The organism is Cellulomonas alba (genome assembly GCF_030362835.1).
Taxonomy (GTDB): domain Bacteria; phylum Actinomycetota; class Actinomycetes; order Actinomycetales; family Cellulomonadaceae; genus Cellulomonas; species Cellulomonas alba.
The window spans coordinates 1596587-1653199 of sequence record NZ_JAUCGQ010000001.1 but is presented as its reverse complement, the minus strand read 5'-3'; the positions used below and the strand labels follow the sequence as shown (position 1 = coordinate 1653199).

Here is a 56613-nt window from a genome sequence, read left to right as displayed (position 1 = left end):
GTCCGAGCACCTGCTCGCCAAGCCCGTCGAGCTGCTGCACGTGCTCGACGCCGTCGCGCGCTCGCTCTCGGTGAGCCGGGTGCTCGCCGACCCTCGGACGCTCGCGGGCCTCGCGTACAGCCTGCGCGACCTCGGACCGTCCGCCGTCGAGCACGAGATGGTCCCGGTCGTGGACGCTCCCGCCAGGGCCGACGCCGGCCGGGTGCTCTGGACGGCGGCGGCCGAGCCGCTCTGGGCCAGGATCCGCGCCGACCGTCCTCTGCACGCGACGCCGCGACCGGCCGGGAGCGGCGGCGCGACGTCGACCGGGCACGCGACGCCGCCCGCGACCGCCCCCGCCGGCAAGCCCGCGACCTGCGGCTGAGCCCGTGTCGGCGCCGTGTCAGCCGCGCGGCGCCGCGTCGGCCGCGTGTCGGCACGGTGTCAGCCGGGCCCTGCACGGTTGACCCATGACCACAGCAGACCTGGTGATCGAGGCCGAGGGCCTCGTCAAGCACTTCGGCGAGACGAAGGCCCTGCAGGGCGTCGACCTCGTCGTGCCCCGGGGCACCGTGCTCGGTGTGCTCGGACCGAACGGCGCCGGCAAGACGACGACCGTCCGCATCCTCTCGACCCTGCTCCAGCCCGACGCGGGCCACGCGCGGATCAACGGCCTCGACGTCGTGCGCGACGCCGAGCGCGTCCGCCAGGCGATCGGCCTCACGGGCCAGTACGCGTCGGTGGACGAGGACCTCACGGGGCGGCAGAACCTCGTGCTGTTCGGCACGCTGCTCGACCTCGGCCGGCGCGGCGCGCGGTCCCGGGCCGACGAGCTGCTGACGTGGTTCGACCTCGCCGGTGCCGCGGACCGCCCTGCCAAGACGTACTCCGGCGGCATGCGCCGCCGCCTCGACCTGGCCGCGAGCCTGGTCGGCCGGCCCGACATCATCTTCCTCGACGAGCCGACCACGGGCCTCGACCCGAGCAAGCGCGAGGACATGTGGGAGGTCGTGCGCTCGCTCGTCGACGACGGCTCGACCGTGCTGCTGACCACGCAGTACCTCGACGAGGCCGACGCGCTCGCGGACGAGATCACGGTGATCGACCACGGTCGCGTCATCGCGCACGACACCCCGGAGGGGCTCAAGCGCGTCGTCGGCGGGCAGACCCTCGAGATCCGGCCGTCCGACCCGAGCCGCCTCGCGGAGACCGCGACGATCCTGTCGCAGGTGTCGTCGGGCGCGAAGGCCGACGAGATCCGCAAGGGCATGCTCGCGGTGCCGGTGAGCGGCGACGACGCGATGACCGAGACGGTCGCGCGGCTGTCCGCCGCCGGCATCGGCGTGCTCGAGCTGAGCCTGCACCTGCCGAGCCTCGACGAGGTCTTCTTCACCCTCACCGGCCGCACGGCGTCCGACGACGACCAGGCGGCCACCGACTCCACGAAGGAGGTGGCGGCATGAGCACCGCGACCCTCGAGGCCCCCCGCACCACGTCGGGCCCGGCCCCCGCGCAGCAGCGCACCCGCAAGCCGTTCCCGCTCGTGCGCCACTCGGCCGCGCTCACCAAGCGCAGCCTCATCAAGACGTGGCGCACGCCCGAGGCGCTCATCGACGTGACGCTGCAGCCGGTGATCTTCCTCGCGATCTTCACGTACATCTTCGGCGGCGCCGTCTCGGGCGACACGCACTCGTACCTGCAGTTCCTGCTGCCGGGCGTGCTCGGCCAGACGATCGCGCTCGGTGCGATCGCGATCGGCGTCAACCTCAACACCGACATGGAGAAGGGCATCTTCGACCGCTTCAAGTCGCTGCCGATCCCGCGCATCGCCCCGCTCATGGGTGCCGTGCTCGGCGACGTGGTGCGGTACGTGATCGTCGCGGTCGTCACGCTCGCTGCCGGCTACGCGATGGGCTTCCGGATCGGCGGCTCCGTCCTCGCGACCGTCGCGGGCTGCCTGCTGGCCGTGCTGTTCGCGCTCTGCCTCAGCTGGGTGTCGGTGTGGGTCGGCATGCTCGTCCGCACGAGCGGCGCGGTCCAGGGCGTGATGTTCCTGCTGATCATGCCGCTGACGTTCGGCTCCAACGTGTTCGTCCAGACGCAGACGCTGCCGAGCTGGATGCAGGGCTTCGTCAACGTCAACCCGCTGACGCACCTCGTCGACTCGATGCGCGGCCTGTTCCTCGGCACGCCGGTGGGCAACCACGTGTGGTGGACGCTCGCGTGGTGCGTCGGGCTCGTCGCGGTGTTCATGCCGCTCGCGCTGCGGGCGTACCGACGCAAGGTGTGACACACGTCCGGGCCGCGGGGGTCCGGCGACGAGCGAGGGCATCCGGATCCGTCCGGGTGCCCTCGCCGCGTCTCCGCGAGAACTCGTCCACGGCTCGTGTCGAGGACGCCGCCCGCCGTTCGACGCACGGGTGAGAGCAGGGCCGCCCGGCCCGGCCAGGACCAGATCGGAGCAGATCATGCGCTTCCTCGGATACACCCTCGGCGACGAGTCCGTCCCCATGCCCGCCCCCACCCCGGACCTGATGGAGCGCATGGGCGCGTTCATGGAGGAGGCGACGAAGGCGGGTGTGCTGGTCGCGACCGGCGGCATCGCACCGAGCGCGATGGGCGCGAAGGTCACGCTGGAGGACGGCGAGTTCACGGTCGTCGACGGCCCGTTCGCCGAGGCGAAGGAGCTGATCGGCGGGTGGGCGCTCACGGAGTGCCGGGACCTCGCGGAGGCAGTCGAGTGGACCAAGCGTTTCCTCGCCGTGCTCGGTGCGGGCGAGTGCCGCGTGCGGCCGGTGTTCTGACGGCTGCCCACACGCGACGAGGGCCGCACCCGGGCGGGGTGCGGCCCTCGTCGTCGTGACGGTCCCGTCAGGGCAGGTCGTCGAAGAAGACCTCGTCCGCGACCTGCGGCACCAGCACGAACGCCGCGTCGGCACCGGTCGGCTCCGTGTCGAGCGCGAGGCCGTCGACCGTCGCGACGGTCTCGGCGTCGACGAAGACGCGCGCCTCGCCGTTCTCGACGACCGCGTCGTCGGGCTCGGGCGTCGGCACGAGCTGGAGCTCGAGCGCGCCGGCCTCGTTCGCGGCGATCCGCAGGCCGCCGCCCTCGGGCAGCCGGGCCTGCGTCGTGAGGTCCTCCACGGCGGTGCGGGCGTTGTCGGTGATCGTGAGCACGAGTGCTCCTCTCGGTTGCCGGGTGACGTCCGCGAGGGGGGTGCGCGTGCGCGTCGGCCGCGTGGGCGACCGGCCCGCGCGGCCGTCTCGGTCCGTCCACCGAAGCAAGCCGGTGGCCGTCCGGCAACCCGGGCGCCCGTCGACACGGGGCGACGGTCGTGCTCTGATCGGACCTCGTGAGCGATCCCCGCGAGGCCGTCGAGGCGGTGTTCCGCCTCGAGTTCCCTCGCCTCGTCGCGGGCCTGACCAGGTACGTCGGCGACGTGGGCCGCGCCGAGGAGCTCGCGCAGGACGCGCTGGTCGCGGCGCTCGAGCAGTGGCCCGCCGAGGGTGTGCCCCGGAACGCCGGCGCGTGGCTCATGACCGTCGCAAAGCGGCGCGCGGTCGACGCGATCCGCCGCGACGCGGTCCGGGCGACGAAGTACGCGCTCGTCGCGCCGACGCTCGAGCACCTGACGACGGACGTCGAGGCCGCGCTCGACGACGACGAGATCGACGACGACGTGCTGCGCCTCCTGTTCACCGCGTGCCACCCGGTGCTGGCCCAGCCGGCTCGTGTCGCGCTCGCGCTGCGCCTGCTCGGTGGCCTGACGACCGCCGAGATCGCGCGCGCCTACGGGCAGCCCGAGGCGACGGTCGCGCAGCGCATCTCGCGGGCCAAGGCGGCGATCGCCAAGGCGGGCGTGCCGTTCGAGGTGCCGAGCGGCCCGGACCGCGCCGAACGCCTCGGGTCGGTGCTCGAGGTCGTCTACCTGATCTTCAACGAGGGCTACACCGCGACGAGCGGCGACGACTGGGCGCGGCCCGAGCTGTGCTTCGAGGCGCTGCGCCTGTCCCGGGTGCTGGCCGCGCTGCTGCCCGACGAGCCCGAGGTGCTCGGCCTGACCGCGCTCCTCGAGCTGCAGTCGTCGCGGCTCGCCGCGCGCCTCGGACCGGACGGCGAGCCCGTGCTGCTGGCCGACCAGGACCGGCACCGGTGGGACCGCCTGCTGATCCGCCGCGGCCTCGAGGCGCTCGACCGCGCCGGGGCGCTCGGCGGTCGCCGCGGCCGGTACGCCCTGCAGGCCGCGATCGCGGCGTGCCACGCGCGCACGTTCTCGGCCGACGAGACCGACTGGTTCGCGATCGCGACGCTCTACGGCGAGCTCGCGCACGTGATGCCCTCACCGGTCGTCGAGCTCAACCGCGCCGTCGCGATCTCCATGGCGGTCGGCCCGCAGGCGGCGCTCGAGGTGGTCGACGCGCTGGCGGCGACGGGCACGCTGGACGGGTACCACCTGCTGCCGAGCGTCCGCGGCGACCTGCTCGCACGGCTGGGGCGCGTCGTCGAGGCCCGCGCGGAGCTCGAGCGAGCCGCGGCGATGACGACCAACGCGCGCGAGCGCGAGCTGCTGACGAGCCGCGCGCGGGGGCTGGGCGCCTGACGGGCCGGTGGGCCGCGCCGCCGCCGGCTCCGACGCCCCCGGACGGCTCAGCGCGCGCGGGTCCGTCCCGTCAGGGCCCGAGCACCTCGGCGGACAGCGCGCGCAGCCGGTCGGCCGCAGCCTGCGGCCGGAGCTCGCGCAGCGGGGCGACCCGCGCCTGCCGCGCGTCGGCGTCGCCGAGCAGCTCGTCGAGCCGGCTCTCGTCGCCGAGGGCGAGCAGCGTGCGCAGGTTCGCGCCGAGCCGTGTGCCGAGCGCCCACAGCTCGACGGCACGCTCGTCGTCGCGCCGGATGGCGCACAGCTCGGCCACCGCGATGCCGTAGGAGCCGAGGATCGGCATGTCGAGCGTCACGACAGCCTCGTCGCGCGCTGCGACGATCCACGCGAGCGTCCGGTCGTCCACGTCGGTGCGGTCCGGGTCCTCGAGCCAGCTCGTCCGCATGCGCACCATCGCCGCCGCGAGCCGGAACACGATGCGCGCCTGCGCGACCACCACCAGGCCGTCGGCGCGCTCGGCCGCGGCGTCGCCGTACGCGACCGCGTCCTGGTGGCGGCCCTGCTCCCACGCGACGCGCGCGAGGCCCGCGTCGGCCTGCGCGCGGTCCATCGGGTCGAGCTGCGGGTTCGCCGCGAGGTCCTCGAGCGTGCGCACGGCGTCCTCGTCACCGGCGATGGCGTGCTCGACGAGCAGCAGCACGCGCACGCTGCGCGCGTCCGACTGGGCCCCGACGGCCTCGAGGTGCTGGACGCCGAGCGTCAGCCAGTGCTCCGACTCCGCGCGCCCGTTCGTCGAGTCCCACTGGCCGAGCGCCTGCGCCGTCATGCCCATGCCCCAGTGGTCGCCGACCTGCTCGAACAGGCGGTACGCCTCGCGGACGTCGGGTCCCGACATGCCGGCGTCGCCCATGTTCTCCCGGATGGCGGCCGCGATGAACAGGCCCATCGCACGCACGTACCGGTCGTCGGACGTCTGCAGCCGCTCGGCGGCGCCGATCATGCGCGCCGGGTCCGTCGACGTCAGCGTCGGGAGCACGTCGGCGAGCGCCACGAGCGGTGCGCTCACCTGGGCGCGACGCTCCGCGAGCGTGGTGCGGATGACGCGCCAGCCGAGCGCCGCGAGCCGCATCGAGTCCGTCGCGGCGCCGTTGACGGCCGCGAGCAGCCCGAACGAGACCGTGTGCTCCGCGTTCGGCAGCGGCAGCCCCGAGCGCACGCCCTGGAGGAACACCGACGCCCGCCGCCGCGCCGGCGCGTCCGCCGCGAGCAGCCGGCGCGCCCACGCGATGACCTCGACGTGCAGGCCGCGCACCGTCCACGCCTGGAACAGCGCGGCCGCGATGTCGGCGATCGCCGGCTCCTCGTCGTGCTCGGCCGCCCACCGCAGCGCCGCGACGAACGAGTCCTGCTCGCGCGCGCAGCCTGCGAACGCCTCGAGCTGACCCTCGCCGACGAACCGGTCCGCGTACCACGCGGCCTCCTGCGCCGACCACCGCACGAGCCCCGCCATCGCGTCGGCACGACCACCGGCCGCGTCGAGCCGGGCCTCGCCGTACTCGCGGACGGTCTCGAGCATCCTGTACCGGGTGGGGGTCTCGCCCTCGTCGAGCGCCAGCAGCGACTGCTCGACGAGCACCGCGAGCCCGCGCCGGACGGCGGGTCCGGGCGCGCCGGCGACGGCGGTCGCCGCGTCGGCCGTGAACGACGACGGGATCACCGCGAGGCGCGCGAGCAGCTCGCGCCCGGGCTCGTCGAGCAGCTCGCGGCTCCAGTCGACCATCGCCCACAGGCTCGCGTGCCGCTCCGGCAGCCCGCGCAGCGCGTCGTCGAGCAGCGCGAACCGGTCGGAGAGCCCGTCGAGCACGTCCTCGACCGGCATCGCGCGCAGTCGCGCCGCGGCGAGCTCGAGCGCGAGCGGCAGGTTGTCGAGCCGGTGGCACAGCTCGAGCGCGGCAGCCGGGTCCCACGCGAGGTCGGGCCGGCCGGCGCGCGCGCGGGCCTCGAGCAGGCCGAGCGCGTCGTCGTCCGGCAGCGCGCGCACGCGGTGCACCACCTCGCCGACGACGCCGAGCGGGGCGCGGCTCGTGGCGAGCAGCACCAGGCCGTCGGGCGCGGCCGCGACGAGCTCGGCGACGACGCCGGCCGCGGCCTCGAGCACGTGCTCGCAGTTGTCGATGACGACGAGCCCGGCGAGGTCCTGCGCCGCGATCGCGAGCCGCTCCTCGGGCGTCAGGACGCGCCGCTCTGCCGTCGGCGTGCTCGCGGACCCGGTCGTCTCCGCGCCGCCGAGCGCGGCCAGCACCGTGGGCAGGACCTCGGCCGGGTCGCGGACGCCGGCGAGCTCGACGGCTCGGACCTCGGTCCCGCGCGCGAGCGCCCGCCGTGCGGTCTCGGCGGCCAGGCGCGTCTTGCCCGCACCCCCGGTCGCGACGAGCGTGACGAGCGGCGCCGCGGCGAGGGACTCCTCGATCGCCGCGAGCTCGTCGTCGCGGCCGACCAGCGCGGTCGCGGGGCGGCGCCAGGCGACGGGCAGCCCGCTCGTGACGCGGCCACCGCGCGGTGGCGGGGCGACGTCCGGGGCGACGCTCGGGGCGACGGCGGGGTCGGCGGCCGGGGGCGAGGTCGCGTCGATCGGCGGCGGACCGGGCGCCGCCGTCCTCGGTGCCGACCCGGGGACCCCGTTCGCCGGGGACGCCGGGCTCGCCGGCCTGGTGGGCGCTGCCGGCGGAGGCCCGGTCAGCTCGCCGCGCAGCAGCGCGAGATGGGCGGCCGTCACGACGGTCGACGGGTCGGTGCCGTACCGGTCCGCCAGGTCGGCGCGCAGCCGCTCGACCACGTCGAGCGCCTCGGCGTCACGCCCCTGCGCCGCGAGCACCCGCACGAGCAGCGCCACCGACGGCTCGTCCGGCGGCGTGCGCTCCGCGAGCCGGCGCAGGTCGGCCTCGTCGAACGGGCCGGCGCCCGCGAGCGCCGCGTTCGCGCGGACCGCGGTCACGTCGGCGAAGAGCCGCGCCGTCGAGGGGTCGTCGACGTCGGGAACCGGGGGGAACAGCGCGCGCGCCTCGTCGGCCAGCGTGCGGGCCTCCGCCACGTCGCCGGCCGCGAGGGCGGACGCGGCGCGGTCGACCAGCGCGCGCCCGTCGACCGCGTCGACGTGCACGTCCTCGCCCGTGATCCGGTAGCCGCCGGGGACGCCGACGACCGGGACCCCGAGGCGCCGCACGCGCGAGACGAGGGCCTGGACCGCGCCGGTCGCGTCGTCGGGCGGCGCGCCCTCCCAGACGGCGTCGACGAGCGCCGCGGTCGAGACCGCGCGGCCGCGCGCGTCGACCAGCGCGCGGACCACGGTGGCGAGCCGCTCGCCGCGGACGGGCCGGCCGTCGACGGCGAGCTCGCCGAGCGTCGTGATGCGCACCGGGCCAGCATTCCTCATCCGTGCGGCGGCAGGCTCCTGGCGTGTCGCGCCGCGTCCGATCCGGGCATCGGGGACATCCTCGTGTGGACGCACGTGTGGACCTGTCTGGGGACGTGCTGTGGACCGCTGTGGACCGCTGTGAACGGCCGAGCAAAGGTGCTGGCCAGGGTCGTGTCAGTGGTCGGTCGTAGGCTGTCCCGGTACACACAGGGTGAAAAACGACACGCGTGTAAGCACAACCCCTAGTGGTCTCTTGCAGGGCCTACCACTAGGTGTAGTGTCGAGACTCGTTGCGGCGGGGGAGCCGCGACGCGAGACACAAGCCTCCGCGGCTGCCCCAGCAAGGGCCACGCGGACGTCAGCACAGGGAGCCACGATGACGATCACGGTCTACAGCAAGCCGGCTTGCGTGCAGTGCAACGCGACGTACCGCGCGCTCGACAAGCTGGACGCCGAGTACACGGTCGTCGACATCAGCGAGGACGCCGACGCGCGCGACTACGTCATGTCGCTCGGCCACCTCCAGGCTCCCGTGGTGATCGTCGACGGCGACCACTGGTCGGGCTACCGCCCGGACCGCATCAAGGCGCTCGCCGAGAAGCTGGCCACCGCGGTCGCCTGACCGCCCTCGCCGGCGAGGTCGCCGGCACCCCGGACGCCCCGGGTCGGCGTCGGCACCGGCCGCGCCGGCCCGGCGGGCCCGGCACCCGCACCGCAGCGGACGGCTCTCTCGTCCAGCAGCACCGCAGCACGACCCCGAGGTGAGGGAGGCGGACCGATGAGCTCCCTGGTCTACTTCTCCTCCGCGTCGGACAACACCCACCGCTTCGTGCAGAAGCTCGGCCTGCCCGCCCAGCGCATCCCGCTGCGGCCCACGGACGCGTTCCTGCACGTCACCGAGCCCTACGTGCTGGTCGTCCCCACCTACGGCGGCGGCAACGAGGGCGGGGCGGTACCCCGGCAGGTCATCAAGTTCCTCAACGACGAGGGCAACCGGGGGCTCATCCGCGGCGTCATCGCCGCGGGGAACACCAACTTCGGCGAGGCGTACTGCATCGCGGGGGACATCATCGCGGCCAAGTGCCACGTCCCCTACCTGTACGCCTTCGAGCTCATGGGAACGAACGAGGACGTCCAGCGCGTCCGCGACGGATTGGAACGGTTTTGGCAGCGACAGTCACTGATCTCCGCGTAGACACGTCGGGGCTGGACTACCACGCCCTCAACGCGATGCTGAACCTCTACGGTCCGAACGGCGAGATCCAGTTCGACAAGGACCGGGAAGCGGCGCGCGCGTACTTCCTGCAGCACGTCAACCAGAACACGGTCTTCTTCCACGACCTGGACGAGAAGCTCGACTACCTCGTCGAGAACAAGTACTACGACGCCGCGGTGCTCGAGCAGTACGACCGCGCGTTCATCAAGACGCTCTTCCAGTACGCGTACTCGAAGAAGTTCCGGTTCCAGACGTTCCTGGGCGCGTTCAAGTACTACACGTCGTACACGCTCAAGACCTTCGACGGGAAGCGCTACCTCGAGCGCTTCGAGGACCGCGTCTGCATGGTCGCGCTGTCGCTCGCGGAGGGCGACGAGAACTTCGCGATCAACCTGGTCGACGAGATCGTGTCGGGCCGGTTCCAGCCCGCGACGCCCACGTTCCTCAACCTCGGCAAGGCGCAGCGCGGCGAGCCCGTCAGCTGCTTCCTGCTGCGCATCGAGGACAACATGGAGTCGATCGCGCGCGGCATCAACTCGGCGCTCCAGCTGAGCAAGCGCGGCGGCGGCGTGGCGCTCCTGCTCAGCAACATCCGCGAGCACGGCGCGCCCATCAAGCACATCGAGAACCAGTCGTCCGGCGTCATCCCCGTGATGAAGCTGCTCGAGGACTCGTTCTCGTACGCCAACCAGCTCGGCGCGCGCCAGGGTGCCGGCGCGGTGTACCTGCACGCGCACCACCCGGACATCTACCGGTTCCTCGACACCAAGCGCGAGAACGCGGACGAGAAGATCCGCATCAAGACGCTGTCTCTCGGGGTCGTGATCCCGGACATCACGTTCGAGCTCGCCAAGAAGAACGAGCCGATGTACCTCTTCTCGCCGTACGACGTCGAGCGCGTCTACGGGGTGCCGTTCGCCGACATCGACGTCACCGAGAAGTACTACGAGATGGTCGACGACGCGCGGATCCGCAAGACGAAGATCAACGCGCGCGAGTTCTTCCAGACCCTCGCGGAGATCCAGTTCGAGTCGGGCTACCCGTACATCATGTTCGAGGACACGGTGAACCGGGCGAACCCGATCAAGGGCAAGATCACGCACTCGAACCTGTGCTCGGAGATCCTCCAGGTCTCGACGCCGTCGACGTTCAACGAGGACCTCTCGTACGACCACGTCGGCCGCGACATCTCGTGCAACCTCGGCTCGATGAACATCGCGCTCGCCATGGACTCGCCGGACTTCGGCAAGTCGGTCGAGACCGCGATCCGCGCGCTCACCGCGGTGTCGGACCAGACGGACATCGAGTCGGTGCCGTCGATCAAGAAGGCGAACGCCGGCGGCCACGCCATCGGCCTCGGGCAGATGAACCTGCACGGCTACCTGGCGCGCGAGCGCATCTTCTACGGCTCGGACGAGGGCCTCGACTTCACGAACATGTACTTCTACACGGTCGCCTTCCACGCGATCCGTGCGTCGAACAAGCTCGCGATCGAGCGCGGCTCGAAGTTCTACGGCTTCGAGGACTCGAAGTACGCGACCGGCGAGTACTTCGACAAGTACATCGACCGCGAGTGGGCGCCGCGCACCGAGCGCATCCGCCAGCTGTTCGCCGACGCCGAGGTGCACATCCCGACGCAGGACGACTGGCGCGAGCTCGCCGCCTCCGTGAAGGAGCACGGCATCTACAACCAGAACCTGCAGGCCGTCCCGCCGACGGGCTCGATCTCGTACATCAACCACTCGACGAGCTCGATCCACCCGATCGCGTCGAAGATCGAGATCCGCAAGGAAGGCAAGATCGGCCGCGTCTACTACCCGGCGCCGTTCATGACGAACGACAACCTGGCGTACTACCAGGACGCGTACGAGATCGGCTACGAGAAGATCATCGACACCTACGCCGAGGCGACGCAGCACGTCGACCAGGGCCTGTCGCTGACGCTCTTCTTCAAGGACACCGTGACGACCCGCGACCTGAACAAGGCGCAGATCTACGCGTGGAAGAAGGGCATCAAGACGATCTACTACATCCGGCTCCGGCAGATGGCGCTGGAGGGGACCGAGGTCGAGGGCTGCGTGTCTTGCATGCTCTAGTGGTGGTCCGCGAGGCGGCGCCGGCGCATCCTCTGCCCGGCGCCGCCTGCGGCGGCGCTTGACGCCCACCACACCGGAGGATGCGCCGACGCCGCCTCGCTCCGTACGGCCCTCGCCCATCGGTGGGAGGGGTCTGGAAGATCAACGAACGAACGACGTGAACGAAGGACCGGGCTGATGATGTCGACGGGGAAGCTGAAGCTGATCGACCGGGTGTCGGCGATCAACTGGAACCGGCTGCAGGACGACAAGGACGCCGAGGTCTGGGACCGGCTGACGGGCAACTTCTGGCTGCCCGAGAAGGTGCCGGTGTCGAACGACATCCAGTCGTGGGCGACGCTCACCGAGCAGGAGAAGACGCTGACGATGCGCGTCTTCACGGGCCTGACGCTGCTCGACACGATCCAGGGCACGGTCGGCGCGGTGTCGCTCATCCCCGACGCGCTCACGCCGCACGAGGAGGCCGTCTACACGAACATCGCGTTCATGGAGTCGGTGCACGCCAAGTCGTACAGCTCGATCTTCTCGACGCTGTGCTCCACCAAGGAGATCGACGAGGCGTTCCGCTGGTCGGAGGAGAACGGCAACCTGCAGCGCAAGGCCGAGATCGTCATGGAGTACTACAAGGGCGACTCGCCGCTGAAGCGGAAGGTCGCGAGCACGCTGCTCGAGTCGTTCCTCTTCTACTCCGGCTTCTACCTGCCCATGTACTGGTCGAGCCGCGCCAAGCTCACGAACACGGCCGACCTGATCCGCCTGATCATCCGCGACGAGGCGGTGCACGGGTACTACATCGGCTACAAGTTCCAGAAGGGCCTTGAGCTCGTCTCGCCCGAGGAGCGCAACGAGCTCAAGGACTACACGTTCGAGCTGCTCTTCGAGCTGTACGACAACGAGGTCGAGTACACGCAGGACCTCTACGACGGCGTCGGCCTCACCGAGGACGTCAAGAAGTTCCTGCGCTACAACGCCAACAAGGCGCTGATGAACCTCGGCTACGAGGCCCTGTTCCCGCGCGACGAGACCGACGTCAACCCGGCGATCCTGTCGGCCCTGTCGCCGAACGCGGACGAGAACCACGACTTCTTCTCGGGCTCGGGCTCGTCGTACGTCATCGGCAAGGCCGTCAACACCGAGGACGCCGACTGGGACTTCTGACGCCCGCTGCTCACCGACTCGACCCCGACGCGATCCATCGCGCCGGGGTCGAGTGCATCACGGCGGAGGACGCTCATGCCCGGCAGCGCTCGGGCGTTGACGGGTGTCGCGGCGTCCGCGACGCTGCCCGCGTGACTCCGACGACGAACCAGTGCCCCACGTGCGGATCGACGACGCTGGCGGCCGGGGTGGTCGTCGGGCGCTCCCCGGGTGTGAAGTTCAAGGGCAGCACGGGTCCGGCCGGCGACCTCGGCGGGATCCTGCTCACGCGGGGCATCTTCAACCACAGCGCGCCGGCGTGGCGGTGCGACTCGTGCGGGACGGTCGTCATCCCGTCGTCGGTCAGCGGGCGGGCGTAGGCGCACGTCGACTGCCTCGACGTGCCGCGGCGCAGAGGGGAGTGGCAGACGATGAGGAGCAACCGAGGCTCCGGCCTCGACGTCCGGGAACGGGTCGCGCGCCGGTTCTTCCGCCTGGTCAACCACCTCGCCGTGCCGATGATCCGGGCGGGGGTCCCGACCGGCGCAGCCAACGTCCTGCTCGTCGTGCGCGGGCGGAAGTCCGGGATCGACCGCACGACGCCGGTCACCGCGTTCGTGGCCGGCGGCCACGTCTACGTCCACGCGACGTACGGCGCGACGGGCTGGGCCCGCAACCTCCGGGCGGCCGGCGAGGCCACGGTGGTCCAACCGGGCGGGCGGCGTCGGGTCGTCCGTGCGACCGAGGTCCCCACCGACGAGGCGGCGGTGATCCTTCGCGACGCCCTCGCCCCGTACCACCGCTCGCGCCTGCTGCGCCGCGTGCTGGGGCCGCACGTGCGTCCGCCCGTCGCGATCCTGCGCCAGGTCCGCGTGCGCGTCGACGACACGCACGAGGACTATGCCGCCGAGGCCCAGCGCCACCCGCTCTTCGAGCTCGTCCCCGCGTGATGCCTTCGCCGTCGCGCGGCGGCGGGAGGGGCGCGAGGGACGCCGGCGCCCACCACGCCCGCGCGAGCCGCGCGCTGTCGGCGACCCGCTCGCATCCTCACGCGCCGGCCAGCAGCGCCCCGCAGAACTCGAGCAGGTCGTGGTTGCCGTCGACGATGTCGCGCTCCGTCATCTCGTACTGCTCGTCGCCGACGACGCCGACGTCCTCGATCGCGAGGCCCGCGCTGCGACCGGACCGGACCATCCGGCGCACCGACACGGCGAAGCCGATGCCGGGCGGCAGCGGCGGGAGGTCGAGGTGCGCGGCGTGGTACGCGTACTGGACGTCGTCGGCCGTCCAGACGTTCGCGCCGCCCGCGCCGGACGCGACGCCGACCGAGACGACCTGCCCGATGCCCTGGTCGACGATGCCGGCCGCGAACAGGTCGCCGCACGAGTACGTGCTGGCGTCGACCACGCAGACCACGGGCCCGTCGTACGCCCGCTCGACCGCGTCCAGGGCGTCGACATCGGTGATCGGCAGGTGCCGCGAGAACGGCTCGCCGAGGTCGAGCGCCGCACGGGTCGAGCCGGCCCAGTCGGCGAGGTCCGCGCCGTTGCCGTCCGCCTCGGTCATCGCCACCATCGCCCGCGTCGCGCGGCAGGCGAACCGGGTGGGGTCGACGCGGTCGTCCGTGAACAGCCGCAGCACGTGCTCCGCGCAGTCGACGACGCCGCCGGGGTTGGCGCGGACGTCGATGACGAGCCCGGTCGCGGGCAGCGCACGCAGGGTGCGCGCGATGTCGTCGACGAAGCGGGCGATGTGCTCGACGTCGAAGGTCCAGAGGCGCAGGTAGCCGAACTCGCCGTGCGACGTGGTGAACGGTCGCGCGGCGAGCGCGTCGGAGAAGTCGGTCGGCAGCCAGCCGCGGTCGCGTGCACGCGCGGCGGCGTCGAGGCGGTCCTGCTCCCACAGCTCGGTCGCGAACAGCAGCTTGCGCGCGCGGCGGGTGGACTCGCCGATGACGTCGATCGCGCGGTGCGTGCGCGTCTCGATCAGCGTGTCGGCGGTCGCCGCGCTGCCGGGCTGGATCGCACGCCACTCGAACCGGGCGGTGCGGTCCGCGTGCGACGGGCGGTCGTCCGGCCGCCGGTAGCCGATCTCGACCCAGAGCTCGTCGGGCGGCGGGAGGTAGGCGAGCGGCCGTTGCGTGAGGGTCTGCAGGGCGCGGGCCCGACGCGCGTCGGGCCGGCCGCCGGTGAGCGTGTCGGCGTACAGGTCGACCGCGCGCGCGAACGGGATGCCGTTCCACGTGGTCAGTCGTGCGCCCGGCGTCAGCCCGCTGCGGGCGACCTCGTCGGTCGTCTTCGTGACCACGAACGTCGGCGAGAGGTAGGGGCCGAAGGACTCCGCGAGGAACGGCACCGCGGCGACGTACGCGCTCGTGCGCTGGTCCGCCGTCCCGACGAACACCTGCGTGTGCTGGTCGCGCAGGCGGTTGACGAGCCGCGTCAGCGCGCGCAGGAACCCCGCCGAGTCGAGGAACGGGATGTCGCGCCGGAGCGCCGCGAGCGCCGCGACGGGGTCGAAGCCGTAGAGGGATCGCTTCTGGTCGTAGTGCACGTAGACGTCGGTGACGAGCGTGGTCCAGAGGTCGACGAGGTCGTGTCGCTGCGTCGTCGTCAGGGCCACGGGAGCCGCCGCCTGGGCCCGCAGCGGCACGACGTCGTCGAGCGGGGCCCCGGTGCGGGCCTGCTTCGCCACCCGGCCGGCGGGACTCACGGCAGAAAGGCCGCGCGCAGCGGCGCGAGCACGCCGCCCTGGATGGGTGAGGCGTCGAGCCGGTCGAAGAAGGCCGCGTCGTGCTCGACGGGCGGCACCGGGGGGATCGTGACGGTGGCCGGGTTCTTCGGCGGCCCGGCCCGGCCCGTGCGGCGCGTGTCGGGCATGTCGAGGAACAGCTCGAGCTCGGCGTCGGGCGCGAACCGCGGGCCTGCCGCCGCGCGCGCCTGGGCCGAGGCGATGGCCCGCTGCGGGTCCCGCTGGACGGCGCGCAGCGTGTCCAGGACCGCCTTCCACGACCACGCGGCCGCCGGGTCCTTCGGGTCCGGCAGCGCGACGCGCCGCGAGCGATGCCCGATGGTGGCCGTGAAGCTCGGTGGGGCGCCCGCCTTCGTCATCAGCGCGGCGTCGCCGTAGCGCGGCACCCCGCCGATCATGACGAGCTCGACGTCGCGTTCCCTCGCCCGGACGACCTGCCCCCAGGGGTCCGCGTCGCCGTGGGCACGGATCACGACGACGTCGGCGAACGCGCCGGGGACGAGCCTGCCGACCGGGCGGTGCCAGCACCGTTCCAGGAGCGTGCCGGGGTTGCTCGTCACCATCTCGACGATCTGCGCGTCGGTGAGCGCGTAGCCGAGGTGGTCCGCCGCGATCCGCGCCACCTTCATCTCTCCGAGCAGGTTCCGGGTGCCGGACGGCCCCCAGTCGCACCCGAGGCAGACCGTGAGGCCGCGGGCGCGCGCGTCGTCGATGAGCGTCGTCTGGTCGTAGAGCACGAGGTTCGACAGCGGCGACCAGACGACGCCACCCGCGGTCGCGGTGTCCCACCTGGCCCACTGCCCGGCGTCCAGCGCGCAGCAGTGGATCGCGATGAGCGTGCTCAGCAGGCCGCCCGCACGGTCGAGGTCGGTGTAGTCCTGGACGACCCGCGACCCGCGCTGCCCCTCGGAGCAGTGGTAGACGAACCCCGCGCCGGCGGCCATCCGCCGCACCGACTCGGTGAGCGCGTCGCCGGTCTTGGTGACGACCGAGGTGTAGATCAGGTCGTCCCGCCCGGTGCCCGCCTCCTCGCTGTCGACGTCGCGGACCACCGTCCGGTAGCCCCGGTTCGACGTCGGCCAACCCTGCATCGAGGTCGCGCCGCCGGCCATGCCCCGCACCTGGACGTACGCGAGCAGCGCCTCGGGGCACGCCTTCGCGTAGACCCAGGCGGGCTCGGTGATCGACGCGGTGTAGGTGTCGGCGTCGGGCCACTGCTTGTTGTGCAGCCACGGCTGCGTGCGGCCCGGCTCCGTCCACAAGGGCAGCGCGTTGTACGCGAGGTGGTTGTGCATGTCGATGAACCCGGGCAGCACGAGGTCGTCGCCGACGTCCACCTGGGTCGCCGCCTCGAAGCCCGCGACCCGCCGGCGGCCGAACGTCACGTCGACGATCCGGTCGTCCTCGATCCAGACGCGGCCGCGCCGCGGCGGCGCGTCCGCGCCGTGCGCCATCGGTGCGACGTGCCCGGCGACCACGAGCTGCGCCATGACGAACCCCCGGCCGACGGCCTCGGCCGACCGGGCCGAGCGCGGGGCGCCGACGCCGCGCCGTCCCCGACCCGGGCGGTGACGCGCGTCGTCTCCGCGGTGTCACAGGGGATGCGCGGCGGATCCCCTGTGACGTTCTCGTCAGGTCGACGCCAGAGACGGGGGACCCGATGATCACGGATCCGTTCGACGCCGGGCCGCGGGGCGCGTTCAAGGCGCTCTGCCGCAGCTACCCCGACGACACGGTGTTCCGGGGGGACGACGGCTTCCGGTCCCTGTGGGGCCCGATCTTCTACCGCGGCCGCGCCGACGGCAGCGCGCGGCTGCTGGTCATCGGCCAGGACCCCGCGCAGACCGAGGCGTTCACGCGGCGGATCCTGTCCGGTCAGGCGGGCCGGCGCGTGCAGGGCTTCGTCGAGAAGCTCGGCCTCACCCGTCGCTACCTGATGGTCAACGCGTTCCTGTACGGGATCTACAACCAGGACATGGCGCTGCCGCACCTCCACGACCCCGAGATCGAGGCCTACCGGAACCAGTGGCTGCGGGCGGCACTGGCGCCCGGCCGGATCGAGGCCGTGGTCACGTTCGGCACCCCGGCGCGTGAGGCGTGGAAGGCGTTCCTCCAGTCGCCTGCAGGAGCGGGCGTGACGGTCTTCCAGCAGGCGGCTCTGCACCCCACGGCCGACAAGCCGAACGGGCCGATCTCGCGCCAGGACCTCCTGGACAACTGGAACGTCGCGCTCCAGCACCTGCACCCGAGGATCGCGCACCCGGACGCCGCCGTGCCGCTGGTGCCCTACGGCGCCGACTTCACCGCGGCGGAGCTGCCGGAGATCCCGAGCCGCGACCTGCCGATGGGGCTGCAGGCGTGGATGCGCAGCACCGACTTCTGGGCGACGCTCGCGTCGCCGCCGGGCACCGAGCGCGCGAACATCTCGATCCAGGTGCCGTAGTCCGGCACGCGACGTCCGGCCCCGGGGCCGCGACGGTCAGGCGCCCCCGCCCGGCTGCGGCGCCACCCACTGCGGCTGCTCCGACGGCATCAGGATCCAGAGGATCGGGTAGACGAGGACCTGGCTGCCCGGCAGCACCATCAGGACGAGGACGAACAGCAGCCGGGTGGTCCAGGGGCTCAGACCGAACCGTCGGCCGAGGCCGGCGCAGACGCCGCCCAGCACACGGCCCTCGATCGGCCGGACGAGTCCCTGGCCGGCCATGGACGCGTGGATCGTGCTCACGAGGAGCTCCTCTCGGATGGCCGCCCGGGGCCCCGCGCCCCGGGCGTGGCTCCAGGTTGGCCCGCCGCGCCGCGCGCCGACCATCGGGGAAGCCCCCGGAAACGACCCTGGCCAACCCCCGGACCGGCTGCGGGTCGACGCGCGCCCGCGCCCGGCTGACGAGACGAGACCTCGGCCGAGCGGTGGTCCGGACGCGACCGACCTAGCATCCCAAGAGTGACCGACCTCATCCCCGCCACGTACGCACCCCTCCTCGAGCAGCCCCTGTACGGCCACCTCGGGACCATCCGGCCCGACGGCGCCGTCCAGGTGAACCCGATGTGGTTCGACTGGATCGACGGCACGCTGCGGTTCACGCACACCACCAAGCGGCAGAAGTTCAAGAACCTCCAGGCGAACCCGGCGATGAGCTACTCGATCGTCGACCCGGAGCAGCCGTTCCACTACCTCGAGCTGCGTGGCCGGCTCGTCGAGGTGATCCCCGACCCCGAGGGCGAGTTCTACGTGCATCTCGGCAAGCGCTACGGGAACGCCGCGCAGACGCCGCCGCCGGACAAGGCCGACCGCGTCATCCTCGTCATGCAGGTCGAGACGACGACCAAGCAGTAGGGCCCGCTGCCGGACGGGTCGGCGCGGCCTAGCCTCGACGCATGGCACGCACCATCGCGACGACGCGCCGCGTCGACCTGTCCGAGCTGCTCGACTTCGTCCGGCCGCGGCACCGCCTGCTGCTCGTGACGACCCGGCGGGACGGCCGGCCGCAGGTGTCGCCCGTCAGCGGCGGCGTCGACGACGCGGGCCGCGTCGTCGTCTCGACGTACCCCGGCCGCGCCAAGACGCGGAACGCCGAGCGCGACCCGCGCGCGTCCGTCGTGGTGCTCTCCGACGAGTGGGACGGCCCCTGGGTCCAGCTCGACGGTGACGCCGAGGTGCTGCACATGCCCGAGGCGGAGGACGCGCTCGTCGACTACTACCGCTGCATCGCGGGCGAGCACCCCGACTGGGACGAGTACCGCGCCGCGATGCGCATCCAGGGCAAGTCGCTGATCCGCGTGACGCCGACGCGCTGGGGGCCGATCGCGACGGGCGGCTTCCCCGCCGACGTCGCCGCGCGGCTCGACGGCTGACGCGGTGCGGGTCGTCGTCGCCACCCCGATGCCCGACGCGCTGCTGGCGCGGCTCCGGGAGGCGCTGCCCGGCGTCGACGTCGCTGCCGACGCGTCGCTGATGCCGCCGCAGCGGTGGCCCGCGGACTTCGCCGGCGACTCGTCGTTCCGTCGGACGCCCGAGCAGCAGGCCGCGTTCGAGGAGCTCGTGGACTCGGCGGACGTGCTCTACGGCATCCCGGACGTCTCGTCGGAGGCGCTCGCGCGCACGGTCCGCGCCAACCCGCGGCTGCGCTGGGTGCAGACGATGGCGGCCGGCGGTGGCGCGCAGGTCCGGGCGGCAGGGCTGACCGACGACGAGCTCCGGCGCGTCACGTTCACGACGTCGGCGGGGGTCCACGCCGGGGCGCTCGCGGAGTTCGCGCTGCTCGGCGTGCTCGCCGGGGCGAAGGACCTCGGCCGGCTGCGCGCCCAGCAGGCCGGCCGCACCTGGCCCGACCAGCGGGAGATGCGGCGGCTGTCGGACCTCACGGTCGGCGTGCTCGGGCTCGGCCACATCGGCCGCGAGGCAGCGCGGTTGCTCACGCTGCTCGGTGCGCACGTGGTGGGCGTGACGCGCGACGGCCGGCCTCGTGGCGAGGTCGCCGACGTCGTCCCGACCACGGAGCTCGCGAACGCCGCGCGACGCCTGGACGCGCTCGTCGTCACGCTGCCCGGCACCGAGGCGACGAACGGCCTGGTCGACGAGGCCGTGCTGACCGCGCTCCGGCCGGGCGCGACGGTCGTCTCCGTCGGGCGCGGGTCCGTGATCGACGAGGCGGCGCTCGTCCGCGCGCTCGAGGCGGGGATCGTGGGCAACGCGGTGCTCGACGTGTTCGCCACCGAGCCGCTCCCGGCCGACAGCCCGCTGTGGGCGATGCCGCAGGTCGTCGTCAGTCCGCACACCGCGGCGATCACCGGCGACCAGGAGCGGCTGATCTCCGAGCTGTTCGTCGACAACGTGCGGCACTTCCTGCGCGGGGAGCCGATGGCGAACGTCGTCGACACGGTCGAGTTCTACTGAGCCCGGTCGCCGGGCCGACGGCGTGCAGGCTCGGCCGTGGGACGCGGCGGCCCCGCTTTGGACACCGGCGCCGCCGCCGGAGAGACTGCCCTGTCGCCGGCGCCTCGCGCGGCGGCGTTCCTTCCGTGGCCGCGCGTCCTCGCGTCGGCCCGTCACGACCTGGGAGGTCGGCGCGTGAGCACGTGGCTCGTCACTGGCGGTGCGGGGTACATCGGGGCCCACGTGGTCCGCGCGTTCGCCGCGGCGGGCATCACGCCGGTGGTCGTCGACGACCTGTCGAGCGGGCACGCGTCGTTCGTGCCCGACGGCGTGCCGTTCGTGCAGGCGAGCATCCTCGACACGACCCGCCTGACGGACGCCCTGCGCGAGCACGGGGTCACGGGCGTCGTGCACCTCGCGGGGTTCAAGTACGCCGGGGTCTCGGTCGCGCGGCCGCTCCACACGTTCGAGCAGAACGTCACGGGCACGGCGAGCGTGCTGGCGGCGATGGCCGAGGCGGGCGTCGCGTCGCTCGTGTTCTCGTCGTCGGCCGCGGTCTACGGCACGCCGCCCGTGGAGGTCGTGACGGAGCAGACGCCGACCGCTCCCGAGTCGCCGTACGGGCAGAGCAAGCTGATCGGCGAGTGGCTGATCGCCGACCAGGCGCGCGCCCTCGCCGGGTCGGGCGCGCCGCTGCGCCACACGAGCCTGCGGTACTTCAACGTCGTGGGCTCCGGGCACCCCGAGGTCGAGGACACGAGCCCGCACAACCTGTTCCCGCTGGTGCTCGAGGCGCTCGCGGACGGGCGCACGCCGCGCATCAACGGCACGGACTACCCCACGCCCGACGGCACGTGCGTGCGCGACTACGTGCACGTCGCCGACCTCGCGCTCGCGCACGTGAGAGCCGCGCAGCGGCTCGCGGCCGGCGACGAGCTCGCGCCGGTCTACAACCTCGGCTCGGGCGAGGGCACCTCGGTCCACCAGATCATGACGGCGATCGCGGCGGCGACCGACGTCGCCTTCGAGGCCGAGGTGGCGCCCCGACGGCCGGGCGACCCGGCGCGGATCGTCGCGCGCGGCGACGCGGCGGCGCGCGACCTCGACTGGGCCATGCGGCACGACGTCGACGACATGGCCCGCAGCGCCTGGGCCGCCCGGCTGCACCGCGAGGCGGCGCGCACCGCCTGAGGCGCCGGCACCCGGCGCACCGCCTGAGCGTCGGGCCGCGGCGGCCTCGCCCTCCGGCCCGCGAGCCGTCCCGCCTACGTCGCGTGCGGCCGCGGTTCCTCGCCGGTCACCCAGCGCGGCACCGGCGGCACCTCGCGCCCCTCGGCGACGGCCGCGAACCGGCCGAGCAGGATGTCCCACTCGGTGAACCGCGCCCGGTCGGCGAGGTTGCCCGCCGTCCAGCCGCCGTGCGCGAACCGCACGGTGCACCCGCCGCCGGCCCGCGGCTCGAACCGCACGTCGAGCGTGCTCGGGTTCTCGGTGTCCTGCGCGAGCGTGAAGGTCTGCGCGTACCGGTGCGGCGGGTCCCAGACCGTGACGGTGCCCCACGGGTACGTCGTGCCGTCAGCGAGCGCCATCGTGACGCGCGCACCCACGGCCCCGCCGGTGTCGAGCCCGACCAGGCCGCCGGGCGAGTACGCCTCGTGCCACCACTCGCCGATCCGCTGCGTGAACGCGTCGAAGGCGACCTCGGGCGGCACGGTCAGCTCGGAGGCGAGCTCGATCGGCGCGGCCGCCTCGGACGGGCGAGGCTCGACGGCCGCAGCCGGCGGCTCGTGGAACACGATCCGGTTGTGGAACGGGTCGATGACGACCATCACGCGCCCCCACTCCTCGGCGGAGACGCCGGGCCGCGCGAAGTCGTACTCGCGCGTGTGCAGCTCGTCGTGCAGCGCGTCGACATCGGCGACGGGGATCAGCGCCGCGCCGCCGGGGCTCGCGTCGCCGTGGTGCTCGCTCAGGTGCAGCACGGCGGCGCCGCGGCTCACCTGCGCGTACAGCGGCGAGTGGTCGTGCTGGCCGCCGTTCTCCCAGTCGAGCCGGAACCCGAGGTAGTCGACGTAGAACTCGACGGCCTTCGCACGGTCGAAGATCCGCAGGATCGGGACGGCGGCCCCGGGGGACACCGCGGACGCACCCGGTGAGGCGCCCGCGCCGGGCTGTCGCGCGGCGAGCGTGTTCCAGTCGCGCGCGCCCCACTGGTGGGCGACGAGCTCGAGCGCCTCGCTGTGCCCGATCGCGAGCCCACGGGCCGCGAGCTCCGCGCGCAGCCGCCGCGCCATCTGCTTGGGCGTGGCCGCACCGGGTGTGACGGGTTCGGGCGTGACGGTCTCGGTCATGACGCTGCCTCTCCGGCGGACCTCCGCTCGCGCGGATCAGGGGCCTGCGTTGCCTGGCGGGTCCGCCCCGACGAGGGCGCATCACGGACAGGTGGGCGGTGCGGTGGGCATTCACCGTCCCGGTCTCCCGGGTGCAGGCGGCCGGCTGCCCTGGCCACCGTCAGGCTAGCCCCGGGAACCCCGCCCGCGGCAGGGAACGCGGCGGTGCGACCTTCGTCCGTCAGTCGTCCCACGACTGCTGCCTAGGCTCGTGCCATGACGAGGCTGCCCGGCGACGACCCGACCGACACCCGCACGGAGTACCAGAAGATGGTCGCGGGCGACTGGTACCGCTACCGGCTCTCGGCCGAGCTCGGCGAGATCACGGCGCGCAACCACGAGGCGTCACGCCGGTTGACCGAGGTCTACCGGGCCGACCCGCAGACGGCGCTCGTCATGTTCCGCGACCTGCTGGGCTTCGTCGGCGAGGGCGTCGACTTCCGGCCGCCGTTCTCGGTCGAGTACGGCCACCACGTGAGCATCGGCCGCGGGACGTTCGTCAACGCAGACTTCCTCGCGCTCGGCGGCGGGCGCATCACCATCGGCGAGGACGTGCTGATCGGCCCGGGCGTCCGCTTCTACACGCCGAACCACCCGCTCGACCCCGACCACCGCCGCGCCGGGTACGAGCGCGTGCTGCCCATCGTCGTCGGCGACAACGTGTGGATCGGCGGAAGCGCGATCCTCCTGCCGGGCGTGACCGTGGGCGCCGACGCGATCGTCGGTGCGGGCGCGGTCGTGACGAGGGACGTGCCGCCCGCCACGGTCGTCGCCGGCAACCCGGCGCGCGTCATCCGGCGGCTGCGCGAGGACGCGGCGAGCTGACGCGACGGTGACCTGCTGGCCGGGATGCCATGCCGGGTCTACCGTCGAACGTGTTGACCGGATCCCTCGCCCGGAGGTCGTCATGACGGAGCTGATGGAGCTGCCCACCGTGTCGGAGTGCTCGGTCGAGGGCTGCTCGTACAACGACCATTCCCACTGTCACGCCGCGGCGATCACCGTGGGCGGCACGAACGGTGACGCGCAGTGCGCCACGTTCATCCCGCTCGGCGTGCGCGGCGGGCTCGACAAGGTGATCTCGCACGTCGGTGCGTGCCAGCGCCAGGACTGCACGCACAACTCGGCGCTCGAGTGCGCCGCACCGTCGGTGCGCGTCGGCGCCGGCCACGACCTCGCCGACTGCCTGACGTACAGCCCGCGCTGATCGCGCCTCGCCTCAGGCGCGGGCCCGTCGCCAGGCCCGCCGCGCGACCAGGTCAGGCCGGCCGCGCGACCTCGAGCAGGTCGCGGATGAGCGCTGCGGCCTGCGGCACGAGCTCGGCCTCGCCCTCCAGCAGCGACGGGTCGCTCGCGCGCACGGCCATGCCCTCGTCGAGCGTCTCCGAGGGGTCGTCGTCCGCGACCGCCAGGAACGCCGCGAGCAGAGCGCGCGCGCCCTGGGAGTAGACGCCGCCCGCGTCGACCGCGACCTCGGCGACGATCAGCGCCGTCAGTGCGGTGTCGAGCCCCGCCGCGCCCGTGCGTGCGTTCGCCCAGTCGACGAGCGCGGGACCGTGGGCCTCCGAGAGCACCACGTTGCCGGGGTGCAGGTCGAGGTGGACGACGACCTCGCCGGGAGCAGCACCCGCGGGCGCGGGCACCGCGTGCAGGCGCCGGTGCAGGTCGGCGAGGATCTGCGCGCCGTCGTGCAGCGAGACCTCCTCGGCACCCAGCGCCTGCAGGAGGGTGGGTCCGTGGAGACGCTCCATCACGACGTCCGGGCCGTCGACGCTGACCACCTCGGGTACCGGGAACCCGTGCGCCGCGACGTGCCGCATCAGCGCGACCTCGCCGGCCGCGTCGCGGCCCGACCGGTAGCGGCGCAGCACGTGCCCGTCGTCGAGCGCGTAGACGTCGGCCGAGTTTCCGGACGCGAGGAGCGGGCCGGGCTCGTCGGCGGGCGACTCGTCGTCGCCACCCGCGGAGTGCCGGCCGTGCGGCTGCGGCACAACGGGAGAGTCCTCGCAGGGCTCGAGCGCGGGCACGGCCGTGTCGCCGGCGGGCGACCCGCCGACGGGCGGCTCGACCTGGCGGTCGGGGCCGTTCGTCGCGCTCGTGCCGGAGGGTCGGGAGGGGTCCGTGGGGGCGAGTCCTGCGGCAGCCATGCTCCACGGTAAGTGGGGAACGCCGGGTTTGTCCCGCCGCGTGAGTGCACCCGTCGCTGACCTGCGGCGGGGCTCGTCATGAACTGTCCTTGACCCGATCCGACTGTCCGCATGGTGGGCGCGGGCGCGCGGCGTCGCGCAGACTGGCGGCCCGGTGAGCCACGCGAGCCGGCCGCACCGGCTCGCGTCAGCCGGTGTGCGCGTTGCGGTCCAGGAGCGCGACGGCGTCCTCGAGGTCGGCCGGCAGCGGCACGAGCCGGACGCGCAGCGGGTGCCGCAGCGCGTCGGCCGCCCGCAGACGGGTCGCGAGGTGCGCGATCCGCACGCGCAGCTCGTGCGCGCGCCCGTCGGAGTCGTCGCCGGGCCGGACCAGCACGGCGAACACGCCCCCGCCGACGGCCGCCATCGGGTGCCCGTGGCCGTAGGTGTCGAGCAGCGCGCGCCCCACGGTCGCGGACCGGACCGACACGCTCCACGGCGGCAGCTCCGCGACAGCGGCGTCCACGACCAGCAGCGCGCCCCGCGGCGACGGTCCGGCGTACTCCTCGGCCAGCCGGACCGCCAGGTAGGGGCGGCTCGGGAGGCCGGACGTGGCGTCGACGGCGGCTCCGGTCACGACGGTCGCGGCCTGGCCGTCGGCCCAGCCCTCGCAGAGCGCCCGGACCACGGCGGTCGGGGGGTCGATGCGACCCGTGGCGCGGTACAGGCACCCCAGGTCGTCGATCGTCTCGCCGATGCCGACGCCGTCCTTGCCGCGGGCCCGTCCGAGCTCGTGCGCGAACGGCTCGGCGTCGTCGTCGGTGAGCAGCGCGAGCGCCAGGGCGTCGACCGCCGGGTGGTACCAGTCGGCGGGCCGTCGCCACACGGACGCGACGCTGGCGTCGTGCCAGCGGTCGCGCAGCTGGTGCGGCAGGGCAGGCCCGTCGGAACCGAGGTCGATGCTCACACCGGGTGAGAGCGCGCCATGCGCGATCTGTGACGCGACGCCGCAGAGTTTCACCCGCTCGCTGAGCAGTTCGTCCACTGCGTCCGGTATGCGACCCTGTTCCCACGGAAATCCCACGATCTCAGGCCTGACGGGAGCGGGAGTGGCGGCCGACGTCACGGTGGACGACGAGGGCGTCGTCAGCGACACGACGCTCATCGCTTCCGTGCGCGCCGGCGACCAGGCCGCGGCCGGGAAGCTGTACGAGCGCCACTCCGGCGCCGCGTGGGTCGTGGCGCGGCAGTACACCGGGTCGCGGGCCGACGCCGACGACGTCGTCTCCGAGTCGTTCGCGGCGGTGCTCGGCGCGCTCGGTCGCGGCAGCGGGCCGGACGTCGCCTTCCGGGCCTACCTGTTCACGGTCGTCCGCCGGGTGGCGGCCGTGCGGCGGACGTCGGCGCAGCGGGTGCGACCCACGGACGACCTCGCGACCCTCGAGGCGGGCACCGCGCTCGCGGGCACGGCGGAGGATCCCGCGCTCGAGGGCTTCGAGCGGGGTGTGGTGGCGCGCGCGTTCCACTCGCTGCCGGAGCGGTGGCAGGCGGTCCTGTGGCACACCGAGGTCGAGGGTCTGTCGCCCGCGCAGGTCGCGCCGCTGCTCGGCATGACGGCGAACGGCGTCGCCGCCCTCGCGTACCGCGCGCGCGAGGGTCTGCGGCAGGCGTACCTCCAGCACCACCTGGGCGACACGCTGCCGGACGGCTGCCGCGCGGTCGCGGGCAAGCTCGGCGCGTACGTGCGTGGCGGGCTCGGCACGCGGGACACCGCGGCCGTCGAGCAGCACCTCGAGACCTGCGGCGACTGCCGCGCGCTCGTGCTGGAGCTGGGCGACGTCAACCACGGCATGCGCGCGGTCGTCGCACCGCTCGTGCTCGGCCTCGCAGGGCTCGGGGCGCTCGCGCACGTGCTGCCGACCGGTGGCGGGCTTGCCGCAGGGATTGCGGCGGCGGCGCACGGCGGCGGGCCGGGAGCGATCGGCGTCGGGGCAGGTGCCGGGGCGGGCGTCGGTGCCGGTGCAGGCGCGGGTGCGGGTGCGGCCGGTGCTGGTGCCGGTGCGGCCGGGACCGGGGCCGCCGCGGGTGGCAGCGCCGCCGCGGCAGCAGGTGCGGAGGTGGCCGCCGGTGCCGGCGTCGGTGCCGTGGGTGCGGGCGGCGCGGGCGCGGCCGTCGGGCTCGGAGGCGCCGCCGCCGGTGCCGGGGTCGCGGGCGCGGGGGTGGCCGCCGGTGCGACCGTCGCCGCCGGCGCGACCGTGGCCGCTGCGGGAGGTCTGGCGGGTCTGCTCGCGGCCGTGCCGGCGGCCGCGGCGGTGACGGTCGGCGGTGTGCTCGTCGCGGCGGCGGCCGTGGGCGGGACGATCCTCCTGACGCAGGGCGGCGACGCCGGCGCCGGTCCGATGGTCACCGCGACGAGCCCGGCGGCGTCGGCACCCGTTCCCGGCGCGACCGTCCTTCCCCCGGTCGGAGCGCCCGCTCCGGCGCCCTCGGTCCCCGCGCCGGCACCCACCGACATCCCGGTCGTGGCGCCGACGACGGTCGTCGTGGTTCCCGGCGGCGGCTCCGGCGGTGACGGCTCGGGCGGCTCGGGCGGAGGCGGCGGGGCCGGCGGCGGTTCGGGCGACGGCTCCGGCGACGGTTCCGGTGGCGGGTCGGGCGGCGGCGACGGCTCGGGTGACGGGTCGACGCCGACGCCGGAGCCCACCGACCCGGGCGACGGCGGCACGCAGCCCGATCCGCCCGCCGTGGTGGTCGACGCGCCCCCCGACGGGCTGACGCTCGATGCGGGCAGCTCCGACCAGACGATCCACGTCGACGTCCAGAACACGGGCGACGAGACCGCGCGCAACCTCACGGCCGACGTCACGCTGCCCGCGGGCGTCACGGTGAGCGGCATGTCGGTCGGTGACGCGACCCTGCTCGCCTCCGGCCGGTTCGCCGCACTGGTCACCGACGGGTGGGTCTGCGTCGACGGCGACCTGCCCGCCTCCGCGCAGTGCACGCTCGACGAGCTGCCGGGCGGCGCGAGCGCTCCGCTCGTGCTGCGTGTCGGCGTCGACGAGTCGTACGACGGCTCGGGCGGCGCGGTCGAGGTGCACGTGAGCGGCACCGGGCTCGACTACCGCTCCGCGCCGATCCCGGTGCGGATCCACCCCGCGCCCGCACGGCTGGCGCTGCGGACCACGCCGGACGCGCCGTCGTTCGTCTCCGACGTCCCTGCTCCGCTCACGCTCGACCTCGTCAACGCGGGCGGCAGCGCCGGCAGCGTGTCGGCGGCCGTGAGCCTCCCGAGCGGGCTCGCGTGGACGGGTGACGGTCCCGACCCCGCGTGGCAGTGCACCGGGACTTCGGGGACCGGAGGTGACGTCGTCACCTGCACGCGGGACGCGGCCGCCCGCGCCTCCGTCCCGCTCGTCCTCGAGCTGGTGGCCGACGCGCCCGGTGCGGTGGACGGGCGGTCCGTCTCGGTGTCGCTCTCGCCGGGGCCCCCGACGCGGACGTCGGTCGCGTTCGACGTCGCGCAGGCCGCTCTGACGATCGACGGGCTCGCGGCCGAGCTGCACGGCGACTCCGGCACGGTGTCGTTCACGGTGACGGCCGGTGACGGTCCGGACGCCGCGCCCGCCGCCGGCGCGGTGGCCGTCGTGCACCTGCCGCGCTCGCTCGAGGCCGCCGACGGGCTCGACCCGACGGACTGCACCGAGGTCGACTCGCGCACGTTCCGCTGCGCGCTCGGTGACCTGGCTCCTGGGGCGTCGGCGTCCGCGCTGGTCCACGTGAACGCCCGGGGTGCGTCGGTCGGTTCCGTCGAGGTCGACGCGACCGCTGCGGGTGCGGCCGCGTCGGCGCGCACGTCGATCCGCACGGCGTCCGAGGGCCTGCAGGGTCGTGTCCGGTTCGACGGCGGGTGGGCGTCGACCGAGGTCGGCGCCCCGCTGCTGTCGTGCAGCACGGCGAGCTCCACCTGCCGGTACGGGCTGGGCGGTGCGGCCGTCGACAACAACGACGTCGCGATGCAGCCGATCGACGTCGCGGGAGGTAGCGCGCGGCCGAAGGTGTCGGTGCCCGTCTCGTCGAGCACGCGGCTGACGGTGCCCGACGGGCGCGCGATCGCGTTCGCGGGCCTGTACTGGTCGGCGAACCGCGCCGCGGGTGACGCCTGGAGCGGCCCGCTCGACTCCGCGCAGCTGCGCGGGCCCGCGGGTGCGTGGACGTCGGTCACGGCCGACGACGCCGACGGGACGACCGTGGTGGGCAACGACGGCCGCACGTACTACCAGTCGTTCGCCGACGTCACGCAGCAGGTCGCGAGCGAGCTCGCCGCGTCGGGCACGGGCGCCACGACCACGTGGTCCGTCGCCGACACGGCGGTGAGCGCGACCCGCAAGGACCACGACCCCAACTACTACGCGGGCTGGGCGCTGGTCGTCGTGTACGCCGACCCCTCGAGCGACGCGTCCGTGACGGTGTACGACGGTGGCACGTGGGTGGGCGTCGCGCAGGCGCCGCCCGTGTTCCGGTTCGTCACCGACGCCGGCTCCGACGTCCGCGTGGGCGTCGTGGCGTGGGACGGCGACCGTGGCCTGACGGGCGACCGGCTGACGCTCGCGGACGCCTCCCACCCCGCGGGTACGGCGCTCGTGCCGCAGCGCTGGAGCGGCCAGGCCGTCGTCGGAGGCGGGTCGGCGAGCGACGCGTTCGACTCGACGGCGACCGGGTGGACCCACCCGAACTCGCTCGGAGTCGACGCGAAGGGCTTCGGTCCGGTGCCCCTCGCCCAGGACGTCGGCTCGCTGACGGCCACGACGACGGGCGACCACTTCCTGATCGGAGCCGTCACGCTGCGGACCACGATCCCCGACGGCGTCGAGCCCGCAGCCGATGCGCAGACCTCGGCGCCGGGCGTCGTCCCGCTCGCGGCGAAGGTGGGGGCGAGCGCCGGCGTGGTCGCCGCGCGTTCGTCGACGCCGACCCGGGAGCCGTCGGGCTCTGGTGCCGCGACGGATCGGCCGACGGCGCACCCGTCCCCGTCGAGCCCCCCGCAGCCGACACACCCGCAGTCGCGTGGTCCGCAGTCGCACGGCCCGCAGTCGCACGGCCCGCAGTCGCACGGCCCGAGGACGCCGCCGCCGTCCTCGCCGCCCGCCGAGCCGCCGACGACCGCGTCCCCCACGCCGCCGGCGTCGCCGATCGCGCCGCGCCACGCCGTCCACCCCGGCGACCGTCTCGGCGCCTGGCTCGGCGGGCTCCCGGGATCTCCAGGGCCGCACCTGCGGCCCTGACGGGGCCGGCTCGGCCGCCGGCGGGTCCGCGGGCGTCGCGTCCGCGCTCCTCCCGCCGGCTGGGCGTACTCACGCGCGGGCGCGGGCCGCTGGCACCCCGACGAGACGCCGCCGGCCCGGGCCGTCCCCGGACACCGGACCGGCGGCGCATGCCCTCAGCCAGGGTCCCCCGATCCGGCGAGGGCGTCGGGGTGCCGGCCGTCGAGCAGCCGCAGCAGGGTGCGGGCGGGCTGCGGCGCGAGGGCCAGCGCGGTGTAGGTCTCGGCGGTGGGGAGCAGCTCGACCGCGAGCTCGCGCAGCAGCTCGGCGGCCTCGGTGAGCTGTCGCGCGTCGGGTGCCTGCGCGGAAGCGCCTGACGCCGTGGGTGTCGCGGTCTCGTCCGGGATGCTCACGTAGAGCACGAGGCCCGGACGGGTGCGGGAAGCGCGCAGGTGCGTGGGTGTCGTCATGAGAGCTCCAGTGCGGGCCCGCACGATGCGGGCGGGGGTCGTCGGGCCTGGTCAGGGCCGACGACACGCACGGAGCGGAGCGATCACCCGTGGATCGTCACACGGGCCTCCGGCGGAGACCAGGGTGGCCGCCGGACGTCTCACGACGTGGGCGTCAGACGATGCCGTACAGCCGGTCGCCCGCATCCCCGAGGCCGGGCACGATGTACGCCTTCTCGTTGAGGCGCTCGTCCACCGCGGCGACGACCACCGACACGTCGACGCGGTCCCCGACGAACCTCTCGACGGTCGCGAGCCCCTCGGGCGCCGCGAGCAGGCACACCGCCGTGACGTCGCGCGCGCCCCGCTGCAGCAGGTAGTCGATCGCCGCGACGAGCGTGCCGCCGGTCGCGAGCATCGGGTCGAGCAGGTAGCACTGCCGGCCCGAGAGGTCCTCGGGCAGGCGGTTCGCGTACGTGACGGCCTCGAGCGTCGTCTCGTCGCGCTGCATGCCCAGGAACCCGACCTCGGCGGTCGGCAGGAGGCGCGTCATGCCGTCGAGCATCCCGAGGCCGGCGCGCAGGATCGGCACGACGATGGGCCGCGGGTCCGCGAGCTTCACGCCCCGGGTCTGCGCCACGGGCGTCTGGACGTCGACCTCGCGGGTACGGACGTCGCGCGTCGCCTCGTACGCCAGCAGCGTCACCAGCTCGTCGACGAGGAGCCGGAAGGTCGGCGACGCCGTGGTCGCATCGCGGAGGACGGTGAGCTTGTGGGCGACCAGCGGGTGGTCCGCGACGTGCAGGCGCATGCGCTCAACGTACCGGGCCGTCCCACGAGGTGGACGGCCCAGGGTCCTGCGGCGTCGGTCGGCCGTGCGGCAGGATGGCGGCCATGTCCGGGCAGCCGCGGCGCGTGGTGCAGCCGGTCGACGCGTGGGCGATGGGGCTCGCGCTCGACGAGGCGAGGCACGCCGTCAGCACGGGCGACGTGCCGGTCGGCGCGGTGGTCGTCGATCCGCGCGGGGAGGTCGTCGGGCGCGGCCGCAACGCGCGCGAGGCCGACGACGACCCGGCCGGGCATGCCGAGATCCGGGCGCTGCAGTCCGCGGCGGCGACCCTGGGCCGCTGGCGGCTCGACGACTGCACGCTGGTCGTGACGCTCGAGCCGTGCGTCATGTGCGCGGGCGCGATCGTGCTGGCGCGCGTGCCGCGCCTGGTGTTCGGCGCCTGGGACCCGAAGGCCGGCGCGTGCGGGTCGCAGTGGGACGTCGTGCGTGACCGGCGCGTGAACCACCGCGTCGAGGTGGTGGCCGGCGTGCGCGAGCACGAGTGCGGGTGGCTGCTGGAGCGCTTCTTCGAGGCCCGCCGCCACGAGGACTCGCGGCCGGTCTGACGCCCGGCCCGGCCCTGGCATCCCTCGTGTCCGTGAGTCTCGTCAGTTTCCGTGAGTCGCGAGTCACGGAAACTGACGATCCTCACGCGGTCGGGCGGAAGTCACGGACTCGCGTTGGGGTCACGCGCACGTTCGGCGGCCTTCGGGTCAGACGTCGGGCAGGTCGTCCGCCAGGGCTGACAGCGTCTCCGACGTGCCGGCGTCCACGTGCAGCGTCGCCAGGCGGTCGCCACGCGTCCCGCCGCGGTTGACGATGACGATCGGCTTGTCCGCGGCGGCCGCGTGGCGCACGAACCGCAGGCCCGACTGCACCTGGAGGGACGAGCCCGCGACGAGCAGCGCGTCACCCTCGTCGACCAGCGCGTACGCCGCGTCGACGCGCGGCCGCGGCACGGTCTCGCCGAAGTAGACGATGTCCGGCTTGAGCATGCCGCCGCAGACCTGGCAGTCGGCGACCACGAAGTGCTGCGTGCGCTCGATCACCGCGTCGGCGTCGGGCGCGATCTCGACGTCCTCGACCTCGTCGGCGAAGCCGGGGTTGAGCGCGTCCAGGCGGCTCGCCAGGTGGGTGCGCGCCTCGACGGTCCCGCACGTCAGGCAGACGACGCGGTCGTAGCGCCCGTGCAGGTCGATGACGTTCCGCGAGCCCGCGGCCTCGTGCAGCAGGTCGACGTTCTGCGTGATCAGCCCCGTCACGATCCCGCGCTCCTCGAGCCGCGCGAGCGCCCGGTGCCCCGCATTGGGCTGCGCCCGCCCGACGTGCCGCCACCCGACGTGGTTGCGCGCCCAGTAGTGCCGGCGGAACGCCTCGTCGCCCGTGAACTGCTGGAACGTCATCGGGTTGCGCGGCGGCGAGTCGGGGCCGCGGTAGTCGGGGATGCCGGAGTCCGTCGAGACGCCGGCACCGGTCAGCACGGCCAGCCGGCGGCCCGCGAGCACGGCGACCGCGTCGGGGAGAGTGGGGGCGGTGAGCGGGATCGTCACCCGTCCACGGTAAGCGCCGCGCGCCGCAGGGCGCCGGACCGCGGATTCGGCGCATCGGCCCCGACCAGGTAGCCTCTACCCCCGAGGTAGCGTGTCCGAGCGGCCTAAGGAGCACGCCTCGAAAGCGTGTGTGGGTGAAAGTCCACCGTGGGTTCAAATCCCACCGCTACCGCCAGTCGAAGGGCCCCACCTGCACGTCAGTGCGGAGTGGGGCCCTTCGCCGTTCCCGGTCGCGGCCGACCTCCCGCGCCCCGAATGCTCGGCCCGGTCAGGTGCTCGCCAGGTTCCTCCCGGCACGGTTCGGCCCATGAATCAGCTCCACGCGGCTCGGGAGCCGCGCGTCCTGCTCAACAAGGTCCCCCAGATCACGGTCTTCTTCTGGCTGATCAAGGTGCTCGCCACGACGGTCGGGGAGACGTTCGCCGACTTCCTCACCGGCACGGTCGGTCTCACGCTCGTGACCGCGGCGCTCGCGGTGGGCGCACTGCTCGTCGTCGTCCTGGTGCTTCAGTTCCGCGCGACGCGGTACGTGGCCCCGGTGTACTGGGTCGCGGTCGTGCTGATCAGCGTCGTGGGGACGCTCATCACGGACCACCTGGTCGACGACCTCGGCGTGCCGCTCTGGCTCACGACGGCGGTGTTCGCCGTCGCGCTCGCCGTGACGTTCGCCGTCTGGTTCCGGTTCGAGCGCACGCTCTCCATCCACACCATCACGACGACCCGCCGCGAGGCGTTCTACTGGCTCGCGATCCTGTTCACGTTCGCGCTGGGCACCGCGGCGGGCGACCTCGTCGCCGAGGCGCTCGGGCTCGGCTACGCGCTGTCGGTCGTGCTGTTCGCCGCCGCCATCGGGCTCGTGTGGCTCGCGCACGCGCGGTTCGGTCTCGGCGCCGTGACGGCGTTCTGGGCCGCGTACATCCTGACGCGGCCGCTCGGCGCGTCGATCGGCGACCTGCTCTCGTCGCCGCGCGACGAGGGCGGCCTCGGCCTCGGCACGACCGTGACGAGCCTGGTGTTCCTCGCAGCGATCGCGGCGACGGTCGCCTACCTCACGGTCACGCGCCGCGACGTCGAGGTGGCCGTGCTCGAGGGCGAGGCGCCGGACGAGGTCGCCGCAGGCGTGTGACCAGGGCGGACGCGCCGCCGGCTGCGGCGCGTCCGCTCGCACGCCCGTAGGCTGGCGCGGTGCCGGCGAAGCCAGGTCCCGAGCTGCTCGTGGCGCTCGTCGTGCTCGTGCTGGTCGCCGTGGCAGCCGCGACATGGGCGCGGCTGCGCACGCAGCGGCAGGTCGTCGTGGCCGCGCTGCGCGCGGTCGTGCAGCTCGCGGCGGTCTCGCTCGTCATCGCGGCCGTCCTGCGGTCGATCTGGTGGTCGCTCGCGTTCACGGTGGTGATGTTCTCGATCGCGGTGGCGACGACGTCGCGCCGCGTCGGCGCGCAGCGTGCGTGGCCGTGGGTCGTCGTCGCGATGGCGAGCGGTGTCCTGCCCGTGCTGGTCGTGGTGTTCGCGTCGTCGGCCGTGCCGTTCAACGGTCCCTCGCTCGTGCCGTTCGCGGGGATCGTCATCGGCGGGACGATGACGGCGCACTCGCTCGCCGGCCGGCGGGTGTTCGGTGCGCTGCGCGACCAGCACGAGATCTACGAGGCCGCGCTCGCCCTCGGCCTGTATCCGCGGGACGCCGTCGACGTCGTCGCGCTCCGGCTCGTGCCCGAGGCGCTCATCCCCGCGACGGACCAGACGCGGACGGTCGGGCTCGTCACGCTGCCCGGGGCGTTCGTCGGCGTGCTGCTCGGGGGCGGGACGCCCCTGCAGGCGGGTGCCGCGCAGGTGCTCGTGCTCGTCGGTCTGCTCGCCGCGCAGACGATCACCGTGGGGCTCGCCTACCAGCTGATGCGGAGCGGGCGCCTGCTCCCTGCGGACCTCATGTACGCGGTGCGGCCGTCGCGCCGGCGGCGGATGCGTGAGCCGAGGATGTAGTCGCGCGTCCGTCAGGCCTCGATCGGGTCCGTCGCCTGTCGACGTCCCGTGCGCCGTCACGGTCGCCGTGCCGTGAGCCCGGCCCACGCCCGCGCGACCGCGACGGACACGACGAGCCACCGCAGCCGACGCCACGACGTCGAGCACGTAGTGGTTCCCCGTCGTCAGGACGACGGCCACCATCGCCACTGGGAAGAGCCACGCCAGCCACGCCGCGCGAGGGTGCGGCCCGCGCAGCGCGCGCCACACCGCGTAGGCGCACCAGGCGGCGAGGGCGACGTGCAGGCTGGGCATCGCGGAGTAGAGGTTGCCCGACGCCCGCGCCGCGCCGCGTCCAGCCAGGTCGTGCTGCGCGACGACGTCGACGACGCCGGGGACCGCGAACCGTGGCGGCGCCACCGGGACCACCCAGTACACGAGCAGCACCAGCGCGAGCATCGCGACGAGCGTCCGCCGCGCCTCGACGTACGACCCGGGACGGCGCACGTAGAGCCACGCGAGCGTCCCGACGACCACGAGGTAGTACGACCGGTAGACGAGCACCGCGACGAGCTGGACCCACGTCGGGCACCCGGCCAGCCACACGTTCGCTGCATGCTCGACGTCGAGGTGAAGCGCGCGCTCGACCGTCTGCAGCGTGCCGGCGTTCGCCGTTGCCGCACCGACCGCCCGGCCCGCGAGCGCGTGGAGGTACCCGAACAGCGCGAACCCGACGAGGAGACCCCCGAGCTCGATGAACCACGCGCGGGGCCGGGTCGTCAGCCGCTCCGCGGACCCGCCGGCGGGATCGTCGGCCCGCACGTCAGTCCGACGTCACGCCGTCGACGTAGAACCAGCGCCCGCCCTCGCGGACGAACCGGCTCACCTCGTGCAGCCGCCCGCGGCCGGCGGGGGACGCGAAGTGGGCCGTGAACTCCACGGTGCCGGCGGTGTCCCACGGCGAGCCGTGCTCGGTGCGGACGACGTCGAGGTGCCGCCACGTGACGTCGTCGTCGAGCTCGAGCGTCGCCGGCCGGGTGCGGGGGTGCCAGCTGGAGAGCAGGTAGGCGGCGTCGCCGACGGCGAAGGCGCTGTAGCGCGAGCGCATCAGCGCCTCGGCCGTCGGGGCCGCGGCGTCGCCTCGGTGGTAGCGACCGCAGCAGTCGTCGTACGCGTCGCCGGACCCGCAGGGACAGCGGTCCATCTGCTGCTCCTCCGCCCGATCGTCACGTCAGCCGTCCGAGCCACCGTAGCGGCGTCCAGCGGTCTCGAGCCGCGGACGGAGCGGTCCCCGGCCCGGTCAGACCGCCTCCGGGTCCAGCCCTTGTGCGGCGCGGCCGCCGTCGACCGGCAGCACGACGCCGTTGACGAACGACGCCGCGGGCGAGACGAGGAAAGCGATCACGTCCGCGACCTCGGTCGCCTCACCGACGCGTCCGAGCGGGTGCAGCCGTGCCATCTGCTCCTCCACCTCGCCGCGGCGGTCGGCCGGCAGTCCGTCCAGCAGCGCGTCGTACCGGGCCGTCCGGATCGACCCCAGCGCGACCGCGTTGGCGCGGATGCCGCGCGGGCCGTAGTCGACCGCGAGCGCCCGCGTCAGCCCCTCGACCGCCGCCTTGGCCGTCGCGTAGGGCAGCGCGCCGCGCACCGCCCGCTGCGCCTGGTGCGAGGACACGTTGACCACCGAACCGGCCGTCCCGTCCGCGAGGAACGTCTGCACCGCGACCGCGGACCCGACCACCGCCGGCGCGAGGTTCGCCTCGAGCGCCCGCAGCGCGCCCGCCGGGTCGTCGTGGAGCGCGACGTCCTCGAAGACGGCCGCGTCGTTGACCCACCCCGCCAGGCCGCCGTGCGCCCGCGCGGCCGCGACGGCCGCTCGGCACGTCTCCAGGTCGGTGCAGTCGCCCGTCACGACCGAGAACCGCGCGTCCGGCGGGTCCGGCTCGGCCAGGTCGAGCACGACGAGGTGATGGCCGGCGTCCGCGAGCCGAGCGGCGATCGCCCGCCCGACACCGCGGGCCGCGCCCGTCACCACGACGGCGCCGCGCGCCTGCGAGGACATGCCTCGATCGTGTCCGAGCGACTCGGCTCGCGCGAGGGGGACCGATGCCCGCTCGGCAGGCGGACAGGCGTCCACCTTGGTAGCAACGGGGGATGCGGATACGCGACACCGGTGACCTGTGGTGGAAGGACGCGGTCTTCTACTGCGTCGACGTCGACATGTACATGGACTGGGACGGCGACGGTGTCGGCGACCTCGAGGGGCTGATCCAGCGGATCGACCACCTGTCCGACCTCGGCGTCACGTGCCTGTGGCTGATGCCCTTCTACCCGGCGGGCGGCGTCGACGACGGGTACGACATCACCGACTTCTACGGCGTCGACCCGCGCTCGGGGAACGCGGGCGACCTCGTCGCGCTGATCCGCACGGCGCGCGACCGCGGCATCCGCGTCATCGTCGACCTCGTCGTCAACCACACGTCCGACAAGCACCCGTGGTTCCGGTCGGCGCGCAGCAGCCCGAGCAGCCCGTACCGCGACTTCTACGTGTGGAGCGAGAAGGAGCCGCCGCAGGACAAGAGCCAGGTGGTGTTCCCCGACAAGGAGGACGGCATCTGGAGCTTCGACGACAAGGCGCAGCTCTGGTACCGGCATCACTTCTACCGTCAGCAGCCCGATCTCAACACGGCGAACCCGCGAGTGCGTGACGAGCTGGCGAAGGTCATCGGGTTCTGGTCGGCCGTCGGGGTCAACGGGTTCCGTGTCGACGCGGTGCCGTTCTTCCTGGCGGACGCCGCGAACTGGCCGGGCGACGACGTCGAGCACCGGCACGACTTCCTCGTCGAGCTCCGCTCGTTCCTGACGCGCCGCATCGGCGACGGGATCCTGCTCGGTGAGGTGAACCTGCCGTACGACCAGCAGGTCGAGTTCTTCGGCGGGCCGCCCGAGCGGGACGGCGACGAGCTGAACGTGCAGTTCGACTTCAACCTGATGCAGGCGACGTACCTCGCGTTCGCGCGGCAGGATGCGCAGCCCCTCGCGGCGACGCTCGAGCGGCGGCCCCGCATCCCGCGCGACGCGCAGTGGGCGACGTTCCTGCGCAACCACGACGAGCTGACGCTGGACAAGCTCAGCGACGACGAGCGCGCCGAGGTGTTCGCGGCGTTCGGGCCCGATCCCGACATGCAGCTGTACGGGCGCGGTCTGCGGCGGCGGCTGCCGCCGATGCTCGACGGCGACCCGCGGCGGCTGCGGATGGCGTACTCGCTGCTCTTCGCCATGCCCGGCGCGCCCGTGCTGTTCTACGGCGAGGAGATCGGCATGGGGGAGAACCTCGCGGTCCCCGGCCGGATGGCGGTGCGGACGCCCATGCAGTGGGCGGCCCGACGCAACGGCGGCTTCTCGGACGCCCCCCGCTCGCGGCTGGTCGCGCCGCTGACCGAGGACGGCTACGGACCGGAGCACGTCAACGTCGACGCGCAGCGCGACGACCCCGGGTCGCTGCTCCGGTTCATCCAGCTGCTGATCCGCCGGTTCCGTGAGTGCCCCGAGCTCGCCTGGGACACGCGCGTCGAGGTGCTCGACCAGCCCGTCAGCTCGGTGCTGGCGCTGCGGTCGCGGTGGGACGACGGCGAGATCGTCACGGTGCACAACCTCGCGCCCGACGCGCAGAGCGTGCCGCTCCAGCTCGAGGACGCGGACGCCGACGTGCGGCTCGTCGACCTGCTCGGGCCGGGCGAGTGCGCGCCGGACGGCCGCGGTCGCGTCACCGTCGACCTCGACGGGTACGGCTACCGCTGGCTGCGCGTCGTGCGACCGGGCCACCGCCGGCTGCGGTGACAGGAGCCTGCCGCCGCTCGGTGCCGAGTCGCTACCCGACCGCGGCTGCGGCCCTCCCGAGCCACGCGAGAGCGCGCACGCTCTCCCAGGTGCCCGCCTTCAGCTGCGTCGCCGCGTCCTGCGCGGCGGCCAGGAGCGGCCGGCTCTCGGGCCGCTCCGGGTGGGTCGCCGCGAGGACCGCGACGGACTCGACGGCCTCCCAGCTGCCGAGCTTCAACCGACTCGCCGCGTCGAACGCGCGGTCCGCCGCCGGTCGTGAGTCCATCGTGGCCCAGCCCTCCGCTCATGGTCCGTCGGCTCCCGCGCCGACGCCGCGCGCTCTCGGCGCTGGGCCGGATCGTAGACGTCGAGGGGCTCAGGCTTCAGGGATCGCGCGGTCGAAGATGTCGGGTCGCGGGACGTCGGGGTCCGGGCCGCCGCGGGTGCCGGTGTCGAGCGCGTCGATCGCGTCGAGCTCGTCGGGCGTCAGCTCGAACCCGAAGACGTCGAAGTTCTCCGCGATGCGCGCGGGGTTCACGGACTTCGGGATCGCCGAGCGGCCCTGCTGGAGGTGCCAGCGGAGCATCACCTGCGCGGCCGTCCGGCCGTGCGCCGCCGCGATCGCGGTGAGCGTCGGGTCGTCGAGGATGCGCCGGCCGTAGTCGCCCCAGCCGGGATAGAACGTGATGCCGCCGATCGGCGACCACGCCTGCGTGACGATGCCGTGCGTCGCGTCGACCGCCTGGAGCTCGCGCTGCGCGAAGTACGGGTGGAGCTCGACCTGGTTCACCGCGGGCACGACGTCGGACTCGCGCAGCAGGTCGTCGAGGTGGTGCGGCGTGAAGTTGCTGACGCCGATCGCGTGCACCGCGCCGTCGTAGAACAGCCGCTCCAGCGCGTGGTACGCGTCGACCGTCTTGGCCCATCGGTCGGGCGCCGGCTGGTGGAGGATCAGCAGGTCGATGCGGTCGACGCCGAGCTTGCCCGTCGCCTTGTCGAACGCGTGCAGCGTCTGCGTGTAGCCGTAGTCGGACACCCAGACCTTGGTCTCGAGGAACACCTCGTCGCGGTCGACGCCCGAGCGGCGCAGGCCCTCGCCCACCTGGCGCTCGTTTTCGTACGCGGCGGCGGTGTCGATGTGGCGGTAGCCGACGCGCAGCGCGGACTCGACGGCCTGCGCGGTCTCGTCGGGCGGGCTCTGGAACACGCCGAGGCCGAGCGCGGGCATCTCGAGGCCGTTGTTGAGCGTCAGCAGCGGGACGGTGGTCATCGCGGGGTCTCCTCGGGAAACGAGCCGGGCTTCGTCGGGTGCTGGTCGCGCGGCACGAGCCGCACCGTCACCGTCGCCGCCTGTGCGCCGACGACCGTGCCCACGATCTCCGGGCCGTGCTCGTCGTACTTCGTGTGGTAGGCCGCGTCGATCCGGCCAGCGTCCGCCACGGGTTCCTCGAACGTCACGTCCTTCTCGATCGAGCCGACGCTCACGTGGCCGGCGCCCGACGCGAGCGCCCGACGGAACCAGCCGTTCTCGGGTCCGTACGCCGACCGCACGTAGACGCCGTCGTCCACCCGCACCACCCAGATCGTCACCGGCGGCCGGGTGGTGCCGTCGGGACGGAACGACGCGATGTCGAGCTCTTCGGTCTCTTCGATCTCGTCGAGCTCGTCAGCGGTCCAGGCGGTCACGGTCGCCTCCGGTCGGTAGGGGTCGTGACGAGCATGCTCCGCGGGCCGCCGAGGTGCGCGGTGGGCGGGTCGGACGCCCCGTTCGCCCGTGTGCGCGCTCTACGCTGACGCCGTGACCTCCCCGGACGCGATCGGGCTCGTGCTCGCCAGGCCGGCTCGCATGCTCGGGATCGAGCCGTTCTTCATGGAGCTCATCGCGGGCATCGAGGAGACGCTCGGCCGCGAGAACCGGTCGCTGCTGCTGCACGTGGTCCGCGGGCAGGCGGACGAGATCCGTGCGTACGACCGGTGGGCGCGCGACGAGATGGTCGCCGCCGTGGTCGTGGTGAACGTGACGGTCGACGACGAGCGGTTGCGTGTTCTCGAGCGCCTCGGGCTGCCCACGGTGGTCGTCGGCGGTCCGGAGCGCGAGCTCGGGTTCGCGCACGTGTTCGTCGACAACGGGGGCGCCGTGCGCGAGGCCGTCGGGCACCTCGTCGCGCTCGGGCACCGTCGCCTGGCGCGCGTCTCCGGGCCCGCGAACCTCGCGCACACCCGCACGCGCGACACGGCGTTCCTCGACGAGTGCGCCACGCGCGGCGTGCAGGCCGTCGTCGTCGAGGGCGACTACAGCGAGGAGTCGGGCGCGAGCGCCACGCGTGCGCTGCTCGGCCGCGGCAACCGGCCGTCGGTGATCGTCTACGACAACGACGTGATGGCCGTCGGCGGCCTGGCGACGGCGCGCGAGATGCAGGTGGGCGTGCCGGCGGAGGTGTCGTTGCTGGCGTGGGACGACTCGGCCCTGTGCCGGCTGTCGAGCCCGGCGCTGTCGGCGATGAGCATGGACGTGCACGCGGTCGGGGCGCGCGTCGCGGACTGCGTGCTCAACCTGCTCGCGTCGGGCGAGCCCGCGGTCTACAACGCGCCGCTGCCGCAGCTCGTCACGCGCGGCACGACCGGGCCGGCGCCCGGCGCCTGAGCGGAGCTCAGCTCCCTGCGGCCAGCGCGACCTCCACCGCGCGCAGCCCCGGCCGACGCGGCGACAGCTCGGACTGCAGCACCAGCGAGCACGCGCCGATGGCCGCGGCCTCGGGCGCGTTCGACGAGATGAGCACCTCGACCGAGTGCGACTCGCGCGCGAAGAACGTCGCGTCGAGGTGCTGCTGGACGACCGGCAGGTAGAGCGACCCGGCGAGCGCGAACGCCGGACCGGTGAGCACCACGAGGTCGAGGTCGAGCACGTTGGCGAGCGCCTGCGCGCACACGGCGACGTAGCGCGCCGAGTCGCGCAGGATCGCGACCGCCGCCTCCTCGCCGCGCCCCGCGGCCCGCGCGACCTCGGCGAAGTCCTGCAGGACGTCGCCGCCCGTCAGCGCGAGCCCGGCGTCGTGCGCGGCGTCGACCACGCGCTGCGGGCCTCCGAGCACCTCGGCGCAGCCGCGGGCGCCGCACCAGCACTGCGGCCCGTTCATGTCGAGGCAGAGGTGGCCGGCCTCGCCCGCGTTCGAGCTCGAGCCCCGCAGCACCGTGCCGTCGAGCACGATCCCGGCGCCGAGGCCCGAGCCCATGTACAGCGCCGCGAACGTCGAGCGGACGTCGATCGCGCCCGCCCAGTACTCGCCGAGCGCGGCCGCGGTGGCGTCGTTGTCGAGCAGGACGGGCAGGCCGATCGCGTCCTCGAGCGCCGACGCGAGCGGGAAGTCGGTCCAGCGCTCCATGAAGGGTGACGTCAGCGTCATGCGCGTGTGCTGGAAGATCGGGCCGGGGGCCACCACGCCGACGCCGATCACGCGCTCGGGGTCCACGGCGACGCGCGCGAGGTTGTCCCGGATGTCCGCCGCGATGCGGTCGACGACCTCGGGCGGCTCCTGCGAGCCGATGCCGGGGCGCTTCCAGCGGGCGACGATCGTGCCGGCGAGGTCGCTCAGCACCGATGTGATGCCGCCGTGGTCGAGGTGCACGCCGATCGCGAACCGCGCCGCGGGGTTGAGCTGCAGGAGCGTCGGTCGCTTGCCGCCGGTGGACTCGCCGTGGCCCACCTCGACCACGAGGCCCTCGTCGATCAGCCGGCGGACGACGGTCGAGACGGTCGGCGCGGAGAAGCTCGACTGCTGCGTGAGCTCGACGCGGGAGATCGTGCCCGCCGCTCGGATGATGTCGAGGATCGCCGCCTGGCTGCTCAGGTGGTCCGTGCCGAGCCTCTGACGTGGCATGCGGTGTCCTTCGTGGGTGGTGGGCCTGGGCACAGGGTAACGATCGAGCACCGCTCCAGAACCCGACGCCCGGAGGGTCTTGCCTAACTTAGTTCAGTACCTTAAGAATGATCGGAAGCTTCATCCCCCCGGCACGACGCGGTGCCGGGCCATCGAGAGGATCGACGATGTTCCCTCACGCCCGACGCAACCGGCTCGCCGCCCTGGCGTCCGCCGGCGCCGTCATCGCCCTCACCGCCGCGTGCTCCAGCGGAGGCGGAAGCGCCGGCGATACCGCCGGCCCGAGCTCCGGCCAGACCCCGTCCGGCGCGATCAAGGTCGTCACGTGGCGCACCGACCTGATCCAGGACGGCACGTTCGACAAGTACGCGCAGGAGTTCCAGGCCAAGTACCCGGACGTCAAGGTGACGTTCGAGGGCCACACGGACTACGAGGGCGAGGTCAAGACCCTCATGAACACCGACGACTACGGCGACGTGCTCGGCATCATCAACACGATCACGCCGGCGCAGCTCCCGGACTTCTTCGAGCCCCTCGGCAAGCAGTCGGACCTCGAGCAGCACTACCAGTTCATCAGCAGCAAGTCGTTCGACGGCACGACGTACGGCATCCCGGTCGTCGTCAACGCGCAGGGCATCGTCTACAACAAGTCGGTGTGGCAGAAGGCCGGTCTGACGGACCTGCCCAAGACGCCGGACGAGTTCGTCCAGGACCTGCAGAAGATCAGGTCGACCCAGCCGGACACCGTGCCGCTGTACACGAACTACAAGGACGGCTGGCCCCTCACGCAGTGGGAGGGCGACGTCGGCTCCGTGACGGGCGACGCCGACGCGGTGAACAAGCTCGCCACGATCGACGACCCCTGGGCCGCCGGCCAGGAGCACAACGTGATCGACACGCTGCTCTACGACGTCGTCAAGGACAAGCTCACCGAGGCCGACCCGACGACCACGAACTGGGAGAAGTCGAAGGACCTCATCGCCACCGGCAAGATCGGCACGATGGTGCTCGGGTCGTGGGCCATCAGCCAGATGCAGGCCGCGGCCGAGAAGGCCGGCACCGGCGCCGACACCATCGGGTACATGCCGTTCCCGGTGCAGGCGAACGGCTCGTGGAACTCGGTCGTGGGGCCCGACTACAACCAGGGCATCAACATCCACTCGAAGCACAAGGCCGCGGCCCGCGCGTGGATCGACTGGTTCAACAACGAGTCGGGCTTCGCCGCGAGCCAGGGTGGGCTGTCGCCCGTGAAGGGGAGCCCGGACCCTGCGACGCTCAAGGACTTCGGCTCGCTCGGCGTCAAGTACCTCGAGCTCAAGCCCGCCGAGCCGGGCAAGGAGTCGCTGGTCAACGACATCGACAAGCAGGCGGAGATCGGCCTCTACGCGCCGGACTACCGCAAGCGGATCGTCGACGCGGCGCGCGGCGCGAGCAAGGAGTCGTTGCAGCAGATCTTCGACGACCTGAACTCGAGGTGGAAGGACGCGCGCGCGGCCGCAGGCGACTGAGCCGTCCCACTGACCGGTGCGGGGCCTCGACCTCGAGGTGGCGTCGAGGCCCCGCACCCCCAGCCCGCACGACGCCCCCGAGCGCGGCGTCCACCGAGAGACGAGAGCGATGACCGACGTGACCGACGCGGCCCGGGCGACGACACTCGAACCCGCTCCGACCCCGCCCGCGCGCCGGCGCCGGCGCACCGGCCGGGGCTGGCCCGCGACGCCCTACCTGTTCGTGGCCGCCGCCGTGGCGCTGCTGCTCGTGTTCACGTACGTGCCCGTCGTGAACATGTTCTGGTACTCGCTGACGGACTGGGACGGGCTGTCGAAGACGAAGGACTTCGTGGGCCTCGACAACTACGTCGAGGTGTTCACGCGGAAGGACATCTTCGCGGTGTTCTTCGTCAGCCTCTACTACTTCGTGGCGTCGTTCGTGCAGATCGCGCTCGCGCTGTACTTCGCGACGCTGCTCACGTTCTCGACCCGGTTCCGCAACTTCTTCAAGGGCGTCATCTTCTTCCCGTACCTGATCAACGGGGTCGCGATCGGGCTGATCTTCCTGTTCTTCTTCCAGCCCGGCGGGACGCTCGACTCGGTGCTGCACGCGTTCCACGTGGGGCACGCCCCGTACCCGCTGTGGCTCGGCGACCCGGACATCGCGAACGTCTCGCTCGCGGGCGTCAGCGTCTGGCGCTACCTCGGGCTGAACTTCGTGCTGTTCCTGGGCGCGATGCAGTCGATCTCGGGAGAGCTGTACGAGGCGGCCGAGCTCGACGGCGCGACGCGCTGGCACGAGTTCCGGTACATCATCGCGCCGAGCATCCGGCCCATCATCGGGCTGTCCGTGATCCTCGCGATCGCCGGCTCGCTCTCGGTCTTCGAGATCCCGTTCATCATGACGCAGGGCGCGAACGGCACGACGACGTTCGTCATCAAGACCGTCAAGCTCGCCTTCACGTTCAACAAGTTCGGCCTCGCCTCGGCGATGGCGGTCGTCCTGCTGCTCATCGTGCTGGTCGTGACGGCGATCCAGCGGTGGGTGTTCCCCGACGAGAAAGGGGGCCGCCCGTGAGGACCGCCGCCGCCAGGACCGGCAAGTACGTCTCGCTCGTGGTCGCGTGCCTGTTCGCACTCGTGCCCATCGCGGTGATCGTCACGTCGTCGCTGAAGACCGACGCCGAGTTCGCGTCGACCGGCCCGCTGACGATGCCGCGCAGCTGGACGAACTTCGGCAACTACGTCACGGCGTTCACCGACGGGCACATGCTGCGCGGCTTCGCGAACACCGCGATCATCCTCGTGATCTCGCTCGCGGGGACGATCCTGATCGGGACGACGGCGGCGTACGCCATCGACCGGTTCGACTTCCGCGGCAAGAAGGTCGTCCTCGGGCTGTTTCTGGTCGCGACGCTCGTGCCCGGGGTCACCACGCAGGTGGCGACGTTCAAGGTGGTCGACACGCTCGGGCTCTTCGACACCCGGTGGTCGGCCGTGGTGCTCTTCATGGGCACCGACATCATCTCGCTCTACATCTTCATCCAGTTCATGCGGAGCATCCCGAAGGACCTGGACGAAGCCGCGACGATCGACGGCGCCAACCACTTCACGATCTACCGGAAGGTGATCCTTCCGCTGCTCAAACCGGCCATCGCGACGGTCGTGATCGTCAAGGGGATCGCGATCTACAACGAGTTCTACATTCCGTTCCTCTACATGCCGTCCGACCGGCTGGGCGTGATCTCGACGTCGCTGTTCCGGTTCAAGGGGCCGTTCGGCGCACACTGGGAAGTGATCTGCGCGGGCGTCGTCATCGTGCTCGTGCCGACGCTGGTCCTCTTCCTGGCGCTGCAGCGCTACATCTACAACGGGTTCACCACGGGGGCCGTGAAATAGGACGCACCGACGCATTCCCGAGCGCACCGAACCACTGGCGCACCGCCGCCGGAACCGCATCCCCAGGAGCCCCTTCCATGCACCACGAGGTCCTGACCGACGGCTGGACGCTGACCGCCGTCGCCGGCCCCGCACCGACCGAGCTGCTCGGCCGTCCCGTCCCCACGCGCGTCCCCGGCACGAGCCACACGGCGCTGCTCGACGCGGGGCTGATCCCGGACCCGTACGTCGAGCGGAACGAGACGGCCCTGGCGTGGATGAAGCGCGTCGGCTGGGCGTTCGAGCGCGCTCTGGACCTCGCGCCCGCGGGCGACGACGAGCGCGTCGACCTCGTGCTCGACGGCGTCGACACGGTCGCGACCGTCTCGGTCGGGGGGCACGAGCTCGGTCGGACCGCGAACCAGCACCGCTCGTACCGCTTCGACGTGCGCGCGCTCGCGGGTCGCGGAGAGCTGCCGCTGCGGGTCGACGTCGCGTCGGCGCTCGCGTACGCCGAGGGCGAGGCGGCGAGGCTCGGCGCGCGCCCGTCGCCCTACCCGCAGCCCTACAACATGGTCCGGAAGATGGCGTGCTCGTTCGGCTGGGACTGGGGCCCGGACCTCCAGACGGCGGGGCTGTGGAAGCCGGTGCGGGTCGAACGCTGGCGCGTCGCGCGACTCGCGTCGGTCCGGCCCCTCGTCACGGTCGCCGCCGACGGCGACGGACGCGTCGAGGTGCACGTGGAGCTCGAACGGTCCGGCCTCCCCAGCTCGGGCGGCCCCCTGCTGGTGCGCGCCCGCGCGGCCGGTGTCGAGGCCGAGGTCGTCGTCGCTCCCGACGCCGGCACCGCGGTGGTCGTGCTCGACGTGCCGGCGCCCGCGCTGTGGTGGCCCGTCGGGTACGGCGAGCAGGCGCTGCACGGGCTCGAGGTCGAGCTGGCGGCGGACGGGTCCGGCGCTCCCGTGCTCGACGCGTGGTCGCGGCGGATCGGGTTCCGCACGATCGAGGTCGACACGAGCGGGGACGATCACGGCACCCGGTTCACGATGGTCGTCAACGGCGTGCCGGTCTTCGTGAAGGGCGCGAACTGGATCCCGGACGACCACCTGCTGACGCGGATCACGCGCGAGCGGCTCGCCCGCCGGATCGACCAGGCGGTCGACGCGAACCTCAACCTGCTCCGCGTGTGGGGCGGCGGCATCTACGAGTCCGAGGACTTCTACGAGCTCTGCGACGCGCGCGGGGTGCTCGTGTGGCAGGACTTCCTGCTCGCCTGCGCGGCCTACCCCGAGGAGTCGCCGCTGTGGGAGGAGATCGAGGCCGAGGCGCGGGAGAACGTCGTGCGGCTGGCGCCGCACCCGTCGCTCGCGCTGTGGAACGGCGGCAACGAGAACCTCTGGGGTCACGAGGACTGGGGCTGGAAGGCGGAGCTCGACGGGCGGTCGTGGGGCGAGCGGTACGCGCTGGAGCTGCTGGCCGGGGTCGTCGCGGAGCTCGACCCGACCCGCGCCTACAGCCCGAACAGCCCGTCGACCCCGCGCCGGCCGGCCGCCGACGTCCACCCGAACGACCCGGACCACGGCACGCACCACGAGTGGGAGGTGTGGAACCGCGTCGACTACGCGCACTACCGGGACGACGTGCCGCGGTTCTGCTCGGAGTTCGGGTTCCAGGGCCCGCCGACGTGGGCGACGCTGACGCGCGCGGTCGGGGCCGACGCCGACGGGCTGACGAAGGACGACCCGACGTTCCTGCTGCACCAGAAGGCCGACGACGGCAACGCCAAGCTCGACCGCGGCCTCGCGCCGCACCTCGGAGTGCCGAGCGACTTCGTCGACTGGCACTGGGCCACGCAGCTGAACCAGGCGCGCGCCGTCGAGCACGCGATCGCGCACTACCGGTCGTGGTGGCCGCGCACCGCGGGAGCGATCGTCTGGCAGCTCAACGACTGCTGGCCGGTGACGTCGTGGGCCGCGGTCGACGGTGACGAGCGGCCGAAGCCCCTCTGGTACGCGCTGCGGCACGCCTTCGCGGACCGCGTGCTGACCGTGGTGCGGCGCGCCGACCGGCTCGCCGTCGCCGTGGTCAACGACACGGACGCGCCGTGGGTCGGGGCGCTCGGGCTGACGCGGAGCTGGCTCGACGGGACCGAGCTCGCGCACGAGTCGCACGACGTCGTCGCCGCGCCGCGGTCCGTCGTCGTCGTGCTTGCTGGTGACGCGGTCGCCCTGCCGGACCAGACTGGCGCCGAGGCCCTCGTGGCGCGGCTCGGGACGGTCCGCACCGTGCACACCTGGGCGGAGGACGTGGACCTCGCGCTCGACCCCGCCGCGGTGCGGGCGACGGCGCGTCGCGTCGACGGGGGGTACGAGGTGATCGTGGCGGCGGACTCGCTGGTGCGCGACGTCGCGCTGCTCGTCGACCGGCTCGCGCCCGACGCGCGCGTCGACGACCAGCTGGTGACGCTCTTCGCCGGCGAGACGGCGACGTTCCGCGTGACGACGGACGCCGCGCTCGACCCCCTCGCGCTGACGAGGCGGCCCGTGCTGCGCAGCGCGAACGACCTGCGGGACCGTGTGCAGACGCCCGTGGGGCCGGCCGGCGGTGGTGGCGGCCGTTCGTCCGCCGGCATCGCGGAGGACCGGGCATGACGGGCGACGCGGGCGCCGAGTGGGCCGAGGTGCTGGACGACGCGGTGGCCTGTGACCCCGCGGACCTGACGGAGGACGCGGCATGACGGGCGACGCCGGCACCGAGCGGGCCGAGGTGCTGGACCGCTCGGTCGCCCCGAACGGGCCGGCTGCCGGCCGGCTGCCCGCGCTGCACGTCGCCTGGCTGACGGGGCAGAGCCTCGAGCTGCTCCGGTTCGGCCGCGGCTTCGAACACCCCGACGGCGGCGCCGCGTACCTCGGCGTCGACGGCACGCCGGACCTGTCCGCGCCCGTGCACACCTGGATCACGGCGCGCATGGCGCACGTGTACGGGCTGGCCGCGCTCGCGGGTGTGCCGGGCTCGCGTCCGCTCGCGCAGGCGGCGTTCGACGGACTGCGGGTCCGGCTCGCCGACGGCCGGCACGGTGGCTGGCTGCGGGGCATCGACTCGTCGGGCGAGCCACTCGAGCGCGGCGCGAAGTCCTGCTACGACCACGCGTTCGTGCTGCTCGCCGCGTCGACCGCGCTGGTCGCGGGTCTCGAGGGGGCGGGCGAGACGCTCGACCGCGTCGTCGACGTGATGCTCCGACGGTTCTGGGACGACGCGTCCGGGATGTGCGTCGACACGTGGGACCGCGCGTGGACCGAGCTCGACCCGTATCGCGGCGTCAACGCGAACATGCACGCCGTCGAGGCGTTCCTCGCGGTCGGTGACGCGCTGGACGACGCCGCCTGGTACGACCGCGCCGCGCGGATCGCGAGCCGCGTGATCACGGTCGCCGCGGAGCACGACTGGCGCATCCCCGAGCACTACGACGCCGAGTGGCAACCGCAGCTGGACCTCAACGACGACAACCGGGCCGACCAGTTCAAGCCGTACGGCGCGACGGTGGGGCACGGCCTCGAGTGGTCGCGGCTGCTGGTCCAGCTGGCCGTGGTCCGCGCGCCCGTCGAGGCGCAGCGGTTCGTCCCCGCGGCGGTCGCCCTGTTCGACCGCGCCGTGGCCGACGGCTGGGGGGTCGACGGCCGCGAGGGGTTCGTCTACACGACCGACTGGTCCGGCGTGCCGGTGGTCCGCACGCGGATGCACTGGGTCGCGGCCGAGGCCGTCGGCGCGGCGTGGGCGCTCCATGACGCGACGGGCGACGACCGGTTCCTCGACCTGTACGGCGCCTGGTGGGACTACATCGCGCGGAACCTGGTCGACGCCGAGCACGGCTCGTGGCATCACGAGCTCTCGGAGCGGAACGAGCCGACCGCCGACGTCTGGCCCGGCAAGCCCGACGTCTACCACGCGTTCCAGGCGACGCTCATCCCGCGCCTGCCGCGGCGCCCGGGGCTCGCACGGTCCGTGGCGGGCGGCGAGCTGCGCTGACCCGTGAGGCCCGAGCCGCGCGTCGCCGAGAATGGTGGCGGGCGCCGCGAGCCATGCGTCGTCGAGGACGGCGGAGCCGTGAGCCGCGAGCCGCACGTCGAGAACGGCGGAGCGTGGGCCGCGAGCGATGCGTCGGCTAGAACGGTGGCGGCTCGACGCCCTGAGCGTCGCTCGCGTCGTCGCCGTTCGTGCTGCGTGTCGCGACGGACGAGCGGTTGGTGGCGTGCTCGTACGCGGTCGGCGTGAGAAGGATGGCCGTCGCGGGTCGTGTGAACGTGAACCCGTGCGGGCTCGTCGTGTGGATGTCTCCGGTTCGGGGGTCGCGTCGCATGCGCCAGCCGTGGTGGGTCTTGGTGCGGTGGTGATGGCGGCACAACGGCTGGAGGTTCGCGGCGAGCGTCTGCTCGACCGCCGACCGGCTCGGGTCGTACGGATCGACGTGGTCGACGTCGCACGTGTCGGCGGGTTGGCGGCAGCCGGGGAAGGTGCAGGTCTGGTCGCGGGCCACGACGAACCGACGGAGCGCGGCGCCGGGGCGGTAGCCGTCGGTCGGCGGCGGCTCGCCGACCAGGTCGCGGGCGCGGTCGTGCCGCGCCGACAGCTCCTCGACCGGTGCGTCGTCCTCTGGTCCGCTGGCGACTCCCGTGCGGCCGCCAGAGGCATCCGCGCGGTGGGTCGGGGGCAGCGGGAGTGTGCGCTCGCCGAGCGCGAGAAGGTGCCCGGCCGGATCCGTGAGCGCCAGCCGGTACCGGTCGGCGCGCCGAGCCAGGTCGCGGGCCAGCGACGCGGGCACGGCTCCGTACCCGGCGAGCTCGCCCGGAAGGTCGTCGTGGCCGGCGAGGGTGGTGGCCGCGATCGTGAGGTGCACGCCGGGTGCTGTGCCACCGCGGGTCGGCAGGCGCACGCCGGCGGGGGTGTGCCCGTCGGCCAGGATCGTGGCGAACACGTCGCTGAACGCGTCGGCCCGGCGCTGCGCGACGGTCCGGTCGTCATCGGCGGACGCTGCCGCATCCGCCAGCGCGTCCACGACGGCGAACGCCGCAACGGCGTCGGCCGCGGGAAGCAGCGCCGTGACCCACGCCATCGAGTCGGGCGCCCAGTCGAGCCGCACGCACCGGTCCCGGCGCGCTCGCTCCGCCCGCCTCCTGACGGCTTCGGGGTCGATCGCCGCGACCAGGCGCCGCGCGTGGCGGCGCAGCAGCCCCGGGGTCAGCCCGTCGGCGTCGGCGACGACCGCGCGGAGCACGTCGTCGGCGTCGGCGTGCGAGAGCTGCGCGACGTCGTCGAGCAGGACGTCGACCTTGCGCGCGTCCAGCACGCCGGAACGCAGCGCGTCCGCGAGCACCGGGTGCGCCGCCAGCCCGGCCGCGCGCCCCACGAGCGAGTTCGCCGCCGCCGACGTCGTGGCCAGCGCACAAGCCAGGTCGTCGACCGGATAGGACGACGACGCCGGCCGCCGGGCCGCCAGCTCGGACACCACGGCAGCCTGCGCCGCCACGGCGAGCCCGATCACCTGCTGCCACCCGGCAGCCGCGCCGAGGAGGTCGGCGACAGCCAGTTCCGCCACATCCGTCGTCGTGAGAAGCGCGACGAGCGAACGCACGTCCACGCCGGCGGTCGGGAGATCCGGGAGCCGGCCGAGAGTGACGCGGTCCGCGAGCACAGGGGGAGCGTCGATACCCGCGTGAAGAGAGATCGAGGGCCGGGGCGAGGTCTCCGGCGACGATGCGCCGCCGGCGCCGACGGTGACTCCGCGCACCTGGCCCACGTCCTCCGCGATTCGTACAAATGTCGTCTGCCGCTTCCTGTGGATGTCCCACGCTCAAGTTCGAGTGCGGTGGGCGGTTTCAGGACTTGGGCAGTGAGGGTGCGGTGCGGTCGTCGGTGACGGTTCGCTGACGCCGAGACGGTCGGCCGCGCTGGTGAACGCCCGCGTGCCCGAGCAGCTTCTCGGTGAGGATGTCGGCCCACCTGCGCTCGTCGACCCAGCCGTTGTGCGCCATCGCGAACAGGGTCAGCAGCGCGTCGGCGCGCTTCTTGTTCGTCATCGTGGCGGCGCGCCCGATGAGCGCCTTGCCGGTCGAGTCCAGGAACCGCTCGACGGCTCCGGTGGACAGCGGCTCGCCGTCCTCGGGCCGCGGCCGGCTGGCGGCCTGAACGCTGATGATGGGGTCGAGCCGCTTCATCACGGCGACCGCGCCGACCAGCCCGTCGTGCGTGCGAGCAAGCGAGTTCAGGCGGCGCTTGTAGCTCGCCCAGGCTCGCGGTGAGGTCTGCGCCATGGCCAGCGACGCCCACATCGGGTGGGCCGGGTCCTCCCGCAGCCACGCGGGGAACGGGTCGGACAGGTTCTTCTTCAGGTGCCACTCGCACCGCCACGTCTCCGCCCAGCGCCAGGAGTACGCGACCGCGTTCAGCTCGGCGGCGTCGCCATCGGTGACGACCCGCAGCGGGGCGCCGTGCTTCGACATCAGCAGCTTCCTCCAGGCCGCCCTGTCGTCCCGTGCCACGGCCTCCACTGCAGCGACGTACGGCCGCCCAGCGTCGTTGTAGGCCATCACCGCCAGGGTGTGGAACGCGATGCCCGGGCCGCCACGCTTGCGCGTGTAGGTGACCGGGTCCGCGTCGAGCACGACGCTCGAGTTCGGCCAGGTCGCCGGCGCGTAGGCCGCCCACAGCACGGGCGCGAACACCTCGACCCAGTCGCTGACCATCTGCGGGTGCGTGTTCGGAGCCGGCCGGTGCACCGTCTTGACCTTCTTGCCGCTCACGACGGTCGTCTTCGTCGCCGAGCGGGACAGCGGCCGTCCCGCACGGCTGCGCACCCGGTCGGCGATGTCGCGGTAGGTCCCGCCGCCGGCGGCCTGCGCCAGCGCCCAGGCGACGTCAGCGACGGCGAAGCCGTACAGCCGCGGCGCCGGCTTGCCCTCCCACGGCTCGAGCAGCGTCTGGCACTCCGGGCAGGTGTGGACCGCACCGCCCGTCGCAACCAGCCTCGGGAGCGGCTCCGCGAACCGGTGCGGCAAGCCCTGGCGCGGGGTGCACCACCACCGCTGGCGACGTCGTCCCGGCGCGCCGTACCAGCCCGCTCGGGTCACCTGGCTACCGCGGTGCCGCCCATCAGGACAGGCCGGAACTTCCACTTCTTGAGCGTAGGACATCCACAGGAAGCGGCAGACGACAAATGTAGCAAATAGCGCGCTGGCCTGCTACGTCGCCAAGTTCGCCAGCAGCGAACGGTGCGACCACGACCCTCGACCGCGAGGCGCCGGCGCGCATGCCGACGCTCGCGACGCCGTCCATGGGCAGGCCCTCGAGCACGACCCTCGCGATGCCGCGGCGCCGCTTCGCGCTCGCGCACAGCTCGGGCGCGCCCGGCGGGCCGGCCGGCTGGCGGACGCCGGGGAGGACCGCGCGCTGCCCCCGGCATGACAGAGGCCCGACGGGACGGCAGCCGGAAGCGCCGCCCGTCGGGCCTCGCGCGCGGTCAGGCGCGCGCCGTCGTCAGGCTCTCGTCCGTCCGACGATCCAGAAGACCGCCGCGATGACGGCCAGGATGATGCCGATCCACAGCAGCACGTGTGCGGCCGTCGTGAGACCGAGGATGAGCAGGACGATGCCGATCACGATGAGCGCTAGCCACATGCGAGGTCACCTCCAGGCGGCCGGCCTCGACGGGTACGTCGAGGGAGGGGAAGACCGGACGCTTCCTCGATCGTCGCAGCGGGGCGGCCGACCGGCACGTCGAGCGGAGCGGGGCTGGCGGTGGTAACGGCGCGCTGACCAGGCGGTCCTCGTGCGTGTGACCGCTCGGCGCGTCGGCCCGTCACCGCTCCCTGGCCCCTCCCGCGGGCGCCCGGCGGCCCCTCCCGCGGGCGCCCGGCGCCGGGTGGACGTACCGTCGAGGTGCGGGGGTGTGCTTCGTGCGGAGGGAGTCGCCACCATGTCGAACGAGGACGTCGAGCGTCCCGAGGAGCCCGTGACGGGCGTGCCGCCCGTGGATCGGCGCCGGGAGGACGAGGCCGAGCGCATCAGGTCCAGCAACGTCCGTGAGCCCGTCGACCTCGAGCGAGGCGCCGGCGGGTACCCCGAGCGCGTCGAGGCCGACAGGATCCGTTCCGACGGGATCGTCGAGCCCGCGGACGTGCCGCGCGGCGTGGTGGGCGACAAGGGCCTCACCGAGGCGGAGCGCATCCGCGCCGACGGCATCGAGGAGCCGCTCGACGCGGACGTCGGCGTCGTCGGCGACAGCGCGGCACGGACGGAGGCCGACCGGATCCGCTCGGCGGACCTGACGGACGACCCCGTCGACGTGGCGGCCGACGCGGCGGACGCGACGGGCCACGGCGAGCGCTGGACCGGCGGCGCCGACCGGGCAGTCGACCCCGTCGACCCCGTCGACCCTCGCGACGACCGGGCCGTCTGAGTCTCCGCTCGCCCCGGTGCAGCTCGACGCGGACACGTGCCGCGCGCGGTTCGCCGCCGCGCGCGTCGCGCGCCTCGCGACGTGCGGCGCCGACGGCCGGCCGCGTCTCGTGCCGGTGACGTTCGCGGCGGACGAGTCGACCGTCGTCACGGCGGTCGACCACAAGCCCAAGCGGACCACCGCGCTGCGGCGCCTGCGCGACGTCGCCGACAACCCCGCGGTGTCGTTCCTGGTCGACGAGTACGACGACGACTGGGACCGCCTCTGGTGGGTGCGCGCCGACGCGACCGCGCGCGTGGTGGTCGACGGACCGGAGCACGCGGCCGCCGTGGCGCGACTGGTGGCGCGGTACCCGCAGTACGCCGACCGCCCGCCGTCGGGAGCCGTGATCCTGGCGATCATCGACCGCTGGACGGGCTGGGCCGCGAGCGACTGACCCGCCGCGGCCCACGGCCGCCGCCACACCCGCGCGCCGTCGGCGTCCGCGCGCGACCGCCTCGCTACGCTCCGCGATGACGCCGCCGAGCGACCGCTTCCGGCGGCCCGGACGCGGAGGTCAGGATGGCGACGATCGGCTGGCGGGTCCACGGCGACGGCAAGAGCCCGGCGCCCGGCGACGTCGTCGCCCCCGACGAGCGGCTGACGTGGCCGCGCACCGTCGGGATCGGCCTGCAGCACATCGTCGCGATGTTCGGCGCGACGTTCGCCGTCCCGCTCATCACGCACTTCTCGCCGCAGACGACGCTCTTCTTCTCGGCGATCGGCACGCTCGGCTTCCTCGCCATCACGCGGAACCGGCTGCCGTCCTACCTCGGCTCCAGCTTCGCGTTCATCGCGCCGATCGGCGCCGCGATGGCGTCGGGCGGTCAGCAGGTCGCGGTCGGCGGGATCCTCGTCACCGGTGTGACGCTCGCCCTGGTCGGCGTCGTCGTCCACCTCGCGGGCGTGCGGTGGATCGAGGTCGTCATGCCGCCCGTCGTGACGGGCACGATCGTCGCGCTCATCGGGTTCAACCTCGCGCCCGCCGCGTGGGGCAGCTACCAGCAGGCGCCACTGACGGCGACCATCACGCTCGCCGCGATCGTGCTCATCACGGTGCTCTTCCGCGGCATCCTCGGCCGGCTCGCGATCCTGCTCGGCGTGCTCGTCGGCTACGTCGCCGCGCTGATCCAGGACCAGGTGAGCTTCGACGCGGTGAAGCAGGCGGACTGGGTCGGGCTGCCGCACTTCGTCGGACCGCGGTTCGACGTCAGCGTGCTCGGTCTGTTCCTTCCGGTCGTGCTCGTCCTGATCGCCGAGAACATCGGCCACGTGAAGTCCGTGTCCGCGATGACGGGCGCCAACCTCGACCCGGTCACGGGGCGCGCGCTGTTCGCCGACGGCCTCGCGACGACGCTCGCAGGCCTCGGCGGCGGCTCGGGCACGACGACCTACGCCGAGAACATCGGCGTCATGGCCGCGACGCGCGTCTACTCGACCGCCGCCTACTGGGTGGCGGGCATCGGCGCGCTGATCCTGTCGATGAGCCCCAAGTTCGGCGCGGCGATCCAGACGGTCCCCGCGGGTGTGCTGGGCGGGGCGACGACCATGCTCTACGGCATGATCGGCCTGCTCGGCGCGCGGATCTGGATCCAGAACCGCGTCGACTTCTCCCGCTCGGAGAACCTGGTGCCGGCGGCGATCGCGCTGATCATCGGCGTCGCGAACTACACGTGGAAGGTCGGCAAGCTCGAGTTCCAGGGCATCGCGCTCGGCACGGCGGCGGCCATCGTGCTCTACCACGTGATGCGCGCGCTGGCCCGGTGGCGCGGCACGACCCAGGAGCCCGCGACGCCCGCCTCCGCGCCCGCGGGCGACGAGGTCGCCGCGCGCTGACCTCCGGCGGGCGGAGCCGCGCCACGGCGGACCGGCGGGGACGGCGCGCGCGGCGAGCGGACGGGCGAGGTTAGCGTGGCACCTCACCCAGGCAGGCCGATCGGAGCACGCGTGCGCACCCTCGACACCCATCCCGTCGCGGACCCGCGGGCCGTCGTCACCGGCGACGGCTACCGCATCACGGTGCTCACGGACGGGCTCGTGCGCCTCGAGCACGCGCCCGACGGACGGTTCGAGGACCGCGCGTCAGCGTTCGCGGTGAACCGCGCGCTGCCCGTCCCCGACTTCCAGGTGGTCGACACGGGCACGCACCTCGAGGTTGTCACGCGCCGGTTCCGGCTGACGTACGACAAGGGCCCGTTCACGACGAGCGGGCTGAGCGTCGCGGTCGGCGGGAACGTCAGCGCGTACCACTCGGTCTGGCGGTACGGCGAGCCGACCGGTGACCTGGGCGGCACGGCCCGCACGCTCGACGAGATCGACGGTCGCGTCGCGCTCGAGCCCGGCGTCGTCAGCCGGCGCGGCTTCGCGGTCGTCGACGACTCGCGCTCCCCGGTGCTCGAGGCCGACGGCTGGGTGACGCCGCGCGACG

53 protein-coding genes, 1 tRNA gene and 1 pseudogene (2 of these 55 only partly in view) are annotated in these 56613 nt (G+C 73.6%); 34 read left to right on the top strand and 21 right to left on the bottom strand.

Features of this window, described 5'->3' with window-relative positions; genetic code table 11:
- The 4 genes from QRT04_RS07540 to QRT04_RS07525 form a co-directional block, all read left to right on the top strand.
- On the top strand, positions 1-364 hold the 3' portion of the coding sequence (locus QRT04_RS07540) for an LCP family protein (RefSeq protein ID WP_289454601.1). It extends 830 nt beyond the left edge of the window; the window shows 364 of its 1194 coding nt (coding positions 831-1194); its start codon lies off the left edge, out of view; its stop codon occupies positions 362-364.
- 85 nt (positions 365-449) lie between these two features.
- Positions 450-1442, top strand: a complete 993-nt coding sequence (locus tag QRT04_RS07535; protein ID WP_289454600.1) for an ATP-binding cassette domain-containing protein — start codon at positions 450-452, stop codon at positions 1440-1442.
- On the top strand, positions 1439-2269 hold the full coding sequence (locus QRT04_RS07530) for an ABC transporter permease (protein WP_289454599.1): 831 nt from the start codon (positions 1439-1441) through the stop codon (positions 2267-2269). Before QRT04_RS07535 ends, QRT04_RS07530 begins: the two co-directional genes overlap by 4 nt.
- Before the next feature lie 178 nt (positions 2270-2447).
- A complete protein-coding gene (locus QRT04_RS07525) occupies positions 2448-2783 on the top strand; it encodes a YciI family protein (protein WP_289454598.1) in 336 nt (111 codons plus the stop codon).
- 67 nt (positions 2784-2850) lie between these two features.
- Here the strand turns inward: QRT04_RS07525 and QRT04_RS07520 are convergent, their stop codons facing one another.
- On the bottom strand, positions 2851-3156 hold the full coding sequence (locus QRT04_RS07520; protein ID WP_289454597.1) for a Fe-S cluster assembly protein HesB: 306 nt from the start codon (positions 3154-3156) through the stop codon (positions 2851-2853).
- A gap of 176 nt (positions 3157-3332) precedes the next feature.
- Between QRT04_RS07520 and QRT04_RS07515 the strand changes: the two genes are divergently transcribed.
- Positions 3333-4580, top strand: a complete 1248-nt coding sequence (locus tag QRT04_RS07515) for an RNA polymerase sigma factor (RefSeq protein WP_289454596.1) — start codon at positions 3333-3335, stop codon at positions 4578-4580.
- A gap of 70 nt (positions 4581-4650) precedes the next feature.
- On the opposite strand, the gene QRT04_RS07510 is transcribed toward QRT04_RS07515, so the two are convergent.
- On the bottom strand, positions 4651-7992 hold the full coding sequence (locus QRT04_RS07510; RefSeq protein ID WP_289454595.1) for an AfsR/SARP family transcriptional regulator: 3342 nt from the start codon (positions 7990-7992) through the stop codon (positions 4651-4653).
- Positions 7993-8368: 376 nt separating this feature from the next.
- Here QRT04_RS07510 and nrdH point away from each other — a divergent pair, with 376 nt between their 5' ends.
- The 6 genes from nrdH (at position 8369) to QRT04_RS07480 (ending at position 13391) form a co-directional block, all read left to right on the top strand.
- Positions 8369-8614 carry a glutaredoxin-like protein NrdH gene (gene nrdH / locus QRT04_RS07505; RefSeq protein WP_289454594.1) on the top strand — a complete coding sequence of 82 codons (246 nt, stop codon included), beginning with the start codon at positions 8369-8371 and terminating at the stop codon, positions 8612-8614.
- A 156-nt stretch (positions 8615-8770) separates the two neighbouring features.
- A complete protein-coding gene (nrdI, locus tag QRT04_RS07500) occupies positions 8771-9187 on the top strand; it encodes a class Ib ribonucleoside-diphosphate reductase assembly flavoprotein NrdI (RefSeq protein WP_289454593.1) in 417 nt (138 codons plus the stop codon).
- The gene (nrdE, locus tag QRT04_RS07495; RefSeq protein WP_289454592.1) at positions 9157-11304 is read left to right on the top strand and encodes a class 1b ribonucleoside-diphosphate reductase subunit alpha; all 2148 of its coding nucleotides are present in this window, start codon (positions 9157-9159) and stop codon (positions 11302-11304) included. The genes nrdI and nrdE overlap by 31 nt, the downstream gene beginning before the upstream one ends.
- Positions 11305-11481: 177 nt before the next feature.
- Positions 11482-12462: a class 1b ribonucleoside-diphosphate reductase subunit beta gene (gene nrdF / locus QRT04_RS07490; RefSeq protein WP_289454591.1), complete on the top strand. Its 981-nt coding sequence runs from the start codon at positions 11482-11484 to the stop codon at positions 12460-12462.
- Positions 12463-12593: 131 nt separating this feature from the next.
- The gene (locus tag QRT04_RS07485) at positions 12594-12821 is read left to right on the top strand and encodes a hypothetical protein (RefSeq protein WP_289454590.1); all 228 of its coding nucleotides are present in this window, start codon (positions 12594-12596) and stop codon (positions 12819-12821) included.
- Positions 12822-12872: 51 nt separating this feature from the next.
- The gene (locus tag QRT04_RS07480) at positions 12873-13391 is read left to right on the top strand and encodes a nitroreductase family deazaflavin-dependent oxidoreductase (RefSeq protein WP_289454589.1); all 519 of its coding nucleotides are present in this window, start codon (positions 12873-12875) and stop codon (positions 13389-13391) included.
- Positions 13392-13488: 97 nt separating this feature from the next.
- Here QRT04_RS07480 and QRT04_RS07475 read toward each other — a convergent pair whose 3' ends face one another.
- Together QRT04_RS07475 and QRT04_RS07470 are read right to left on the bottom strand one after the other, a co-directional pair.
- The gene (locus tag QRT04_RS07475; RefSeq protein WP_289454588.1) at positions 13489-15153 is read right to left on the bottom strand and encodes a S41 family peptidase; all 1665 of its coding nucleotides are present in this window, start codon (positions 15151-15153) and stop codon (positions 13489-13491) included.
- Entirely contained in the window at positions 15150-16682 is a 1533-nt protein-coding gene (locus tag QRT04_RS07470) for an amidohydrolase family protein (RefSeq protein WP_289454587.1), read from the bottom strand. Before QRT04_RS07470 ends, QRT04_RS07475 begins: the two co-directional genes overlap by 4 nt.
- Positions 16683-16852: 170 nt before the next feature.
- Here QRT04_RS07470 and QRT04_RS07465 point away from each other — a divergent pair, with 170 nt between their 5' ends.
- On the top strand, positions 16853-17635 hold the full coding sequence (locus QRT04_RS07465; protein ID WP_289454586.1) for a uracil-DNA glycosylase family protein: 783 nt from the start codon (positions 16853-16855) through the stop codon (positions 17633-17635).
- A gap of 36 nt (positions 17636-17671) precedes the next feature.
- Here QRT04_RS07465 and QRT04_RS07460 read toward each other — a convergent pair whose 3' ends face one another.
- Positions 17672-17920, bottom strand: coding sequence for a PspC domain-containing protein (locus tag QRT04_RS07460; protein WP_289454585.1), 249 nt, complete (start codon positions 17918-17920; stop codon positions 17672-17674).
- 216 nt (positions 17921-18136) lie between these two features.
- Here QRT04_RS07460 and QRT04_RS07455 point away from each other — a divergent pair, with 216 nt between their 5' ends.
- From QRT04_RS07455 to galE, 4 genes are all read left to right on the top strand, one after another.
- The gene (locus QRT04_RS07455; RefSeq protein WP_289454584.1) at positions 18137-18529 is read left to right on the top strand and encodes a PPOX class F420-dependent oxidoreductase; all 393 of its coding nucleotides are present in this window, start codon (positions 18137-18139) and stop codon (positions 18527-18529) included.
- A gap of 41 nt (positions 18530-18570) precedes the next feature.
- The gene (locus QRT04_RS07450; RefSeq protein ID WP_289454583.1) at positions 18571-19047 is read left to right on the top strand and encodes a PPOX class F420-dependent oxidoreductase; all 477 of its coding nucleotides are present in this window, start codon (positions 18571-18573) and stop codon (positions 19045-19047) included.
- 4 nt (positions 19048-19051) lie between these two features.
- Positions 19052-20089, top strand: coding sequence for a D-2-hydroxyacid dehydrogenase (locus QRT04_RS07445; RefSeq protein ID WP_289454582.1), 1038 nt, complete (start codon positions 19052-19054; stop codon positions 20087-20089).
- A gap of 174 nt (positions 20090-20263) precedes the next feature.
- Entirely contained in the window at positions 20264-21259 is a 996-nt protein-coding gene (gene galE / locus QRT04_RS07440; protein WP_289454581.1) for a UDP-glucose 4-epimerase GalE, read from the top strand.
- Positions 21260-21333: 74 nt separating this feature from the next.
- Here the strand turns inward: galE and QRT04_RS07435 are convergent, their stop codons facing one another.
- Positions 21334-22419 (bottom strand): glyoxalase superfamily protein, encoded by a 1086-nt coding sequence (locus QRT04_RS07435; RefSeq protein ID WP_289454580.1) that lies wholly within the window; start codon positions 22417-22419, stop codon positions 21334-21336.
- Between the two features lie 255 nt (positions 22420-22674).
- Between QRT04_RS07435 and QRT04_RS07430 the strand changes: the two genes are divergently transcribed.
- Positions 22675-23283, top strand: a complete 609-nt coding sequence (locus QRT04_RS07430; protein WP_289454579.1) for a sugar O-acetyltransferase — start codon at positions 22675-22677, stop codon at positions 23281-23283.
- Positions 23284-23365: 82 nt separating this feature from the next.
- Positions 23366-23665 (top strand): DUF1540 domain-containing protein, encoded by a 300-nt coding sequence (locus tag QRT04_RS07425; RefSeq protein WP_289454578.1) that lies wholly within the window; start codon positions 23366-23368, stop codon positions 23663-23665.
- Between the two features lie 52 nt (positions 23666-23717).
- On the opposite strand, the gene QRT04_RS07420 is transcribed toward QRT04_RS07425, so the two are convergent.
- Together QRT04_RS07420 and QRT04_RS07415 are read right to left on the bottom strand one after the other, a co-directional pair.
- Positions 23718-24605, bottom strand: a complete 888-nt coding sequence (locus QRT04_RS07420; protein WP_289454577.1) for a phosphotransferase — start codon at positions 24603-24605, stop codon at positions 23718-23720.
- Between the two features lie 187 nt (positions 24606-24792).
- Complete coding sequence (locus QRT04_RS07415; protein WP_289454576.1) at positions 24793-25551, bottom strand: hypothetical protein; 759 nt, start codon at positions 25549-25551, stop codon at positions 24793-24795.
- A gap of 142 nt (positions 25552-25693) precedes the next feature.
- Here QRT04_RS07415 and QRT04_RS07410 point away from each other — a divergent pair, with 142 nt between their 5' ends.
- A complete protein-coding gene (locus QRT04_RS07410) occupies positions 25694-29866 on the top strand; it encodes a sigma-70 family RNA polymerase sigma factor (RefSeq protein WP_289454575.1) in 4173 nt (1390 codons plus the stop codon).
- A gap of 155 nt (positions 29867-30021) precedes the next feature.
- Here QRT04_RS07410 and QRT04_RS07405 read toward each other — a convergent pair whose 3' ends face one another.
- Together QRT04_RS07405 and upp are read right to left on the bottom strand one after the other, a co-directional pair.
- The gene (locus tag QRT04_RS07405; protein WP_289454574.1) at positions 30022-30315 is read right to left on the bottom strand and encodes a hypothetical protein; all 294 of its coding nucleotides are present in this window, start codon (positions 30313-30315) and stop codon (positions 30022-30024) included.
- Positions 30316-30469: 154 nt separating this feature from the next.
- Positions 30470-31105, bottom strand: a complete 636-nt coding sequence (gene upp / locus QRT04_RS07400) for a uracil phosphoribosyltransferase (RefSeq protein WP_289454573.1) — start codon at positions 31103-31105, stop codon at positions 30470-30472.
- 74 nt (positions 31106-31179) lie between these two features.
- On the opposite strand from upp, the gene QRT04_RS07395 reads away from it, so the two are divergent.
- Positions 31180-31689: a nucleoside deaminase gene (locus tag QRT04_RS07395; protein ID WP_289454572.1), complete on the top strand. Its 510-nt coding sequence runs from the start codon at positions 31180-31182 to the stop codon at positions 31687-31689.
- Positions 31690-31836: 147 nt separating this feature from the next.
- Here QRT04_RS07395 and QRT04_RS07390 read toward each other — a convergent pair whose 3' ends face one another.
- The gene (locus QRT04_RS07390) at positions 31837-32673 is read right to left on the bottom strand and encodes an NAD-dependent protein deacetylase (RefSeq protein WP_289454571.1); all 837 of its coding nucleotides are present in this window, start codon (positions 32671-32673) and stop codon (positions 31837-31839) included.
- Between the two features lie 85 nt (positions 32674-32758).
- Here QRT04_RS07390 and QRT04_RS07385 point away from each other — a divergent pair.
- The 3 genes from QRT04_RS07385 (at position 32759) to QRT04_RS07375 (ending at position 34650) form a co-directional block, all read left to right on the top strand.
- A tRNA-Ser gene (locus QRT04_RS07385) sits at positions 32759-32848 on the top strand.
- 132 nt (positions 32849-32980) lie between these two features.
- A complete protein-coding gene (locus QRT04_RS07380) occupies positions 32981-33799 on the top strand; it encodes a COG4705 family protein (RefSeq protein ID WP_289454570.1) in 819 nt (272 codons plus the stop codon).
- A gap of 59 nt (positions 33800-33858) precedes the next feature.
- Positions 33859-34650, top strand: coding sequence for an ABC transporter permease (locus QRT04_RS07375; RefSeq protein ID WP_289454569.1), 792 nt, complete (start codon positions 33859-33861; stop codon positions 34648-34650).
- Positions 34651-34776: 126 nt separating this feature from the next.
- Here QRT04_RS07375 and QRT04_RS17205 read toward each other — a convergent pair.
- From QRT04_RS17205 to QRT04_RS07365, 3 genes and pseudogenes are all read right to left on the bottom strand, one after another.
- Positions 34777-35451: pseudogene (locus QRT04_RS17205) on the bottom strand (phosphatase PAP2 family protein); the annotation flags it as partial.
- 1 nt (position 35452) lies between these two features.
- Positions 35453-35833, bottom strand: coding sequence for a YchJ family protein (locus tag QRT04_RS07370; RefSeq protein WP_289454568.1), 381 nt, complete (start codon positions 35831-35833; stop codon positions 35453-35455).
- Between the two features lie 96 nt (positions 35834-35929).
- On the bottom strand, positions 35930-36691 hold the full coding sequence (locus tag QRT04_RS07365) for an SDR family NAD(P)-dependent oxidoreductase (protein WP_289454567.1): 762 nt from the start codon (positions 36689-36691) through the stop codon (positions 35930-35932).
- Between the two features lie 92 nt (positions 36692-36783).
- Between QRT04_RS07365 and QRT04_RS07360 the strand changes: the two genes are divergently transcribed.
- Positions 36784-38469, top strand: coding sequence for an alpha-amylase family protein (locus QRT04_RS07360; protein ID WP_289454566.1), 1686 nt, complete (start codon positions 36784-36786; stop codon positions 38467-38469).
- Positions 38470-38500: 31 nt separating this feature from the next.
- On the opposite strand, the gene QRT04_RS07355 is transcribed toward QRT04_RS07360, so the two are convergent.
- The 3 genes from QRT04_RS07355 to QRT04_RS07345 form a co-directional block, all read right to left on the bottom strand.
- Complete coding sequence (locus QRT04_RS07355) at positions 38501-38734, bottom strand: hypothetical protein (protein WP_289454565.1); 234 nt, start codon at positions 38732-38734, stop codon at positions 38501-38503.
- Positions 38735-38824: 90 nt separating this feature from the next.
- Positions 38825-39718, bottom strand: a complete 894-nt coding sequence (locus tag QRT04_RS07350; protein WP_289454564.1) for an aldo/keto reductase — start codon at positions 39716-39718, stop codon at positions 38825-38827.
- On the bottom strand, positions 39715-40134 hold the full coding sequence (locus QRT04_RS07345) for a DUF2255 family protein (RefSeq protein ID WP_289454563.1): 420 nt from the start codon (positions 40132-40134) through the stop codon (positions 39715-39717). Before QRT04_RS07345 ends, QRT04_RS07350 begins: the two co-directional genes overlap by 4 nt.
- A 112-nt stretch (positions 40135-40246) precedes the next feature.
- On the opposite strand from QRT04_RS07345, the gene QRT04_RS07340 reads away from it, so the two are divergent.
- On the top strand, positions 40247-41092 hold the full coding sequence (locus QRT04_RS07340; protein WP_289454561.1) for a LacI family DNA-binding transcriptional regulator: 846 nt from the start codon (positions 40247-40249) through the stop codon (positions 41090-41092).
- A gap of 7 nt (positions 41093-41099) precedes the next feature.
- Here the strand turns inward: QRT04_RS07340 and QRT04_RS07335 are convergent, their stop codons facing one another.
- Positions 41100-42326 carry an ROK family transcriptional regulator gene (locus QRT04_RS07335; RefSeq protein WP_289454558.1) on the bottom strand — a complete coding sequence of 409 codons (1227 nt, stop codon included), beginning with the start codon at positions 42324-42326 and terminating at the stop codon, positions 41100-41102.
- A gap of 167 nt (positions 42327-42493) precedes the next feature.
- On the opposite strand from QRT04_RS07335, the gene QRT04_RS07330 reads away from it, so the two are divergent.
- From QRT04_RS07330 to QRT04_RS07310, 5 genes are all read left to right on the top strand, one after another.
- Positions 42494-43834 carry an ABC transporter substrate-binding protein gene (locus QRT04_RS07330; protein ID WP_289454556.1) on the top strand — a complete coding sequence of 447 codons (1341 nt, stop codon included), beginning with the start codon at positions 42494-42496 and terminating at the stop codon, positions 43832-43834.
- Positions 43835-43943: 109 nt separating this feature from the next.
- Positions 43944-44894 carry a carbohydrate ABC transporter permease gene (locus tag QRT04_RS07325; RefSeq protein WP_289454555.1) on the top strand — a complete coding sequence of 317 codons (951 nt, stop codon included), beginning with the start codon at positions 43944-43946 and terminating at the stop codon, positions 44892-44894.
- A complete protein-coding gene (locus tag QRT04_RS07320) occupies positions 44891-45715 on the top strand; it encodes a carbohydrate ABC transporter permease (protein ID WP_289454554.1) in 825 nt (274 codons plus the stop codon). Before QRT04_RS07325 ends, QRT04_RS07320 begins: the two co-directional genes overlap by 4 nt.
- Before the next feature lie 77 nt (positions 45716-45792).
- Positions 45793-48345, top strand: coding sequence for a glycosyl hydrolase 2 galactose-binding domain-containing protein (locus QRT04_RS07315; RefSeq protein ID WP_289454553.1), 2553 nt, complete (start codon positions 45793-45795; stop codon positions 48343-48345).
- Between the two features lie 82 nt (positions 48346-48427).
- Positions 48428-49720 carry an AGE family epimerase/isomerase gene (locus tag QRT04_RS07310; RefSeq protein WP_289454552.1) on the top strand — a complete coding sequence of 431 codons (1293 nt, stop codon included), beginning with the start codon at positions 48428-48430 and terminating at the stop codon, positions 49718-49720.
- A gap of 136 nt (positions 49721-49856) precedes the next feature.
- On the opposite strand, the gene QRT04_RS07305 is transcribed toward QRT04_RS07310, so the two are convergent.
- From QRT04_RS07305 to QRT04_RS07295, 3 genes are all read right to left on the bottom strand, one after another.
- Positions 49857-51287: an HNH endonuclease signature motif containing protein gene (locus QRT04_RS07305; protein WP_289454551.1), complete on the bottom strand. Its 1431-nt coding sequence runs from the start codon at positions 51285-51287 to the stop codon at positions 49857-49859.
- Between the two features lie 280 nt (positions 51288-51567).
- Entirely contained in the window at positions 51568-52818 is a 1251-nt protein-coding gene (locus QRT04_RS07300; protein ID WP_289454550.1) for a hypothetical protein, read from the bottom strand.
- 406 nt (positions 52819-53224) lie between these two features.
- Positions 53225-53365, bottom strand: coding sequence for a hypothetical protein (locus tag QRT04_RS07295; RefSeq protein WP_289454549.1), 141 nt, complete (start codon positions 53363-53365; stop codon positions 53225-53227).
- Between the two features lie 298 nt (positions 53366-53663).
- On the opposite strand from QRT04_RS07295, the gene QRT04_RS07290 reads away from it, so the two are divergent.
- The 4 genes from QRT04_RS07290 to QRT04_RS07275 form a co-directional block, all read left to right on the top strand.
- Entirely contained in the window at positions 53664-54146 is a 483-nt protein-coding gene (locus tag QRT04_RS07290; protein ID WP_289454548.1) for a hypothetical protein, read from the top strand.
- 16 nt (positions 54147-54162) lie between these two features.
- Positions 54163-54582 carry a TIGR03668 family PPOX class F420-dependent oxidoreductase gene (locus QRT04_RS07285; protein ID WP_289454547.1) on the top strand — a complete coding sequence of 140 codons (420 nt, stop codon included), beginning with the start codon at positions 54163-54165 and terminating at the stop codon, positions 54580-54582.
- A gap of 125 nt (positions 54583-54707) precedes the next feature.
- The gene (locus tag QRT04_RS07280; protein WP_289454546.1) at positions 54708-56021 is read left to right on the top strand and encodes a uracil-xanthine permease family protein; all 1314 of its coding nucleotides are present in this window, start codon (positions 54708-54710) and stop codon (positions 56019-56021) included.
- Between the two features lie 111 nt (positions 56022-56132).
- Positions 56133-56613, top strand: the beginning of a protein-coding gene (locus QRT04_RS07275; RefSeq protein ID WP_289454545.1) for a glycoside hydrolase family 31 protein. It continues 1877 nt past the right edge of the window; 481 of the gene's 2358 nt are visible here — the first part of the coding sequence; its start codon is at positions 56133-56135; the stop codon falls past the right edge of the window.

Excerpts from the sequence above, each read along its gene's own strand:
- QRT04_RS07450 (WP_289454583.1), top strand. The coding sequence starts at position 18,571 with ATGGCACGCACCATCGCGACGACGCGCCGCGTCGACCTGTCCGAGCTG.
- QRT04_RS07295 (WP_289454549.1), bottom strand. The coding sequence starts at position 53,365 with ATGTGGCTAGCGCTCATCGTGATCGGCATCGTCCTGCTCATCCTCGGT.
- QRT04_RS07525 (WP_289454598.1), top strand. The coding sequence starts at position 2,448 with ATGCGCTTCCTCGGATACACCCTCGGCGACGAGTCCGTCCCCATGCCC.
- QRT04_RS07405 (WP_289454574.1), bottom strand. The coding sequence starts at position 30,315 with ATGACGACACCCACGCACCTGCGCGCTTCCCGCACCCGTCCGGGCCTC.
- QRT04_RS07350 (WP_289454564.1), bottom strand. The coding sequence starts at position 39,718 with ATGACCACCGTCCCGCTGCTGACGCTCAACAACGGCCTCGAGATGCCC.
- QRT04_RS07470 (WP_289454587.1), bottom strand. The coding sequence starts at position 16,682 with ATGGCGCAGCTCGTGGTCGCCGGGCACGTCGCACCGATGGCGCACGGC.
- QRT04_RS07395 (WP_289454572.1), top strand. The coding sequence starts at position 31,180 with ATGGCGGCCATGTCCGGGCAGCCGCGGCGCGTGGTGCAGCCGGTCGAC.
- QRT04_RS07425 (WP_289454578.1), top strand. The coding sequence starts at position 23,366 with ATGACGGAGCTGATGGAGCTGCCCACCGTGTCGGAGTGCTCGGTCGAG.
- QRT04_RS07325 (WP_289454555.1), top strand. The coding sequence starts at position 43,944 with ATGACCGACGTGACCGACGCGGCCCGGGCGACGACACTCGAACCCGCT.
- QRT04_RS07435 (WP_289454580.1), bottom strand. The coding sequence starts at position 22,419 with ATGACCGAGACCGTCACGCCCGAACCCGTCACACCCGGTGCGGCCACG.
- QRT04_RS07380 (WP_289454570.1), top strand. The coding sequence starts at position 32,981 with ATGAATCAGCTCCACGCGGCTCGGGAGCCGCGCGTCCTGCTCAACAAG.
- upp (WP_289454573.1), bottom strand. The coding sequence starts at position 31,105 with ATGCGCCTGCACGTCGCGGACCACCCGCTGGTCGCCCACAAGCTCACC.
- QRT04_RS07355 (WP_289454565.1), bottom strand. The coding sequence starts at position 38,734 with ATGGACTCACGACCGGCGGCGGACCGCGCGTTCGACGCGGCGAGTCGG.
- QRT04_RS07465 (WP_289454586.1), top strand. The coding sequence starts at position 16,853 with ATGATCACGGATCCGTTCGACGCCGGGCCGCGGGGCGCGTTCAAGGCG.
- QRT04_RS07360 (WP_289454566.1), top strand. The coding sequence starts at position 36,784 with ATGCGGATACGCGACACCGGTGACCTGTGGTGGAAGGACGCGGTCTTC.
- QRT04_RS07310 (WP_289454552.1), top strand. The coding sequence starts at position 48,428 with ATGACGGGCGACGCCGGCACCGAGCGGGCCGAGGTGCTGGACCGCTCG.
- nrdF (WP_289454591.1), top strand. The coding sequence starts at position 11,482 with ATGATGTCGACGGGGAAGCTGAAGCTGATCGACCGGGTGTCGGCGATC.
- QRT04_RS07280 (WP_289454546.1), top strand. The coding sequence starts at position 54,708 with ATGGCGACGATCGGCTGGCGGGTCCACGGCGACGGCAAGAGCCCGGCG.
- QRT04_RS07370 (WP_289454568.1), bottom strand. The coding sequence starts at position 35,833 with ATGGACCGCTGTCCCTGCGGGTCCGGCGACGCGTACGACGACTGCTGC.
- QRT04_RS07535 (WP_289454600.1), top strand. The coding sequence starts at position 450 with ATGACCACAGCAGACCTGGTGATCGAGGCCGAGGGCCTCGTCAAGCAC.
- QRT04_RS07530 (WP_289454599.1), top strand. The coding sequence starts at position 1,439 with ATGAGCACCGCGACCCTCGAGGCCCCCCGCACCACGTCGGGCCCGGCC.
- QRT04_RS07430 (WP_289454579.1), top strand. The coding sequence starts at position 22,675 with ATGACGAGGCTGCCCGGCGACGACCCGACCGACACCCGCACGGAGTAC.
- QRT04_RS07480 (WP_289454589.1), top strand. The coding sequence starts at position 12,873 with ATGAGGAGCAACCGAGGCTCCGGCCTCGACGTCCGGGAACGGGTCGCG.
- nrdI (WP_289454593.1), top strand. The coding sequence starts at position 8,771 with ATGAGCTCCCTGGTCTACTTCTCCTCCGCGTCGGACAACACCCACCGC.
- QRT04_RS07315 (WP_289454553.1), top strand. The coding sequence starts at position 45,793 with ATGCACCACGAGGTCCTGACCGACGGCTGGACGCTGACCGCCGTCGCC.
- QRT04_RS07290 (WP_289454548.1), top strand. The coding sequence starts at position 53,664 with ATGTCGAACGAGGACGTCGAGCGTCCCGAGGAGCCCGTGACGGGCGTG.
- QRT04_RS07330 (WP_289454556.1), top strand. The coding sequence starts at position 42,494 with ATGTTCCCTCACGCCCGACGCAACCGGCTCGCCGCCCTGGCGTCCGCC.
- QRT04_RS07420 (WP_289454577.1), bottom strand. The coding sequence starts at position 24,605 with ATGGCTGCCGCAGGACTCGCCCCCACGGACCCCTCCCGACCCTCCGGC.
- QRT04_RS07335 (WP_289454558.1), bottom strand. The coding sequence starts at position 42,326 with ATGCCACGTCAGAGGCTCGGCACGGACCACCTGAGCAGCCAGGCGGCG.
- nrdH (WP_289454594.1), top strand. The coding sequence starts at position 8,369 with ATGACGATCACGGTCTACAGCAAGCCGGCTTGCGTGCAGTGCAACGCG.
- QRT04_RS07365 (WP_289454567.1), bottom strand. The coding sequence starts at position 36,691 with ATGTCCTCGCAGGCGCGCGGCGCCGTCGTGGTGACGGGCGCGGCCCGC.